The organism is Janthinobacterium sp. PSRC1-1 (genome assembly GCF_049897525.1).
Classification (GTDB): Bacteria; Pseudomonadota; Gammaproteobacteria; order Burkholderiales; family Burkholderiaceae_D; genus Janthinobacterium; species Janthinobacterium tructae.
The window spans coordinates 115,343-171,505 of the sequence record NZ_JAFCWK010000007.1; the positions used below are offsets into that span (position 1 = coordinate 115,343).

Genomic DNA, 56,163 nt, shown 5'->3' on the forward strand with positions numbered 1-56,163 from the left:
CCAGCATGCATTGCTGCTGCCCTGACTGGCGCATGACTGAAAAGGCAGCCGGACGCCATGCGGGCCGGATTGCCTGATAATATGGGGGCATTGCTACTTCTCGCTCCCCTATCCATGCACGTCAACACGCTCAGCAGCCTGGCACAACTCCTGGCCAGCGCCGAAACGGAAACCCTGGCGTTTCCCACCAGCATCAATACGGCCCTGCTGCTGCAAAAGGAACTGGCCAATCCCGATTGCCACTCGTCCGACATCAGCCGCCTGCTGCTGTGCGAACCGACCTTGTCGGCGCGCGCCGTGGCGCTGGCCAATTCGGCCCTGTTCGCGCCCGGCCAAGTGCCCGCCATCACCAGCGTGCGCGCCGCCGTCGAGCGGCTGGGGCACCGCAACCTGTATGCGCTGGCGACGGCGGCCGTCATCCGCCAGCTGAACGCAGGCATCCGCGACGAGGCCTTGCGCGCCCGCGCCACCCAGCTGTGGGCGCACACCGTGCACGTGGCGGCGCTGGCGCACGCGCTGGCCGGCGCCGTCACGCACACGGATGCCGATACGGCCCTGTTCGCCGGCATCGTGCATGAAGTGGCCGGCTTTTACATGCTGGCCCAGGCCGACAAGACCCCGGGCCTGTACGCCCAGCTGGAAACGCAGATGGCGTCCACGCTGGAAGTGATCGGCCGCGCGCTGATGCGCCAGCTGAATGTGCCGCTGCCCGTGGCCGATGCCGTCAACGCCTTGCCCGGCTCGACCATCATGCTGCCACCGGAAGGCTTGCGCGACACCCTGCTGCTGGCCAAGGCGCTCGCGCCCGTGCCCTCGCCGCTGCCGCAGGCCAGCGTCACCGTCAGCGCGCCGCTGCAAGCCTACCTGGAGCACGATCCCGTGCTGCAGGTGCTGCGCACGCAGCCGTCGGCCGAAGCGAAGGGCCTGATCGAGGTACTGCTCAGCTGATGGCCGATCTGCTATCATGGCGCAGGCCGGGATGGACCCGGCGCTTTCATTGATGTGCACTGGAAAACTGCCTTGACTACCTCCCTACGCATGCTCGGCCTGGCCGCAGCTTTGACCATGGCGTGCAACGCCAACGCCGACAGCTTCGTTTCCTCGGCCTCCAGCGCCGGCTCCCAGTCGAGCGGCAGCATTTCCGATTCGCTCAACGGTTCGAGCAACAGCTCCTCGCGCGACAACAAGGTGGCCAATGGCCCTTACCGCATCATCGACGTGGCCGCCCTGCCGGGCCGCGACGGCATGACGCGTCTGACCATGCAAGCCGACGCCACGGCAACGCCGCTGGTGCTGGACTTGCCGCAAGCGGCGCTCGACAAGCAGCAGCTGGCGCAGGGCGACGTGGTGCATGCGCAAAACCGCGCCTACGGCATTGAATTCTCGCGCAACGACACGCGCGCCGCCTTCTTCCTGGTGCTGGCCGACGACTGGTACGGCGAAATGGCCACGCGTCCCGTCAGCCTTTGATTCCAGGTGTGACCCTGCGCAAACTGGCGCGGCTGCTGGCCGGCTGCGCCGCGCTCGCCGTGGCCGGCGCCGCCCAGGCAGGTACTTCGCTCGCCTCATCGCGCTTTTGCGACCGCGCCCAGGAACTCACGGCAACCGAGCAGGATCGCCTGTTGCGCTTTGCCGCCGTGGTGCGCGAGGAACTGGCCGCCAGCGAAGGCAGCGTGGCCCTGATCAGCCGTTCCGGCCTGGACCTGGCGCGCTTCGGCATCCGCTATTCGCATGCGGCGCTGGCCTGGCGCCACGACCATGACAGCGGCTGGTCGGCGCGCCAGTTGTACTACGCCTGCGACGAAGGCCGCCCGCGCATCTTCGACCAGGGCACGGCCGGTTTCGCCATGGGCACGGAAAATCCATCGCTCGGCTACATCTCTGTCGTGAAACTGCCGGCGGAAAGCGTGCCGCCCCTGCGCCGCGCCCTGCTCGACCCCGTGCGCGTGCAGCAATTGCTGGCGGGCCGCTACAGCGCCAACGCCTATGCGTTCAGCCTGAAATACCAGAATTGCAATCAGTGGGTGGTGGAATTGCTGGCCTCGGCCTGGGGCGAGCTGGCCGCGGGCGGCGACTTGCGCGCGCGTGCCCAGGACTGGCTGCGCGCCGCGCCTTACAACCCCGCCGCCGTCGACGTGGGCGCGCGCTGGCTGATGCTGGGATCGATCTTCGTGCCGCTGGTGCACATGGACGACCACCCGCCCGAGGCCATCGGCACGATGCGGCTGGCGGTGAGCATGCCGGCCAGCCTGGAAACGTTCGCGCGCCAGCGCCTGCCCGCCAGCGAGCGCGTCGAAATCTGCCACGACGGCAGGCAGGTGGTGGTGCACCGCGGCTGGGAGCCCATCGCCGACGGCTGCGTGCCCGGCCCGAACGACCGCGTCATCGCCCTCGACGATACGCCGCACGACAGTCGCTAACGACAGTCCCTAAGCAGCGGCGAGCGCCGCTTCGACCTGATCGAGCAAGTGTGCCGGCGCCAATCCCTGCCCCATGCGGCGGGCCACCTCGCTGCACGCCAGCGCCACTTCGGGCGCGGCCAGCAGGCGCGCCAGCTGCCGTTGCATGCGCCCGGCCGACAAGCGCCTGGCCAGCAAGACATCGCCCACGCCGAGCCGTTTGATCCTCCAGCCATTGTCGAACTGGTCGTAGGCGAACGGCACGATCAGTTGCGGGATGCCCGCGCGGAAGGCGTCCGCGCTGGTGCCGATGCCGCCGTGGTGCACCACAGCCGCCACGCGCGGCAGCAGCGCCGCAAACGGCACGTGCGCCTGCCACATGACGTTCGGGGGCAACTGCTGCGGCACTTGCGGCGCATGGGGCGTGAGGAACAGGCCGCGCCGTCCCAGCCGCCGCAACACATCCAGGGCGATGCTGAAATAGCGCTGCGCGTGCTGGTGCCCGGTACCGGGCGTAAACACGATGGGCGGCTCGCCCTCGTCCAGAAAGCGTTCCAGCGCCGGCGGCAGCGCCGCAGCGCCATGCGGGGCGGCGCCGGGGAAACCGGTTTGCACGAAGTGCGGCGGCCAGTCCGCCTGCGGGGCGGCGAACCAGACCGGAAACAGCCCCAGCGAGGCATCCGGCGCGGCCAGCATGTGCGCAAAAAAATGCGCTTCGGGCGGCAGTCCGTGCTGCGCGCGCGCCCCGTTCAGGCCGGGCAGCAGCACCGGGTCGACCATGCCGCGGTGGAGCAGCCGCCACAGGGCCTGGCGCCAGGCCAGCGGCACCCAGGCGGGAATGCGCAGCGAGCCGGCCGCCAGGAAATCATGGCTGCTGCACAGGTTCGATGGCGCCAGATACGCCGCGACGATGCGCAGGTCCGGGCGTACTGACCGCGCCAGGGCGGCCATCGGCACGAGGAAGGGGTGGCACAGCACCACGCACTCTTCACCGTCGGGCAAGCCTTGCACCACGTCGCGCACGGCGCCCAGGTGCGGCACGAGGCCGCGCCACACCACGCCCCAGCCCTTGCGCTCATCCCACAGGCCCGGATCGCCCAGCATGGCCTGGCCCTCTGCCGCACTGCTGAAGGTGCGATACGGCACACTTGAGGCCAGCGCCGCCGCTTCCTGCCAGCCTGGCACCAGCAGCAGCACGCGCCGCCCCCGTTGCCGCAAGCCCTGCGCCAGCGCGATAAACGGTTGCATGTCGCCGCCGGTGCCGCTGCTGGCGACGATGACGAGCGGGGCTGGCGTCAGATGGCCATCAGACATGCCGCCCTCCGTGCCTGGTGTAGGTGTGCAATGCAACATCAGACAAGAACGCAGGGTGCATGGGAATCGTTCCTAGTTGAAACATCCAACGATGGTAAGCGATGAAGGTTAGCATTTCAATCAGTATTTGACCGCCGCTTGACGCCATGCCTGCCTGCGGTCGCTACGCAGGCAGTTGCAACATCATGTCCCACTGGTCGATGCCGGGCCCGAAGCCGTCCGGCATCACGTTGACCGGCACGAAACCGTAGCCCGCATAAAAGCCTTGCGTGTGCTGGCTGGTATTCATGCGCACGCTGGCGATTCCCGGCATGGCGCGGATGGCGTCCAGGCGCGCCTGCGTCAGCGCGCGGCCCAGTCCCTGTCCATGCACGTCCTGCGCCACCATGCCCCAGCACAGGCTGGCGACGCTGCCGCCCGCCTCGATCGCATGGCCACCGCAGGCGACGATGCGGCCGTCGCGCAGAATGACCAGGTAGGGATGTGTCGAAGTATCGAGCCAGGCGGCAAAGTCCGCGCGCTCGGACGGGTCGAAAAAGCGCGGCGTGTTGCCGTCGAAGAGGGCCAGGCAGGCGTCGCGGTCGCTGGCCTGGTAAGGGCGTACTGTCTGCATTGCTATCCTTTTCAGAAACAGGAAGGGAAATTACACGGGCGCGCACTCACAGCAGCTGCTCCGACGTCACCACGTGCACGCCCGGCGCGCCGGCCAGCGCCGCTTCGAGCAAGGCGCTGGCGATGCGCGGCGCGGGATTGATGCGCCAGCGACGCGGCAGCACGGGCCCCAGCAGGCGCAGCAGGCGCAAGGCGGCGCCCTCGCCCGCCCGCGCCACGTCGCGCTCGCCGCCGATCAGGCCCGGCCGCACGTGCGTGAGCGAGGCAAAACCCAGCTGCTCCAGGTCGCGTTCCAGCTCGCCCTTGACGCGGTTGTAGAAGATGCGCGAAGCGGCGTTGGCGCCGGCGGCCGAATTGAGCGCATACGTGCGCGTGCCCGCCGCCAGCGCCAGGCGCGCCACGGCCAGCGGATAGTCGTGGTCCACGCGCGAGAACGCCTGCCGCGTACCGGCCACCTTCATGGTCGTGCCCAGGGTGCAGATGACGGCGTGCGCCTGCCACCACCGTGCGTCGGGCGGCAATCGATCAAAATCAACGAGGGGCGCGTGCAGTTTCGCATGGGGCGGCAAGGCCTTGCGCACCGGCGCCACCACCGTGCTGACGCGCGTGTCGGCGAGCGCCAGGCGCAGCACTTCGCGGCCCACCAGGCCGGTGGCGCCCACAAGCAGTAATTTCATGGCTTTCCAGTTAAAGTTGCTGTCAGCCACTACCATACACGGAACTCAGGACAAGCGCAGCGCCAGTGCCGCCAGGGTCAGCAGCAGCACGGGCACGGTCAGCACGATGCCGACGCGGAAATAGTAGCCCCAGGAAATGTGGATATTCTTGCTGTCGAGCACATGCAGCCACAGCAAGGTGGCCAGGCTGCCGATCGGCGTGATCTTCGGCCCCAGGTCGCTGCCGATGACGTTGGCGTAAATCATCGCTTCGCGCACGGCCCCCTGCGCCGTCGTCGGGTCGATGGCCAGCGCGCCCACCAGCACCGTCGGCAGGTTGTTCATCACGGACGACAATAATGCCGTCAGCACGCCCGTGCCCATGGCCGCGCCCCACACGCCGTACTGGGCGAAGTGGTTCAGCATGCCCGTCAGGTACGCCGTCAAGCCCGCATTGCGCAAGCCATACACGACCAGATACATGCCCAGTGAAAAGACAACGATATGCCACGGCGCATGACGGATCACGTGGCGCGTGGAAATCACGTGGCCCTTGGCCGCCACGCCCAGCAGCAGCGCGGCGCCCACGGCGGCGATCAGGCTGATGGGCACGCCCAGGTGTTCCTGCGAGAAAAAACCCGCCAGCAGCAGCGCCAGCACCAGCCAGCCGGCGCGGAAGGTGGCCAAGTCGCGGATGGCGGCGTGCGGGCGCTTCAGTTGCGAGGCATCGTAGTCGCGCGGGATATCCTGGCGGAAAAAAAGCAGCAAGACGCCCAGGGTGGCGGCCACGGCGACGACGTTGACGGGCACCATCACGGAAGCGTACTCGGCAAAGCCGATCTTGAAGAAATCGGCCGATACGATATTCACCAGGTTCGACACCACCAGCGGCAGGCTGGCCGTGTCGGCAATAAAACCGGCCGCCATGACGTAGGCCAGGGTGGCTCTGGTGGAAAATTTCAAGGCGCGCAGCATGGCGATGACGATGGGCGTCAGGATCAGCGCGGCGCCGTCATTGGCGAACACGGCGGACACCAGCGCGCCCAGCAAGACCAGCAGCACGAACAGTTTTCTGCCGCTGCCGCCGCCCCAGCGCGCCACGTGCAGCGCCGCCCATTCGAAGAAACCGGCCGCGTCGAGCAGCAGGCTGATGATGATCACGGCGATGAAGGTGCCGGTGGCGTTCCACACGATATGCCAGACGACGGGGATGTCGCCCCAGTGGATCACGCCGGCCAGCAAGGCGACACCAGCACCGATGACGGCGCTCCAGCCGATGCCCAGGCCGCGCGGCTGCCAGATGACCAGGGTTAATGTGGCGAGAAAGATCAGGAAAGCGGTCAGCATGGGGCAAGGTTCCGTTCGATGCGGCATCGCGGGCACCATGCGCCGCAGCCTGTGAATGTCAACAACAATTCCATAATACTGGAATTATTGAATGAATGCAAAAGCAGCAAGGCATTTCCTTCAGGTCAAAGCGATGGCCTGGCTGGAAGCCGGCGGAGAAAAAAAGTGTCGACACCTGCGTTTCCTGTTATTTTTTAGTAACTTAATCGGTTATAGTCGCAGGCACGATTGAAACAGGGGTCAGGAAAATGGCGCGCATCTATCAGACCAACAACATGGGCGAAGCGGACGTGCGGGTGGCCATCGTGCAGCGCGACCACGCCAGCGAGGCAGGCTGGACCCGGCCACATCGGCTCAAGGGCTGCCTGTCGCAAGGCGGCGCCTGACATCAAGCGGAGGAGCGCGTCATGGATGTGATTTTGCTGGAACCCGGCAACCCTGAACTCGTGTTCGGCAAGACGCCGGACGGTGGCAAGGCTGGCATCGACGCCCTCTGGCGCGACGCCGCTGCGCTGCAGGGCATGGGCCCATGCATCGAGCTGGTGTCATTACATCAAGGCATGAGGCAGCAAGTGACGACCGACGTCAGCAATTCGGCGCGCCACTCCGGGCGGCCCATGATCACGGACTTTACCTGTGTCAAATATGTCGACCAGACGTCCGTCAAGCTGTATGAACTGTGCCTGCGGGCGCAGCCGCTGGGCAGCGGTGCGGAGCAGCCGACCAAACTGTACATCGCCCGCCACTCGGGCGACAAGACGGCCAACATCATCACCATTGCCCTGCGCGACGCCCTGATCACCGAAATCCAGCTGCAAAGCCATCCCGACGACATGCCCACCGAGCAGTTCAAGCTGAGCTTTACGGAAATCCTCTGGACCTACGGCCTGCAGCAGGCGGGCGGCCAGCCCGGCCCCCGGAACACCGTCGCGCGCAAGCGGCCGATCGGCGCGTTGACGGGCCAAGCCCGCAAGGCGGCTACTCTTCCAGCCCTCCCCCCAGCGCCTTGTACAGCGCCACGGCCGACTTGAACTGGTCGCGCCGCGCGTCGAGCAGGGCTTGCTGCGCCGCATACGACTGGCGCTGCGCGTCGAGCAATTCCAGCCGGCTGTCCTGGCCCGCGCCATAGCGCAAGGCCGAAAGCTTGCGCCGCTGTTCTGCGGCCGCCGCCACGCGCTGCTGGGCATCGATCTGCTGCGCATACGTGGCGCTGCCCGCCAAACCGTCGCGCACGTCGCGGAAGGCCGCCTGGATCGCCTGCTCGTATTGCAGCACGGCCACGTCCTTGCGCAGGCGCGACAGTTGCAGTTCCGCGCGCAGCTGGCCGCCCTGGAACAGCGGCTGCGTCACTTGCGGCGCGAACGACCAGCTGCGCGCGCTGCCACGGAACAAGTCACCGAGCTCCGGGCTGGCCAGGCCCAGCTGCGCCGTCAGCGACAGGCGCGGGAAAAAGGCGGCGCGGGCGGCGCCGATTTCCGCATTCGCCGCCACCAGCGCATATTCGGCCTGCAAGATGTCGGGCCGGCGCGCCAGCAAGTCCGACGGCAGGCCCGGCGGCAGCTGCGTCAGCACGGGCTGGCCATCGAGCGGCCGGCCTGCGGGCAAGTCCGTTGGCAGCGGCGCACCCAGCAGCAGTTCCAGGTTGTTGCGCGCCAGTAAGCTGGCCCGCTCGCGCGCCTGCACGTCCGCCTCCGCCGTGGCCGCCTGCCCTTGCGCTTGCGCCACGTCCAGACCGCTGCCCTGCTGCGCGCCGTGCAGGCGCTGCGTCAGGATCAGGGCCTGGCGCCAGTCGAGCAGGGTTTGCCGCGCCAGCGCCAGCTGCTCCTCGGCCAGGCGCTGCTCCAGATACGCGTCGGCCACGGCACCGATCAAGGCCATGTGCGCGGCGCGTTGGCCCTGCTGCGTGGCCAGGTAGCGCGCAAAGGCCGCGTCCGACAGCGAGCGCAGGCGGCCGAACAGGTCGAGCTCGAACGCGCTCATGGCGATGCCGGCCGTGAACGCGTTCTGCACCTTGGCATCGGCGCCGCGCTGGCGCACGCCGCCCGCATTCGCGGCTATGGCCGGGTAGCGGCCCGCATCCTGAATCTGGTACTGGGCCCGCACGGCTTCCACGTTGAGGGACGCCACGCGCAAGTCGCGGTTGTTTTCCAGCGCCAGGCTGACCAGACGCTGCAGGCGCGCATCGAGCAGCATCTGGCGCCAGCCCAGATCGGCTGCAGTGTCGACTAGGCCTGGCGCGGCGACCTCGGCATAGGCAGCAGGGATGGGCGGCGCCGGTTTGACCAGCGGCGGCGTCAATGAACAGGCCGACAAGGCCAGCGCGGCCAGCGGCGTGATAAAAATCCAACGCATTACAACTCTCCTTCCACCGCTTGAACCGCAGTGTGATTTTTGCGTTTGTTGAAGTACGTGCCCATCTTGTCGACGGCGCCCAGCACCACGACAAAGAACACGGGCACGAAAAACACGGCCAGCACGGTGGCGGTGATCATGCCGCCGAACACGCCCGTGCCGATCGCATGCTGCGTTTCGGCGCTGGCGCCCGTGGCCAGCATCAGCGGCACCACGCCCAGCGCGAAGGCCAAGGACGTCATCAAAATCGGACGCAAACGCAAGCGGGCCGCTTCCACCGTCGCCTCGACCAGGCCGCGCCCCTGCGCCTGCAGCTGGCGCGCATATTCGACGATCAGAATCGCGTTCTTCGCGGAAAGACCAATGATCGTGATCATGCCCACCTTGAAGAACACATCGTTCGGCATGCCGCGCAGCATTACGGCCAGCACGGCGCCCAATAGCCCCAGCGGCACCACCAGCATCACGGAGACGGGGATCGACCAGCTTTCATACAGGGCCGCCAGCACGAGGAAGACCACCAGCATCGACAGCGCCATCAGCATGGGCGCCTGCGACGCCGATTCCTTCTCTTGCAGCGACTGGCCCGTCCACGCCAGCGCGAAGCCCGGTGGCAGCTGTTTCACCAGCCGTTCCATTTCCAGCATGGCGTCGCCGCTCGACACGCCCGGCGCCGCGCTGCCCGAGATGCGCGCCGCCGGATAGCCCTGGTAGCGCACCAGCTGCAGCGGCGACTCGCTCCACACGGGGCGCACCAGCTCACCCAGCGCTACCATGCCGCCCGCGTTATTGCGGATGCGCAAGGCCAGCACGTCGTTCAACTGCATGCGCGACGGCGCATCGGCCTGGATGATCACCTGCTGCATGCGGCCGGCGTTCGGGAAATCGTTCACATAGGTCGAGCCCATGGCCGCCGTCAGCATGTCGGCAATCGCCGTAAACGACACGCCGAGCGCTTCGGCCTTGGTGCGGTCGATATCGAGGCGCACGCTGGCGCCGGGCGGCAAGCCGTCCGGATACACGCCCGCCACCTTGCTGCTTTGCGCGGCCAGGCCCAGCAGCTGATTCTGCGCCGCCTGCAGGGCGGCGATGCCCTGGCTGGCGCGGTCTTGCAGGCGCATCGAAAAGCCGGACGAATTGCCCAGTTCATCGATGGCGGGCGGCATCAGGCTCATGATCACGCCCTCCTTCGCCTGCGCCATGGCCGCTTGCGCCAGCGCCACTTCTTCCTGCGCCGTGGCGCCGTTGCGCTGTTTCCAGTCCTTCAGCATGGTGAACGCCAGGCCCGCGTTCGGCCCCGCGCCGGAAAAGCTGAAGCCGAGGATGGACTGGTTCACTTCGATGCCGGGCCGCGTGGCCACGTGCTGCTCGTACAATTTGACGACATCGAGCGTGCGCTCCATGGTCGCGTCGGACGGCAGCTGGATCGAGGTGATGAAATAGCCCTGGTCTTCTTCCGGCAGGAAGGCCGACGGCAGCTGCAGGAAGGCCACGCCCAGCGCCGCGACGATGGCGCCGTACACCAGCATCGAGCGGCCGGCGCGTTTGACCATCGCCACCACGCCCTGCTCATAGCGCGCCGTCATGCGGTCAAACTGGCGGTCGAACCAGCGGAAAAAGCCCTTCTTGTCATGATCGTGCGGGCCGATGGGTTTGAGCATGGTGGCGCACAGGGCCGGCGTCAGGGTGAGCGCCAGGAAGGCCGAGAACAGGATGGACACGGCCATCGCCAGCGTGAACTGGCGGTAGATGGCGCCCACGGAACCGCTGGCCAGCGCCATCGGGATGAACACGGCCGTCAGCACCAAGGTGATGCCCACGATCGCACCGGTGATTTCGCGCATCGCTTTCGACGTCGCTTCCTTCGGCGACAAGCCTTCGGTGGCCATCAGGCGCTCGACGGCTTCGACCACCACGATGGCGTCATCGACGATGATGCCGATGGCCAGCACCATGCCGAACATGGTCAGCACGTTGATGGAATAGCCGGCCAGCAGCATCACGGTAAAAGTGCCCATCAGGGCAATCGGCGCGACGATGGCGGGTATCAGCGTGTAGCGTATCTTTTGCAGGAACAGGTACATGACGAGGAACACCAGCACCATCGCTTCCAGCAAGGTGACGATGACCTTTTCAATCGAGATTTTCACGAACGGCGCCGTATCGAACGGTACCGAATACTTGATCCCGGCCGGCATGGTGTGCGCCAGTTCGGCCATGCGCGCGCGCACGGCCGCCGCCGTCTGCACGGCGTTGGCGCCGGGCGACAGCATGATGGCGGCGCCCGACGCGGCTTGCCCGTTTTCGCGGATGCTGAAATTGAAGCTTTGCGCGCCCAGCGCCACTTTCGCCACGTCGCCGATGGTCACTTTCGAGCCGTCCGCATTCGCGCGCAGCACGATGGCGGCAAATTCGGCCGGCGTTTGCAGCTGGCCCTGCACCGTCAGCGGGATCGTCACGCGCTGGCCTTCGACGGCGGGCGAATCACCGAGGCGGCCCGGGGCGATCTGCGCATTTTGCTGCGCGATGGCGGCCGTCAGCTCGCCCATGGCGATGTTGTACGACACCAGCTTGGCCGGATCGACCCAGATGCGCATGGCCCGCTCGGAGCCGAACAGCTGCACCTTGCCCACGCCGGGAATGCGGCGCAGCTCTTCCGTCACGTTGCGCGCCAGGTAGTCGCCCAGCGCCACTTCGTCATGCTGGCCATTCTCGGAAATCAAACTGACGATCATCAGGAAGCCGGACGACGCCGATTCCACCGTCAGGCCATTTTGCCGCACGGCTTGCGGCAGGCGCGGCTCGATGGCTTTCAGGCGGTTCTGCACGTCCACCTGCGCCATTTCCGGGTTGGTGCCGGGCTGGAAGGTGACGCTGATCGAGGCCGAACCCGAGGTATCGGTGGACGATTCGAAATACAGCAGGTGCTTGACGCCCGACAGTTCGCGCTCGATCAGGCCCACCACGGAATCGTTCATGGTTTGCGGCGTGGCGCCAGGATAGTTGGCGCTGATGCTGACGCTGGGCGGCGCCACGGAAGGGAAGCGCGCAATCGGCAATTGCGGTATGGCGATCAATCCGAACAGGACGATGAAGACCGCCACCACCCACGCAAAGACGGGGCGGTTGATGAAAAATTGAGGCATGTGCTTAGGCTTTCATTGTATTCAAAGTGTGCATCAACGGGCCTTGGCGGCAGCCGCCGTTGCCACGACAGCTGGCTTCCACGGCTGCGGCGCGGCTGTGGCGCCTGGCTGCAAGCGTTCCTGGCCTTCGATGACGACGGTGTCGCCCGCCTTCAAGCCGCCGTTGACCACGTACTGATGCGCGATCACGTCGCCCACGGCGATCGTTTTCAGGCTGGCTTTATGCGTGCCATCGAGTACCCAGGCCTGCGCCTGGCCATCGCTGGCGCGCAGGACGGCTTGCTGCGGCACGAGCACGCCATTGGCCTGCACGGCGCGCGCGATGCGGGCGCGCACGAACATGCCGGGCAAGAGCTGGCGCTGAGGATTGTCGACCAGCACGCGGATGACGGCGTCGCCCGTGCCCGCATCGACGCTGATGCCGGAAAACAGGATGCGGCCCGTGACGGGATGCGGCTGGCCATCGGCGCCCAGGATGGTCACGGGCAGCTTGTCCGCGCCTCCGTTACCGGAGGCTCGCAGCGCGGCCAGCGCGGCGGCCGGCTGGCGCACGTCGACATACACCTTGTCGATCTGCTGGATGCGCGCCATCGGCGTGGCATCGGCCAGGCCCACCAGCGCGCCTTCCGTCACCAGCTCGGAGCCGATGCGCCCGGCAATCGGCGCCTCGATGCTGGCGAAGGCCAGGTCCAGGCGGCGCCGCGCCAGGCTGGCGCGCGCCTGCGCCACGGTGGCCACGGCTTGCTCGCGCTGGGCCACGGCGTCGTCATACGCCTGGCGGCTGATGGCGTCCGCCTCCACCAGCGGTTTCAACCGGTCGGCCTGGCTGCTGGCGCGCTTCGCCGTGGCCACCGCGTGCTGCAGCGCGGCGGCGGCCGAATCGACGTCCGCCTGGAATGGCGCGGGATTGAGCTGGAACAGCTTCTGCCCCGCCTGCACGTCGGCGCCCTGTTCGAACTGGCGGCGCAGCACGATGCCGCCCACCTGCGGGCGGATGTCGGCCGTGCGGAAGGCGGCCACCCGGCCCGGCAATTCATCGCTGAGAACCACGGGCGCCGCTTGCAGCTTGAGTACCGTCACGGCGGCGGGCGGCGCCGCGCCTTCTTCCGGCGCGGGTTTGGAACAGGCGGCAAGGCTGAGCAGTGCCGCGGCGATCAACATGTTTTTGCTGGTGAAGTACTTGACTGGCATGACTCTCTCTATGGCGGATCCCAACCGGCGGTCCGGTCGACAGATACGCGCAGCATAAAAGCCCTGCGTGGATGTTCCGTCAAAGAAATGTGGAGATTCGATGGAGAGCGCGAAGAATGCTAGACTATTTCAATGAACTATCATCACAGCGCCAGCCAGCCCTCCTTTCTTGCCACAACGCCCCCTTCCGCCCTCGTCCTGATCGCCGAAGATGAACCGCAAATCGCCCGCATCCTCGCCGGTTACCTGGAGCGCGACGGCTACCGCACGGCCTTCGCCCTGGACGGCCAGGAAGCGCTGCAGCAGCACCTGGCGCTGGCGCCGGACCTGCTGCTGCTCGACGTGCAGATGCCCAGGGTCGATGGCTGGGGCGTGCTGGCCGAAGTACGGCGGCGCGGCGAGACGCCCGTCATCATGCTGACGGCGCGCGACCAGGATGCCGACAAACTGGCCGCCCTGCGCGTGGGCGCCGACGACTACATCATCAAGCCCTTCAATCCGGCCGAGGTGGTGGCGCGCGTGGCGGCCGTGCTGCGCCGCTCGCGCGTGCGCCACCACCCGGTGGGCGGCCAGCGCCTGCGCTGCGGCCCCATCGACATCGACCAGGAAACGTATGTGGCCAGCGTGCTGCGCGATGGCGCGCCCGTGCCCTTGAGCCTGACCTTGACGGAATTTCGCCTGCTGGCGCATCTGGCGCGCACGCCGCGCCGCGTCTGCAGCCGCCTGGAATTGCTGGAGTCGTGCATGCCCGAGAGCAATTCGATGGAACGCACGGTGGACAGCCACGTCAGCAAGCTGCGCAAGAAACTGGAAGAAGCGGGCGTGATGAACATGCCGGCCAGCCTGCGCGGCGTGGGCTACCGGCTGGAAAGCGACTGATGCGCTTCACGGGCCTGAACCGGCAGATCGTGCTGTCGATGTCCGTGCTGATGGTCAGCAGCATCCTGATCATCTGGATGGGCTCATGGATCTTCTTTGCCGTCGCCTTCAAGATCGACCCCGAGATGCTGTCCGAGCCGGACGACTGGTCGCCCAGCACCGTCGAATGGCTGTGGATCTTCGCCATCACCATCTTCGGCCTGGGCCTGGCGGCTTTTTTCGCCATCAAGCTGGCCGCGCGCATCTTGAAACCGATCAATTCCGTGATGGACAGCGTGCGCCGCGTGGCGCATGGCGACCTGTCCGCGCGCGCCTTCGCGGGCGACCGCAGCCTGGGCGAGACGGCCATGCTGGTCGATGACTTCAACAGCATGGCCGAGCGCCTGCAGCGGGCGGCCAAGGAAAGCGAAACGTGGAATGCGGCCATCGCGCATGAATTGCGCACGCCCGTGACTATCCTGCGCGGCACCTTGCAAGGCGTCGTCGATGGCGTCTTCAAACCCGAGGAAGTGCCGTTTTCCAGCCTGCTGGCGCAAGTCGAGGACCTGGGCCGCCTGATCGAGGATTTGCGCACCCTGAGCCTGGCCGACAGCGGCCACATGCAGCTGCGCATGGCGTGGACGGACCTGACCCTGGAAATCGAGGAAGTGCGCCGGCTGCTGGCGCCCGACATGGCAGCGGCCGGCTTTAGCCTGCAATTGCACCTGTCCGACCATCCCGTCTGCTGCGACGCGGCGCGCATCCGGCAAATCGTGCTGGCCCTGCTCGACAACGCGCGCCGCTATGCGCATCCGGGCCTGCTGCGCGTGCGCACGCGCGTGCAGGCCGGCCAGTATTACCTGAGCGTCGAGGATGCGGGCCCCGGCATTGCCGAGGAACTGGCGCCGCACGTATTCGAAGCGTTTCGCCGCGGCGACAGCGATGGCGGCGACCTGCATGCGGGCAGCGGCCTGGGCCTGGCCGTGGTCGAAGCCATCGCCCGCGCGCATGGCGGCAGCGCGGCCTGCACGCGCGGCAAGGCGGGCGGCAGCGTGTTTACCGTCAAGTGGCCGGTCGAGCATGCGGTGCCGCCGGCCGCTGGCTGACTCGCTACCAGCAACATGAGCTTGCCTTGCCTGGCCTGTAGACAACCATGCCTGGCTGCGCTAACTTGATTAAGCAAGACAGCTTCTTTGCCCCCTTGCACTTGAAATGCCGGAATCCGCTATCATTTCCAATCTGAACTATTCATTATGAAAAGGATTGACATGTCCGCACTGCTCGAAACACTGCAATGGCGCTACGCCACCAAGAAGATGGACCCGACGAAAACGGTGCCGCAAGACAAGGTCGAGCGCATCCTGGAAGCCGTGCGCCTGACGGCCAGCTCCAGCGGGCTGCACCCGTATGAAGTGTTCGTCGTGACGAATCCGGCCCTGCGCGAGCAGATCAAGCCGCATGCATGGAACCAGTCGCAAGTGACGGACGCCTCGCATCTGCTGGTGTTTGCCGCCTGGGACAATTACACGGTGGAACGCATCAACCAGCGCTTTGACCTGGTCAACGAGGTGCGCGGCTTCAAGAATGAAGGCTGGGAAGCGTACCGCCAGCAGATCCTGGCCACGTATCCGCAGCGCGACGCGGAAACCAACTACCAGCACGCGGCGCGCCAGGCGTATATCGGCGTGGGCACGGCCCTGATCGCCGCGGCGCAGGAACAGGTCGATTCGACACCGATGGAAGGTTTTGATCCGGCCAAGGTCGATGACATCCTGAACCTGCGCGCCAAAGGCCTGCGCTCCGTCGTCATGCTGCCGCTGGGCTACCGCGCCGACGAAGGCGACTGGCTGGTGGACCTGAAAAAAGTGCGCCCTGCGCGCGAGCAGTTCATCACCGAGCTGGCGTAAGCGCCCCGAGCGTGACTGAAAAGCGGATGCCCTCACCGGCAGCCGCTTTTTTTTTTGCTGTCAGGCGGGCTGCGGAAAGCGCACCGTCACCTGCAAGCCCCGTCCCGCCTCGCCGTCGGCCAGCGCAATGTCCGCCTGGTGGTGCTCGGCGATGTGGCGCACGATGGACAGGCCCAGGCCGCAGCCCCACGCGTCGTTGCCGTCGGGACGGAAGAAGCGGTCGAACAGGCGCGCATGGTGCTGGCGCGGCACGCCGGGGCCGTTGTCGGACACGCGCAGCAGGGGCCGGCCCTCTTCCAGCGCCGCCTGCAAATCGACCCTGCCGCCGTGCTGCGTGTAGCGCAAGGCGTTGTCGATCAGGTTATTCAGCAACACTTGCAAGCCGTCGGGATCGGCCTGCACCAGCACCCTGGCCGGCAGCGTTTCCAGCACGCCCAGGTCGATTTCACGGCTGTCGGCCAGCGCGCTGTGGTCGGCCACGGCCGCTTCCAGCAACTGTCCCAGATCAACAGTTTGCAGCTGGCTGGCCGTCAGCGCCGTTTCATGGCGCGCCAGGCTGAGCAATTGGCGCACCAGGTGCGTGCTGCGGTCCAGCCGTTCGTGCAGCCGCGCCAGCGCCACGCGGCGTTCTTCCTCGCTGCCGGCCCGCTCGGCCACCTGCAGCTGCAGTTTCAGCGCCGTCAGCGGCGAACGCAATTCATGCGCCGCATCGGCGACAAAGGTGCGCTGCGCCGTCAGCGCCGCCTCGAACCGCCGCATCAAGCCATTCAGCGCCAGCGCCACGGGCCGCAACTCGGGCGGCATGTCGTCGGCCGCCAGCGGCGTGAGGGCGTCGGGCGAACGGCCCGCTACGGATTCGGCCAGCCGGTGCAGCGGCGCCAGCGCGCGCCCCACCACGGCGACGATCAGCAGCGCCAGGATCAGCGCGAACAACAGCAGGGGCGCGCCGGCGCGCATGGTCATTTGCCAGGCCAGCTGGTCGCGCACGGCCTGCGCCTGCGCCACCTGCACGTAGCGGCCGCGCCGCGTCTCGCCATACAGGCGCCAGTCTTCGCCGCGCAACGTGACATCGGCAAAGCCGGCCAGTGTATAGCGCGGCAGTACCGGCTGGTCAGGCAAGACGGGCAAGGGCTGCCCATCCTCGTCCCACGCCTGCAGCACGAATGCTTCCTCCGGCTCTTGCGCGGCCGGCGACCCCGTCTGCGGCTCGAACTCGTCGGGCAAGGCCACGGCCAGCTGGCGCAGCTGCAAGTCGGCCAGTTCATTGGATTCTTCCAACAGCGAGCGGAACAGCGAAATGCCGGCGCCGAGCACGCACAGCAAGGTGGCCGCCAGCAGACCGAGCAGCAATTGGCGGCGGATGGTCAGCAAGATGCCGCCCGCATCTTGTAGCCCACGCCGCGCACGGTCTGGATGCAGTCCGCGCCGAGCTTCTTGCGCAGCTGGTACACGTACACATCGACGGTATTGCTTTCCACTTCGCTATCCCAGCCGTACAGTTTTTCGCCAAGTTGCCGTTTAGACACCACCTTGCCCGGATGGTCGAGCAAGGCGCGCAGCACGGAAAACTCGCGCGGCGCCAGCTTGACCTGTGCGCCTTCGCAGGTGACGTCGTGGCTGGCCAGGTCCAGGGTCAGCGCGCCATGCTCGATGACGGAGCGCGAACGGCTGACCCGGCGGCGCAGCAGCGCGCGTATGCGCGCCAGCAATTCATCGAGGTCGAACGGCTTGACCAGGTAATCGTCGGCGCCGCTGTCGAGTCCCTCGACGCGGGCCGGCGTGCCGTCGCGCGCCGTGATGATCAGCACGGGCAACTCGGCGCCCCGCGCGCGCATGGCGCGCAGCACCTCCATGCCCTCCTTGCCGGGCAAGCCCAGGTCCAGCAGCATCAGGTCGTAAGCGAAGCCGGCCAGCGCCAGCTCCGCATCGTGGCCGTCGCGTACCCAGTCCACGGCATAGCACTCGCCGCGCAAGCCCTCGACCAGGCTTTCCCCGATCATCGGATCATCTTCCACCAGCAACACGCGCACCCGGGCCCTCACAATCGCACAAAATAGCGACATCTTACCTTGGCTGGCGCAAGCCGGCTTGGCGCTGGCTGCGCTACCGCGGCCATCCACACCAGGTGGCAAGGGTTGCCAATGTTCCTGTACGCCTAAGCGGCCTCCTGCGGATAATTGACGTCAGCCAAAGCCGGCGCCGCAGTCAATGTCTTACAGATCCGGGTTGCGGTGCAAGGTCACGTCCCCTTCGGTGGCTGTGGCCGCGTGCGCATCGACAGGCGGCATGGTCACGACGGGCCTGGCGTTGACGTACCAGTCGCTGTCGAACTGGATGTAGGGATTGGTCTTGGTGATCGCGCCGTCCTGCTGCTGCGTCAGACTGGCCTGTGGTTGCTGTGGCTGGCGCTCCGGCGTCATCTTCATGTTATCGCCGGCGCCATGGCTGCGCATGTCGAGCGGGATGTGATGGTCGTAGACGAATGATTCAATGGAGCCAGGCACGCCCTTCAACGCTTGCCAGGCGGGATTCTGGTAATTGCCCCACGGGTTCTGCGGTTTCAGGAACACCAGCACGGTCTTGCCTCGCATCTCGTCCGATTCCATGTTGTAGCAGATGTTAATTTGCGTAACCATCATTTGCTCCCTGCTCTGGATCTGGCCGGACTCAAGAAAAACAGCGCCGGACGACGAGTCCGCGATTTCCTCTGGCGCTGGTCATCACTGCAAACGATGCGGCGGCGCTGGCCTGGCAGTGGCAGGATCAGGAGCAAGCTGAAAAATTGATTTTAAGCAAGTAAATTTCCAATTATAATTATATGGTATTGCCTGTCTCGCAATTCTCTCCAAAAGTAACCATGACAAGGATTGCACTATTGCCTGCCATGCAAAGGTGTGGCCCTGCTTGACTTTCCGGGTCCGATTCATTAACTTGGTAGTAAAAAAGCGTGTCGTCAGCGCCCTTGCCACTGTCCCTCACAGACCTCGCCCGCCGGCCTGCCCCGGCGCCCACTCCACTGCACGTTTTCACATAGATGGGTCACCAGGCCATGCCGACACTCGATCATTCCCCGGCCCATCCGCTGGCCACGGCGCTGGCGCTCTCGCTGGGCGCCGCCGTCGCGCTGGGCCTGTCGCGCTTTTCGTATGGCTTGCTGCTGCCGCCCATGCGCGCCGACCTGGGCTGGTCCTACCTGCTGGCCGGGGCCATGAACACCTTCAATGCGCTCGGCTATTTTCTGGGCGCCCTGGCCACGCCGGCCCTGATGCGCCGCCTGGGCGTGTGGCGACTGCTGATGACCGGCTGCGTGCTGGCCAGCGTCTTCATGCTGATGTCGGGCCTGGTCAGCGATACGACCACCCTGTTCCTGCAGCGCGTGTGCGCGGGCGTGGCCAGCGCCTTCATTTTCATCGCCGGCGGCGTGCTGGCGGCGCGGCTCGGTTCCATGCACAGCCAGCGCGCCGGCTTCTACATCGGCCTGTATTACGGCGGCACGGGCTTCGGCATTGCGCTGTCGGCCCTGCTGGTGCCGGCGGCGCTGGCGGCCGCCCAGGAGCATGGCGCCGCGCATGCCTGGCAATGGCCCTGGCTGGCACTGGGCATCGCCTGCCTGCTCGCCACCGCCATCATGGCCCTGCCGGCGAAAGCCATCGGCGAAGCGCCGCGCGCCCTCGACACGCCACGGCGCTTCGCCTGGCGCGATTTCGCCCCCAGCCTGGCCGGCTACTTCATGTTTGGCGTCGGCTATATCGGCTACATGACCTTCGTCATCGCCCTGCTCAAGCAGCAAGGCATGCCACCGGCGCGCATCACCGTGTTCTACACCCTGCTGGGCCTGGCGGTCGTGGCGTCGTCGCGCATCTGGGCCCGCATGCTCGACCGCTACAAAGGCGGCGAATCGCTGGCGATCCTGAACGCCGTGCTGGGCACGGTGACCATCCTGCCGGCACTGACCAGCTACGTTCCCGTCGTGTTCCTCTCCGGCCTGGTCTTCGGCGCCGTCTTCCTGTCGGTGGTGGCCTCGACGACGGCCCTGGTGCGGCATAATCTGCCGCAGCAATCGTGGACGGCCGGCATCACCGCCTACACGACCGTGTTCGCCCTCGGCCAGATCGTCGGTCCCATCGCGGTCGGCTGGATCGCCGACGGCCCGGCAGGACTGGAGCGGGGCTTGATCGCCTCGGCCATCGCCCTCTTCATCGGCGCCGCATTGGCCGCGCGGCAAAAGGCGCTGGGCTTGCCCGCATAGTAGACTGCCGCATTGACCACCTTCGCAGAAAGATCACGATGAATACCAATGCACGGAAAGCCCCGGCAACGATGGATGCCGAAACGCTGGAATTCATCCAGGGCCTGTTTGCCCTGGTGCGCGAAGGCGACACGCAGCAACTGGGCGCCATGCTCGCGCAAGGCGTACCCGTCAACTTCCGCAACGAAAAAGGCGACAGCCTGATCATGCTGGCCAGCTACCTCGGCCACCTGGAAACGTCGCGCCTGCTGCTCGAAGCGGGCGCCGACGCCAACGTGCCCAACGACCAGGGCCAGACACCGCTGGCCGGCGTGGCCTACAAGGGCTACCTGGAGATCGCCGAGCTGCTGCTCAAGCATGGCGCCAAGGTGGAAGGCGCCAGCCCGGACGGCAAGACACCGCTGATGATGGCCGCCATGTTCAACCGCCTGGCCATCTTCGAGTTGCTGCTGCAACACGGCGCGCGCATCGATGCAGTGGACAGCCGCGGCATGACTGCCGTTTCGCTGGCCAAGTCCATGAACGCACAGGAGACGCTGGCGCGCCTGGTCGGTATGGGGCAGACGACAGAGTAGTTGAGGCAGATATCGCCGGCAGTTTTGCGACTGCCACCAAGCAGTTCATCCATTTCTGCTATCAAAGCCTGTCCTGGAGAGTTCAGGAAGCGCTCTGCCCTATCATCGTTTCTCCGGAAGGGGAAGGCAAGCGTCTTGGCGCAACTCGCGCCGCACACGCTGGCGTACGTCGTCCATGCCGATTTCCTCGCTGCCGCGACGCAGGCAAGCCAATGCTGCGTGGCGCGGCACGTTGATGATGGCGCTGCCGCTCAGTTCAAATTCGCCGGCCAGCGCATCGAGCGCGCAATCCGGTGCCAGCCGGCACGGCGGTGCGTGGGCGCCCTGCCACAGCCGCAGGCGCGCGGTGCGGCCCGGCATCGCACACGCGGGACGGGGTCAGATCCGGCATTCGTCCACGATCTCAACATTGGCCGTGCCGACCCGCAGAAAATTGCGCTTTATACAGCGACGTCGCTGACCCGCTCCGACGGTTTGGCATTCATAGCGCTCGCAGAACGTTTTAGCCTCAAGACAATGCCATTGGACTATCCGCCGCCATTGATCCAGTCCGACGGCAAGGAAGACGAATCAAGGGATGCCGCCATGCCGCTCCCGAGCGGTAAAATCAATGCTGTTGACCAGGCTGAGGCTAGCAAAACGCTCTCGTTCATTTCCTCATTGTGAAGACAGCTAGGCCACAGCCGGTCATTCACGAGCGTTGTATATTGAAAGGCAATATGTATGTCTGGCAACACCCATGTTTCTGAGCGGCTCAAAAGCTGCCGCGAAAATCTTCGTATCTCACAAGTGCTGCTTGCCGAACTGGCGGGCATCAATCCCACGCAACTGTATCGCTATGAATCAGGCAAAGCCAAACTGCCTATGGACGCGGCAGAAAAGATTGCCGCTGCCCTCGACGTCAGCACCGCTTGGCTTGTGCATGGGACGTTGCCCATCGCCAGAGGGACGCAAATCGACCCGCCAGTGCCGGCCGGAGGGGCGCTAATCCTGAGTTTTCTGGAACTTCCCCCCGTGCTTGCCTCCGCCGTGAAGCGCCTGTCCATGCAAAATGGCAGCACCGTAGAAATAGAGCTGCTGGACCTCGCGCGTCAAGGCCTCGAAGCCATGCAAAAAAAAGCCGTGGATTGCGCCGAGTCCGCAAGCAAGAGCGAGAAATAGCCAGATCACTACCTGTCCAGTCCCGTTTGATCACAGACGCGTTGAACAAAGAGATCCGGCTTCTCCTGTTGCCATTTCTTGATGGCCCGAATCGGTCTTTTTCCATCAATCGCCCGTTGCGGGATATGGTGAACACCCAGCGTGTGGCACGGTCGATGGCAGCGAACAAATAGCGGCGTGACGACTCGCCGGCCATCTGCGGGCCAGGCCATCCAACAAGACCTTGGCGCGAAATAGAGGCCAACTGCGAATTGGAATATGATCGCACGGAACTAAACTGCCAGATGTCGCCAAATCGCTGCGTCGATCTGAATGAGCCTTGTCGAAAATATTTACACCTGTTGATTTTCAGCTGTAATGGACTTGCTGGCGTTTTAACCTAACGCATTGATTTTAAAAATTTTTCATCTACCGTACCAGATATTGGCACAAGAAATGCATATCCATATCTGGGCATGCCATTTTTTAAATGAATTCTTGCAGGTTCGCGGGAATCAAAAGCACATGAAAAAACCATCCGTTTATTCTTTTTTCCCGCAATCCATGCCACGAGGTGAGTCTCACGGTGGCCTCGGTACGTTACTCGCCACGCGCGCCATCGAACATGCACCTGGTTCGGCGATCCGCCATATTGATCAGGTCGTTTTGCATCCTGGCGCGACGATCGGTGCCCATCAACATGGCAGCGACAACGAGGAAATTTATGTGGTCATATCGGGTGGTGGGACGATGTTAATCGAAGACATGGAGCTCGATGTTGCCGCTGGAGACGTCGTACACAACCCACCAAATGGTCGGCATGGCTTTGTCAACAACAAGAGTCAGGATGCGTGGCTGGTCGTGATCGAAGTCGCCCATGCGGACACTTCAAACTGGCTTAAAGGAGCGGCGCAATGAACGCAGTGATCCAGCAAAAGAGTGCCATGCCTCACAAAATGAACGACGGCCTGGGTATCACGCACACTCATCTGAACTGTGAGAAACGGGTCAGCGCTCCAGTAGTGGAATGCGATATTACGCCACAGACATTGATAGAGCATGGTCCGCCTTGCACCAGCGGTCGCGCTATCGTCTTTGCAGACAGCGAAGTCTGGCAGCGTCTCGATTCATGGCTGGGTGGGACATTTAACGCCGCATACGCCGACGTGCAGGTTGTGCGCCTGCCCGGCGGCGAAGCGTGCAAAAGCCTGGACAGCTTGCATCATGTGCTGGCGCAAATGGCAGCGATGCAGATCGTGCGGCGCGGTGATGCCTTATTTGCCTTGGGCGGGGGAAGCGTGCTCGATGTTGTCGGCTTCGCCGCATCGATCTTCAGGCGCGGCGTGCGGCTGACAAAGATACCTACCTCGCTGTTGGCGCAGGTCGATGCCGCAATCAGTTTGAAGAATGCGATCAACCTCGGCAAAGGCAAGAATCTGGTGGGCAGTTTTGCACCACCACACAGCGTGCTCGTTGATTTCCGTTTTCTCGACACGCTGGCGCTCAGGCATCGGTCGAACGGGATGGCAGAAATCATCAAATTGGGCCTGATGGTCGACGCCCCGCTCATCAACGCGCTGGCCATCGCAAGCAAGCGGCCGATGGAGTCGCCTTCGACAATGTACACGATTTTCAGGCAGGCCATCACCGGCATGGCCTGTCAACTCAATCGCGACCCGTATGAACAGCTTTTGCAGCGCGCTGTCGACTTCGGCCATTGGTTAAGCCCGCAACTGGAGATGGCCGACAACACGCTGCTGCATGGCGAGGCTGTGGCCATCGACATGGCCATTTCACTGACAGTATCGCTGCACCGCGGCCACATGTCACCGAAGGCGTGGACATTTGCGCTAGGGTTGTTATCGTCCTGGAATCTTCCCTTGTCGCATGATGCGCTCGATTCGACTCTGGTGAAAGACTCACTGAAGCGCACGCTGCAGCACCGTGGAGGGGTGCAAAACATTCCCATGTGTATGGGCATAGGCAGTCATGAATTTTTCGACGATCTGCGCAGCGACGAGGTGCTCCAGGCGCACACCCGACTGGTAAACAATCCGCCCACAATTGCCGGCCCTATGTCCGTCGGCATGACGCCTGTCGCCACTCGATAAGGTCAAGTAGCCATGCCATCGACCAGACTGCTGGAGTTCATCGAACTGGTTATTTCGACAGCGCAGGCCGGGCTGACATTCTCCAAGGATAGCTTCGACATAGAGCGCTACTTGACCTTGCGCCAAACCGCTACCGAGATTTTGGCGCATCACGAGAACCTGGCGCCGGCAGAAGTTGGTCGCTGGCTGGCGCTCGACAACGGCTACCCGACCCCGAAGCTCGACGTTCGGGCGATGATCATGGACGAGCACGAGCACATTTTGCTGGTGCGCGAAAAGGCCGATGCCCGCTGGACGCTACCCGGTGGCTGGTGCGACATCGGCAGGTCGGCAGCCGAGGCGGTGGTCCGCGAAGTGCGCGAAGAGGCCGGTCTGCAAGTGGCCCCGGTGCGTCTGCTGGCCCTGCTGGACAAGCACAAGCAGCGCCATCCGCCCCAGATGCCGCATGCCTACAAGGCATTTTTCCTTTGTCAGGTCGAGGGTGGCGCGTTGCTGCAATCGACCGCCGAGACGTCGGGCGCCGCCTACTTCCGTGCTGCCGCGCTGCCGGAACTGTCGCTTGACCGCGTGCTGCCGGGGCAGATACAGGCATTGCATGCCAGGGTGCTGGCGGGGCATGCCGCTGCACTCTTCGATTAACAAGTCGCGCTCGCTTGGAGTCTTCCGATGCACAGTACCCTTGCCATCAACATCGGCGGCAGCACAGTCAAATGGGCTTGGTTCACGGCTGCGCCGACAGCGCCGGTCAGCGCGCAAACCATGCCCACGCCGATGATGCGGGGTGGCTTCCATGATTTTCTGGCCGACATGGCGTGCCCCGGCATGCGACAGCCCGACCGCGTCTGCATCGGTTTTCCGGGACCGGTCGATGCCCATGGCCGCGTTTCCAGCGCCTGCACCTGGGCGCCGGGAGAAAACCTGGGCGATTTCGACATCGCTGCGGAAGTGGGCCGGGTATGGCCGCAGGCCCGCACATCGGTGATCAACGACGTGTCGGCTTATGGATGCTTCTTGCTGCGCGAGCGCTATCAGGATTTTTGCGTGCTCAATATCGGCTCGGGCATCGGTTCAAAACTGTATGCCGGCGGGCGCCAATTGCTGGGACCTGGATCGAGAGGAGGTGAAATAGGACACTGGGTGGATGCGGCCATTCCGGCCGAATTGCGCTGCGATTGCGGCGGTGCGCAGCACATCGGTGGCATGTCATCGGGCCGCGGCGTGCTGCGCTACGTCCAGTTGCAGGCGCAACTGCACCCGGAACAATATGCGCGCTCGCGCCTGTCGCTGGCCGCACCGCAGCCAGCGCAATTGACCGCATTCGACATCGTGGCGACGGTGCAGGATCCGTTTACCCGTTCCTTGGTGGCACAGGCACTGGCGCCGCTGGCACGCGCCGCCGCCCTGATCCACCTCGCTTCTGGCTGTGAATGTTTCGTGCTGGTCGGCGGCTTTGCCGAAGCCCTCGGCCAGCTGCTGCCTGCCGTGCTGGCCGAAAGCAGTGCAGCGCATTGCTGGGCCAACGGCTTCGACTGGCAAGGTGCGTATTCGGTACTGCCAAACGAAGTGAGCGCATCGCTGATCGGACTGTACTGGCATGAGGCACAACATGACCACGCATGAGCGGACGGCGGCAATGCTACCGCCCGAAGGCGCCGATCGGATTCAGGTGGGTCGAGTGCGGCTGGCCAGCAGCGATCTGTTGCTCCGCTTGAATGCGCTGCTGCGCCAGTTAAGCAGCAGTGCGGCGCCGCTGACCATGACTGCTCTGCAACATCTGATCGACGCCGATGGCAGCGTCCTGTTTGCTGCAACCTGCGACGGCGAGATCGTCGGAACCATATGCCTGGCGCTCTCGCACTGTCCCAGCGGCACCCGCGCCTTCATCGAGGATCTGGTTGTCGAACAGGCAAGACGGCGCATCGGCGTCGCCGATGCGCTCGCCCGCGCGGCGCTCGAGCATGCCCGGCAGCAAGGCGCCAGGAGCGTCGACTTGACGTGCCGGCCAGAACGACTGGCAGCGAATCGGCTCTACCAGAAGCTGGGCTTCAAGGTGCGTTCGACCAATTTCTACCGTCTGGATTGCTGATGAACAATCTATTCCAGTGCGCGGACCGAACCGCGGCAAGAGCCAGCGTGCTGATCATGGCCGGCGGGCAGTCCCGCCGCATGCGCCAGGCAGTCGACCAAACCCACAAAGCCTTGATGCCGATACTCGGACTGCCGATGATAGAGCGCAACCTGTGCTGGCTGCTGGCGCTCGGTTTCAGCGATTTGTACGTGGCCGTCGCTGCGATCGAGACTGCGCTGATCAGCCACATCTTGCAACGCTGCCAACCGCTTGCTGCCGCCTTCGGCGCTCATTTGGCAATATTGATCGAGCCTTCGCCGCTGGGGACGCTAGGAGCGTGCCGCCTGTGCCCTGACGTTGGCGATCTGCTGGTTGTGAATGTCGATAATCTGACCAGCATCGATCTGCTAGCCATGCTGGAATTGCACCGGCGCCGCTCGGCGGCCATGACCATCGCCTCCCACGTCGAAACTTTTTGCATGCCATTCGGGCAACTGGTACTGGAACATGACAGCGTGTTGCAACTGCGGGAAAAGCCCGAGTCCGCCTACCAAATTTCCAGTGGAACCTACGTCTTGGCTCCCAGGGCCCGTGAAGCGATTGCCGCAAATTGCCGTACTGGTCCGCTCGAGTTGTTCGGCGATCTCCGTCGAAACGGGCAAGCCACGCTGGCGTACCGCCATGCTGCACTCTGGATCGACGTCAACGATGCCGACACGCTGGCGCGGGCCAGATCGCTGGTCGCATCGCATCATGCTGAACTCGACTGCCCCTGGCCGGAACCCGCGAGCGAGCGTGTTCTGCTGTGCAGTGCAGACAAGTCGGCGCTGCTGATCAGCCGCCCTCGCCTGCTGCCGCATCCTCCGGCAGTGCCGCGCCCGCGTTGGCCACAGGCCACATTCATCGCGTCGTTCGACGAGGCACAGCTCGACGGAAAAGTGACGCGATGCCATCTGTTTGAGCGCCGGCCGGCCGCTGGCGCCAGCCTGCCTGGTTTTCGGCCGCTGCGGGAAGATGCGGCATTGCAAACCAGCCGGATCGAGGCCCGTTGCCTAGCTTATCAAGATCAAGCCAGCCGGCAGGTGGCATCATGAACCTGCAGGCACGCACGATCGCCGTCACCGGTGCAGACGGCTTCATCGGCTCGGCGCTGGTCGCCGCACTGCTGGCTGCCGGCGCCACTGTGCGCGCGTTCAGCGGCCCGCTCCATGCCGGCTCCAAGGAGTTGCCGACACAAGCATGGCACAGCCGTGCCGACATCACCGAACTGGCCTCTTTGCGCCAGGCATTCGATGGCGCCGACACCTTGGTCCATCTGGCAGGCCCGCCGTCAGTGGCGCATTCGCTGCGCCATCCGCTCGAGCATGCACGGGCCCACGTGCTCGGCACTGCGGCGGTGCTGCAAGCAAGTCAGGATCTGGGCATCCGACGCCTGATCTATCTGTCCTCTGCCGAAGTGTATGGTCAAGCGCACGGCACCGCGCCAGTGACCGAGGAGCAGCCGCTGGCGCCGCGCTCGCCCTACGCCGCGTGCAAGATCGCCGCCGAACAGTTGATCCGTGCCTCGGCCAGCTGCAACGGCTTGCACAGCATCATCCTGCGTCCATTCTCGATCTACGGCCCGGGCATGACAGCGGCGTCGCTGATCGGCATGCTGATGGGCCAGTTGGCGCAGCGCCATGCGCTCAGCGTTCACGACTGGCGGCCGGTGCGTGACTATTGCCACTTGGACGATCTGGTACGCGCCGTGCTGCAGTCGTGCGATGCCGATATGCCCATGCCGCTGACGTTGAACATCGGCAGCGGGCAAGGGACATCGGTTCGTAGGCTCGTCGACACCTTGCTGTCGGTGGCCGGTTACCAGTTGCCGCTGCTCGAACGGCCGGCCGACAGGCGTGCACACGGCAGCGATATCCTTTACCTGGTAGCGGATGTACAGCGCGCCCGGACAGCGCTCGGTTGGGCACCGCAGATATCGCTGCACGATGGCTTGCTGCGCCTGATGCGCGAGGCCGATGGCCGCAACACCGGTGGCGCCACGGCGCCAGCCTTGCTGCCTGCGAGTACAGAATGAAACGCATCCTCATCACCGGCGCACAGGGATTTCTCGGCCGCTATCTGGTGCGGGCGCTGGACCGCTCCGGCATGACCATCGAGATGCTCGGTCTGGGCCGCTCACCCGCGAGCGAGCACTGCTTCACCCACCGGCTCGATTGGCTGGGCCACAACCGGCCCGCCCCGCTTCCGCATGACCCGGATGGACCGATTCGATCGCCCTACTGCTACCGACAGGTCGACATATGCGACCAGTCTGCGCTGGTCGCACTGTTCAGCGAATTTCAGCCGCACTGGGTGTTCCACCTGGCCTCGGGTCTACGCGATGACAGCCCCGCCGGCCTGTGCCGCACCAATGTGGAAGGGAGCACGGTGCTGACGCAAGCGCTGGTGGACGCCGGCTGCCGGCCCGAAAAGGTCGTGTACGGATCCAGCGGCAGTGTCTATGGCGTGCCGCGCCAGTTGCCGCTGGACGAAGATGCGGCTACCGAGCCCTGCAATCTGTACGGTATCACCAAGCTGGCCGGCGAAAGGAGCAGCCGCCTGCTCACAGACCAGAACGAGCTTCCCGCAGTCTGGGCGCGCCTGTTCAATCTGGTCGGTCCAGGGCAGGATGAACGTCACGTCTGCGGCTACTTTGCCGGCAGCCTGGCGCACATGCTGACATCGGCCCGGGCGCGCCGGATGAGCGTGGGACCGCTGACAGCCACACGGGATTTCATCGATGTGCGCGACGCGGCGCGCGCGCTGGTGTTGCTGGCCAGCGCGGGCCAACCCGGCCAGACCTACAACATTGCGAGCGGGTACGAGGTGGCGATCAGCGAAGTGCTTGCCAGCCTGTTGCAGCACGCGGGACTGACGGATCAGGTGCGGATCGACGAAGCAACGGCCAGAGCGGGGGATGTGGCGCGTCATGTGGCCGATGTCAAGCGCCTCAAGCGCATCGGTTTTGCGCCGCAGATGAGCTTGCACCGCAGCCTGCACGACTTGTTGAATTACTACACGACGCAAGTAGCCTGCGCCGCCATCCTGACAACCTGAAAGAAAGCCCATACGATGCGAGTTGCCCGTTACAACTATGCACATCAGCACGTCGGAGACGTGCAGGATCTGTCAGCGACGCTGGCCACGATGATCACCACCGGCGACCATCTGCTCGGTCCGCGCGTGGAGACATTCGAACGCAATTTCGCCCGCTACCTTGGCGTCGAGCATGTGATCGGTGTCAACAGCGGCACCGATGCCATTCTACTCAGCCTGATGGCGCTGGGCATCGGCCCGGGCGACGAGGTCATTACCCAGGCGAACACCTTTCATGCGACAGTAGCGGCGATCTGCCTGGCCGGCGCGCAACCGGTGCTGGTGGACGCCGATCCGGTCTCGTTCCTGATGGACCAGTCGCAAGTGGCGCACGCCATTACCAGCTGCACCAGGGCCATCATTCCAGTGCACCTGTTTGGCAAGCCCACGCCGATGGCCGATCTGTTGCAACTGGCCCGGCGCCACGCACTGGTGCTGGTGGAGGACGCCGCGCAAGCCCATGGCGCCGGGCGCGACGGCTGCATGGCAGGAACGGCGGGCAGCGCCGGATGCTTCAGCTTTCATCCAAGCAAAAACCTGGCGGCGGCCGGTGACGCGGGCGCCATCGCCACCAACGATGCCGATCTGGCGGCATCGCTGCGGACGCGCCGTGCGCTGGGGCAGGCAACGCAAAACCATCATGTTGCAGTCGGACTGAACAGTAAACTGGACGCGATCCAGGCCCATGTTCTGGACCAGAAGCTACCCCACCTGACACACTGGAATCGGGCGCGGGCATGCATGGCGGCCGCTTACCGGGCACGACTGGCGGACACTCCGCTGGTCTTCCAGTCTGTCGACAGCGATGAATGCCACGTGTTCCACCTGATGCAGGTGCGTACGCCGCGCCGCGATGCTCTGCTGAACTGGCTAACCGAGCGCGATATCGAGGCCGCCGTGCGCTACCCGGTGCCGATACATCTGCAACCAGCCTTTGCCCACTTGGGTCTGGCGCAGGGCATGTTTCCGGTCGCTGAAGTGCTAGCCGACGAACTGCTATGCCTGCCGATCCGTCCTGATCTGTCCGAAGACGAAGTGGACTATGTCAGCGACTGCATACATGCTTTCTTCAGGGAAGAATGACATGCAGACCAAGCTTGCGATTCTGGGCGGCAGCAGCCCGTTTACAGTGGCGCTGATCGACGCACTGGCCGATGCCTCGACCCCGCCCGCGCCCGCCGTGCCGATGGCGCCGATGTGGCTGGCGTTGACGGGCCGCAATCAGGAGCATCTGGCGCTGGTGCATGCGTATGCCAGTTCCCGCCTTGCGCCGCTGGGCTGGCGGTGCCAGGCCAGCACCGATGCACCCAGGATGCTCGATGGCGCCCAGATCGTGATCCATCAGAACCGCTATGGAGGCTTGGCGTTGCGTGCGGCCGGCGAGCGCATGTGCCACAAACACGGCCTGCTGGCCGATGAAACGCTGGGTCCGGCGGCGCTGTTGACGGCCTTGCTTGGCCGCCCGGCGCTGGAGCGGACCATCGACTTGATTGTGCGGCATTGTCCGCTGGCCTTCGTGCTCAACCTGAGCAACCCTCTGTCGCTGGTAACAGCGAAGATGGCCGGTGCATTGCCCAACTGCATTGGACTGTGCGAGCTCCCGGCCTACACCGCGCGCACGGCAGCAGCCGTGCTCGACCTTGTCGATGGCGCGACCGACAGCGGCGACAGCACAATGCACTGGGATTATCATGGACTGAACCATCGCGGATTTCTACTCAATCTGTCGTGCCGGGGCGAGGATGTGCTGCCGCGCCTGATCGATGCGCTGACGGCAAACGCGGCCAGCGGCCGCGCACCCACCACGATAGGCGGCATCACTGCCGACTGCATTGCGGATCTGGGCGCGGTACCGTTGAAATACTTCAGTCAGTTCACCCACCCTGCCCACACTGCACCGGGTCGTGCACCATTGCTGGCCCGGTTGCGTGAGCAAATCTTGCAACAATTGCGTCACGACAGCAGCCTTTCACCTCCCGCAGCCCAGCAACGTTACCAGGCTTGGTACCCGCTGGCAGTGGTGCCGATGCTGCGCGCTCTGGAATGCGAGCAGGAATCGATCCAGGTGCTTAGCCTGCTGCGCGACGACTCTCTGGCGTGGGAAGTGAAGGCGCCGGTGTCGCGCGCCGGCATCGGCTTGCCGCTGATGAGCGCTCCGGCCGGTCCTGCGGTAACAAGCTGGCTACGGCGCTTTCAAGACCATGAACAAGCGGCGATGCGGGCCCTTGATGCACCCAGCCGCCACCACCTGCTGACTGCCTTGCAGACCGATCCCAGCATACCCGAAACCAGGGTCGGCGCTCTGATGGAAGCCCTGCTTCCTGAGATTGAGCGCGCTGAAAGGAGTGAACATGCCCACACTTGACATTGCCATCATCGGCTGCGGTCGCATGGGCAGCATCCGCGCCCTCGGCGCAGTGCGCCTGGGCGCGGCGGTACGCGCCGTGTTTGACAACGATGCCGCGCGCGCCCATCAACTAGCCAATGCTCTGCCAGATTGCCGGATCGGGAGCCTTTCCGACGACAGCGACTGGTCATCCTTTGACGCAGTGTTTGTCTGCACGCCTCCTGCAGAGCGGCGCAGTGCGCACCAAGCCATCTTGCAGGGTGTGCCAACATTCATGGAAAAGCCGATCGGCATTCACGCCAGCGACGCCGCCTCGCTGGTTCGCGCCGCCGAAAGATTGCATGTGCTCACTGCAGTGGGTTACATGAACCGTTACCGCGACACGATAGCGACGGCGCGCCAACAATTGCGATGCAGCACGCTACTGGGCGCCAGCGCGCACTGGGTCAATGGCACCTACGGCGTGCCGTGGTGGACCAGCAGCGGTGTCTCCGGCGGCTCGCTCAATGAGCAAGCCACCCATGTCGTCGATCTGTTTCGCTACCTGCTGGGTGAGCCGCATGCGGTGCATGCGATGGCCACGCTGCATCCACAGCATCCCGGCATCGTCGGCAACGCCGCACTGTCGCTGTCTTTTGCCGATGGCGTGCTGGCCACGCTGCTGTATAGCTGTCGCGCGCAAGCCAAGGCCATCGGCTTGCACCTGTTTACCAGCGCCGGAGAAATGGTTCTGCAAGACTGGAACTTTCACGCCGTGGGGGTGCAGCAGCCCACGCCAAACGGCATGGCGTTGGAACAGGACAAAAATCAGATCTTCGACACCGAAACTGGCGCATTCCTCAGCGCCGTCACCACGGGCAATGCAAGTTTCATCCGCTGCACGCTGGCCGACGCGCTGCAAACCCAGCGCGTGCTTGACGCGGCGGGCCAGTCATTGATGTCAGGGTGCGCATGTCCGGTGCGCATGGATGATGAACCAGGTTCGCAGGCAAATCATCCGGCGTCGCGAGTTTGATGTTTGTCAAGACAAGGAATACCGTTATGGCCCGCAAGCTGAGAATCGTATCTCTGTTGACCAATTTGTGCATCGGCGGCGATCCCAACAGGCTGCTGTCGTTTTCACGCGAACTCGATCGCAGCCGTTTCGAGCATACCGTACTGGTGATTGCCGACCCATCGGATCGCAGCCACCAGGAGCGTGGCCAGATGTTGCCGCAGTTTCTCGCCCAAGGCATCCGCGTCGAAAGCCTGTACGAGCCAGCTCGCGCAGCACAGCGGGGCGAGGGCTGGCCCGGTTTGCAGAAACTGCGGGAAATCGGCTCCTTCGCCAGAATTGTCCGGCGCCTGACGGCATATTTTGCCAGCCATGAGACCGACATCATTGACGCCCGCATGAGCTATGCCGTGTTGTTTGGTGCGCTTGCGGGCCGGTTGGCGCGGGTACCTGTGATCGTGGCAACCGAATACGGACCAGGGTTCTGGCAGGGGCCGTTCTGGCGCCCCGCAGGACAACTCGCTTACGGCCTGATCGATGCACTGATATCCGACTCCAGCGCCAAGGTGCTCGAGCATGAAGCGTGGCTGTGGCGGCGCGGCCTGACCACTGCCGTGATACCGAACGGGATCTACCAGCCTCAGGCACGGTGCACTCGCAGCGAGATGCGTGCACGTCTGGGGATGCCGCGCGATGCGAAGCTCAAGGTGATTGCCCAGGTCAGCCGTGTCGTTCCGGAAAAGGGGCATTCGGTGCTGGTTCAGGCAGTCGCGCGCGTGTTCGCGGCCGATGCCGACTGCGTCCTGCTGATCTGCGGTTATCCGCATCCGCAAAGCTACATCGATGAACTGATGGCGCAAGCTCAGGCCTTGGGCATACGCGATCGGGTCTATTTCGTGAGCTATCCCGGTCCCGTGGCCGATGTCTGGAGCGCGATTGACGTGCATGTCCATGCAAGCCTGCTCGACTCGGCGCCGATAGCGATCCATGAGAGTCTGGCCTTGGGATTGCCATCCGTGGTCACCCGAGTCGGCGGGATTCCAGACATGGTGCTGGACAAGGTCACCAGCTTGATCGTTGAGCCAGGCGACGCCGCTGCCCTGACGGCGGCGCTGCTGCGCGTGCTGCACGAGCCTGGACTGAGCGCGAGCATGGGCCAGGCGGCACGCCAGCATCACCTCGCGCACTACCAGGTACAGCGTATGACGCGCACGATCGAAGACTTGTTTGCCGAGTTGTATCATGCCTCGGCGTACCGCCATGGCAAGCATCGTGCACCATCGATTGGCCTGCCCCATGGCGATGCTCATCGATGCGACCCGATGCACCAGGCAGATGCCAGAATAAAAGAGAGTCCATTGCCATTGAATCCAACCGATTCCTTGCAAGCGGGTTGCGTGGTGTGTGGCGCCAGCAGCGGCAAGAAAATCTGCCAAAAAGGAAACTACGCACTGATGCAGTGCGGCTGCGGTGCCATCTACTTGTCGCCCCCGGCCCAGGAAGGGGCCGTCGATCATGCGGTCGACTCCCATTCTGCCAGCTTTTATGACTTGCCGACGAAGCTGAAATTGCGCTGGTTGCGGCAAAGCCATGCCAGCGGGCGCTTGCTGGAGGTGGGCTGTGGTGACGGCCACTTTCTGCGTGCAGCACGCGATGTCGGCTTTGACGTCTGTGGCATCGAGCTCGATCCTCTGCGCACCGCGCGGCTCAGGCAGGCATTGGCGGTCGAGGTCGAATGCGCGACAATCGAGCAGGCGCAATGGCCACCGGGCAGTTGCGACATTGTCTACCACTGCGACCTGCTGAGCCACTTTCCAGACCCGCTGCTGGCGTTGAAAAAGATGGTGAATCTGCTGCGCCCCGACGGCATCCTGTTTTTTGAAGTTGGCATTCTTGGCAACATCGATCAACGATGGTTTGATGCCGTGCCGGAAAGCAGCATTCCGCGCCATCGCTGGTTCTTTTCCGAACCGGCGCTGCGCGCATTGCTGGCGCAAGCGGGCATGCAAATCGTGCGCATGAAAACCTTCGGCCTCGGTCCGCAGGTCATGCTGAACAGGGGTTTGAGTACCACCTGCCGGTCAGTGCAAAGTCTGCCGTTCCTGCGGGCGGCCACCCGCGCCGATGCGGACGAGGCCGAGCCAAGGCAGCGTGTCAAGCCGGACGAAAGTGCCATGCGAGGCAGGTTCAACAATTTCATGCGGTTTTCGGTGGGAGCACAATTTCCCCTGTTCGGGCCGCTGACCGCCTTCGTCATCGCGCGCCGCGGCAACGATACCGCTGCGCCATGACAGCCGCCCCCGAGCGTGACACACTGCGCGCCACGCCACGGCGATTGGTGCATGTCGTCTTTCATCTCGACGTGGGCGGGGTCGAGGTGGGCGTACTCAACCTTGTCCAAGGCCTGGCAGAAATGGGCTATGAGCAAGCCGTGTGCTGCCTCGAGCGGCCAGGTGTCCTGAGCACGCGCATTCCTGAGACAGTCGCCCTGTGGGTGTGTGGCTCCAACCGGGCGCAGCGCTATTTGCCACTGTTGCGCGCTGCGGCCCATTTGCGCCGCTTCCAACCCGATATCGTACATGTACGCAACAGCGGAGCATGGATCAACGCTGTCGCAGCCTGGCTGCTGGCAGGCTTTCCCGGCAAACTGGTGTTCAGCATTCACGGCCTGATGCTACCCAGGCCGGTCGACTGGCGCGCCGCACTGCGCTGCCGCCTGCTGGCCCGTGTGACCAGCGGCCTGGCAGCCGTTTCCACCATCACGGCACGACACTTCGCCATCGATACCGGCATCGTGGCACGCCCGATTGTCATTTTGCAAAGCGGTGTGAGCACGCAGCGATTCCAGCCCCGCTCGACCAAAGTCACGCCGGCGTGGCCGGACGCACCCATCGTGCTGGGTTGCGTGGCGCGCCTGGATCCGTCGAAGGGCCACGACACGCTGCTGCACGCCTTTGCAGCGTGTCGCCTGCATTCTCCGCTGAAACTGGAACTGCACCTGGTGGGCGATGGTCCCTACCGGGAAAGGCTGCAGGCCCTGGCGCTCGCGCTGGGTGTGGATGCGTCAGTCAAATTCCTGGGCGAATGCGCAGATGTTGCACGGCAGCTTGAGCAGTTCGACATATTCATTCTGGCCAGCCGGAGTGAAGGCCGGCCCACCTCGATCATGGAGGCCATGTCGGCCGGATTGCCTGTGGTGGCGACCAGAGTCGGAGCGATCCCCGACATGGTCTGCCACGGGCGAAGCGGAATACTGGTTAACCCGGCTGACTCGACTGCGCTGATGGAAGCGCTGCTGAAACTGTTGCGCGACACGCCGATGAGGATGGCGATGGGTGCATGCGGTCGACAACTGGCATTGGAGCAATTCTCGATCGATGACATGTTCAAACGGTACGATGCTTTCTACACCAGTCTCTGCGACATGAAGTAGCTGTACAGGGCGTACTGGGTGACGTAGGACTTGCGCATGGTATCAGGCAAAAAATTGTTCTTCGCGTGCCACGCATACCCTGGTAGCCAGTTGACAGGGACTTGGAGTTTTTCAACACGCTATCAAGGCTGGCGTCCAGCGCGCAACCAAATGAAAAATGGCCGTGTCGCGCCTCAGTGTTGAACTGCTGCTTGCCATCCCTTCCTTCCAATGAACTAGGCATAGCGTGAACGGGACGGCGTGATGAACAAATCAGACTTCCAGGCGCCAGTGAATCAACTGCCGGCGCTGCCGGTGGAGCAGCGCGAGACGGTTCGCAACCACCTGGCCAACAAGGATCGCCTCGCCGCGATCGTCCGCATCCCGGCATACCGAACTCGATCAATTCCAGCAGCAGATGGAAGCATTGGCCTGGCCCTGCCCTGGGAAAATGATGCCAACAGAAAAGCTGAACCCATCATAAACACCGCGCTGGCGGCAGGAAAAATGCGATGTGCTCCGTCAAGCAGGACGGTGCCGGCGACGCATCGATCTCGATGCGGGCGGAAATAGACGTTGGGCCGGGCCAAAGCGGACATCGCCGACTATATCGTCGGCTGCCATAACTGCAAGCGCATCAATTCAGCATTGGGCAATCTGCCGCCCTCTGTCTACGAACAGAAAAGGGCAGAACGTGAACCTATCGTTGTGTCCGAAATTACCTGACCACCGCACGGCTTGCTTCAAACCTATTTTTCTTTTATGCTCGTGATGTCGAAAAAGGTGGACCGGCGTGGTAAGCCCCGGTCATCCAAGTAGCTCTTTAGCACTTGGCCATATTCCAGCCCACAAGGGCCGCGGACCACGACGAGGGCGGACGCATGCCGTTTCCTCGTCAAAGGCCGTTTGAAATACACCGTATCTGAACGACTCCTTCGAAAACTTCGCGTCCTTTGCCGTGCCCGCGGCGTCACAAACGCAAGAAGGTAAATCATGCAACATACCCCTGTACTTATCATTGGCGGTAGCCTCGTCGGCTTGTCGGCATCCCTGTTTCTCGCTTGGCGAGGCGTTCCGCACATTCTTGTTGAAAAACACTTAGGTAGTTCACCACATCCTCGAGCGATGGGCTTCACAGAGACGACCATCGAACATTACCGTACGGTCGGTATTGCTGACCGTATTCCTCAGTCACCGCCTGGAAAACGCTTGCGTCGAGTTAAAGTTGCAAGTCTCTCTTCCGACTGGATTTCGGAAACGGACTGGACGCCAGGACAGGCTGCTGACCGGTCGCATGACTTGTCGCCTTGTACTGGTGCTGCCATCGCACAGGATAAACTCGAGCCAATCTTGCGTAACGCGGCACAGGAGTTGGGTGCGGAACTGAGATATGGCGTGGAACTGATAAATTTCGATCAAAGTGCGGAAAAAATCTGGGCGCAATTGCGCGACCGGGAAAGCGGCATCGAATATAAAATTACTGCCGATCACCTTATTGCTGCTGATGGTGCAACAAGTAGTATCCGAGAAATACTTGGTATCGCGCGCAGTGGCGTCGGACATCTTAGAACTCTTCGCAGTGTGCTGTTTCGTTGCCCTGAGGCAGATCGATACTTGGAACGCGGCGCACAACAATTCGAGATAGAACAGGAAGGCTTTCGCGGTTTTCTGACAACGTATGGAGATAGCCGCTGGGTATTGATGTTTGATGATGACAAGAACCGCTCACACGAGGAGTTGTCTGAGGCTGTGAGGCGCGCTCTAGGTTCGGACATGCCTTTCGATATCATCACCACAGGACAATGGGAGATGGCTGGGCGTATAGCCAATTGTTACAGGCAAGGGCAAGTGTTCCTTGCTGGTGATGCTGCCCACCAGTTGCCGCCGACGCGCGGCGGGTTCGGTGCCAATACCGGTATTGACGATGTCTGGAACCTTGCATGGAAACTGGAGCGTGTCGTATCCGGCAAAGCTTCTTCGGGCCTACTCGACACTTATTCCGCAGAACGTCAACCCATCGGGGTTTTACGCCATCAACAAACCTTCTCGCGGCCGGATTACGCGCAGTGGGTTGGCAATTCCTTTAAGCAGGATGATTTGTTCAGCAACGATGCTATGGAATTTGGCCAACTCATCCGGTCGACCGGAGTAATCGGGACGCCGCCCGAACTGCCTGCGGCGGCCTCTCCGGGCGAATGGAGAGGGCAACCTGGGACCCGCGCACCACATGTGTGGATCATGAAAGGTAATGCACGGATATCCACACTTGACCTGTTCGGGCGCGATTTTGTTCTCTTGACACAGGACGATGCTTGGAGCGACGCTGTGAATGCATTAGATATGACGATGATAAAGGCCGGCGTAGACATTGTTTTTCCACCTGAGATTTCTTTAGGCGAAGTGTTCGGTGTCGGGGTCGCAGGTGCGACATTGGTGCGGCCCGATGGAATCGTAGCTTGGCGGACAGACTCAGCATTCAATGAAGATGATTTCAATAAGATTCGCAGACTCGTTGACGGGAAAACTTAAATTATCTTTCGTCTGATCAGGGGGCGCACTTAAGTGCGGTAATCCCCCCAGGTCATTCGCTGCGATAACGGCCCCGAGTACATCAGCGCCGTGACGCTGGCCTGGGCCGCCAAACGCGGCATTCGCATCGCCTTCATCCAGCCTGGCCAGCCGCAGCAGAACGCTTATGTCGAGCGCTAAAACCGCACGGTGCGCTACTGGGCTCCTCCCATTCATACAAAGTCTGTATCGGCACGGGATGCATTTCAAACAATCAATCACTTAGCACGAAAAAAAAATGACATCTGCTGCTACTCACGAGGCCCAGATACCCTCGCCGCGACAAGCCCCCCAGGGATCAATAAATATTTTTAAAATCAGATACTTAACCCAATAAATACCCTCAAATATACCCTCGCGTGACAAAAAAGCAAGAAGAACCAAATGTTAAATTCACATTTCGGCATATTTGATACCCGCAAAAATACCCACAAAAAAACGTGCTTGGCTCTGCCGACGGTTGCCTGCGTTTGCCAGACAAAATAAAAAAGCCCCTGAAAAATCAGGGGCTTGGCTGTTTCATTGACCCGGCGTTACCTTACGGTGCCGGACGGGAGATTATTCCCATTCGATGGTCGCTGGCGGCTTGCCCGAGATATCGTAGACGACGCGGTTGATGCCGCGCACTTCATTGATGATGCGGTTCGATACCTTGCCCAGCAGGCTGTGCGGCAGGTGCGCCCAGTGCGCCGTCATGAAGTCCTGCGTCTGCACGGCGCGCAGGGCCACCACGTATTCGTAGGTGCGGCCATCGCCCATCACGCCCACCGATTTGACGGGCAGGAAGACGGCAAAGGCCTGGCTGGTTGCTTCGTACCAGTTGGTCGGCACGCTGTCCTGATCGAAGCCAGGAACCACTACCGGCTCGTACGGCGTGTTGCGCAATTCTTCGATGAAGATGGCGTCGGCGCGGCGCAGCAGGTCGGCGTAGTCTTTCTTGACTTCGCCGAGGATGCGCACGCCCAGGCCCGGGCCCGGGAACGGGTGGCGGTAGACCATGTCATGCGGCAAGCCCAGGGCCACGCCCAGTTTGCGCACTTCGTCCTTGAACAGTTCGCGCAAGGGTTCCAGCAACTTGAGCTTCATGGTGTCCGGCAAGCCGCCCACGTTGTGGTGGCTCTTGATGGTCTGGCCTTTCTTGCCTTTGCCCGCCGATTCGATCACGTCCGGGTAAATCGTGCCTTGCGCCAGCCATTTTGCGTTGACCAGCTTGCCCGATTCGACCTGGAACACTTCGACGAATTCGCGGCCGATGATCTTGCGCTTCTGCTCGGGGTCGGTGACGCCGGCCAGGTGGCCCATGAACTGCTCTTCCGCATCGACGCGGATGACTTTCACGCCCAGGTTCTTGGCGAACATGTCCATCACCATCTTGCCTTCGTCCAGGCGCAGCAGGCCGTGGTCGACGAAGACGCAGGTCAGCTGGTCGCCGATGGCGCGGTGGATCAGGGCCGCGGCCACGGACGAATCGACGCCGCCGGACAGGCCCAGGATGACGTCGTCGGCGCCCACTTGCGCGCGGATTTTTTCCACCGCTTCGCTGATGTAGTCGGGCATGTTCCAGTCCGACTTGCAGCCGCAGATTTCATGCACGAAACGGCCGATCATGGCCTTGCCCTGCACCGTGTGCGTCACTTCCGGGTGGAATTGCACGCCGTAGAACTGGCGCTCTTCGTCGGCCATGGCGGCGATCGGGCAGCTTGGGGTGTTGCCCATCAGCTTGAAGCCTGGCGGCATTTCCAGCACTTTGTCACCGTGGCTCATCCACACTTTCAGCATGCCGTGGCCTTCGTCGGTGACGAAGTCGGCAATACCGTTGAGCAACTTGGTATGGCTGCGGGCGCGCACTTCGGCGTAGCCGAATTCGCGTACCAGGCCGTTTTCCACCTTGCCGCCCAGCTGGGCCGCCATGGTTTGCATGCCGTAGCAGATGCCCAGCACAGGCACGCCCAGCTCGAACACGGCTTGCGGCGCGCGCGGCGAGTCGCCGTCCAGCGTGGAATTGTGGCTGCCCGACAGGATCACGCCAGCGGCGCCATAGTTGCGCACGAATTCATCGCTGACGTCATATGGGAAGACTTCGGAAAACACGCCGGAATCGCGCACGCGGCGGGCGATCAACTGGGTGACTTGGGAACCGAAATCGAGAATGAGGATTTTAGAATGCATGATGGGGACTTTATCTGAGGTCATTACAAAACCGGCGCACTAGGCGCCGGTCTGGTCTGTCGCTAATTACTCTGAACGGTAGTTAGGTGCTTCTTTCGTGATCTGCACATCATGGACATGCGACTCGCGCATGCCGGCCGAGGTGATTTCCACGAATTCCGCTTTCTCGCGCAGTTCGTCGATGGTGGCGCAACCGCAGTAACCCATCGATTGACGCACGCCGCCCACCAGCTGGAAGATGATCGCCAGCACGCTGCCTTTGTAGGCCACGCGGCCTTCGATACCTTCCGGCACGAACTTGTCGGCCTTCATGGTGGCGTCCTGGAAATAACGGTCAGCCGAACCATCGGACATCGCGCCCAGCGAGCCCATGCCGCGGTACGACTTGTAGCTGCGGCCCTGGTACAGGATCACTTCGCCTGGCGCTTCTTCCGTACCGGCAAACATGGAACCCATCATGACGGTCGAGGCGCCAGCGGCCAGCGCTTTCGAAATATCGCCCGAGAAGCGGATACCGCCGTCGGCGATACATGGCACGCCCGTGCCTTCGAGTGCTTCGGCGACGTTCGAGATGGCCGTGATTTGCGGCACGCCCACACCGGCGACGATACGCGTGGTGCAGATCGAGCCAGGACCGATGCCGACCTTGACCGCATCGGCGCCGTATTCCACCAGCGCCTTGGCGGCGGCGGCGGTAGCGATGTTGCCGCCAATCACTTCCACTTGCGGGTACTTGGTCTTGATCCAGCGTACGCGGTCCAGGATGCCTTGCGAGTGGCCGTGGGCCGTGTCGACCACCAGCACGTCGACGCCAGCGGCGACCAGCAGGTCGATGCGTTCTTCATCCTTGGCACCGACGCCGACGGCAGCGCCGACCAGCAACTTGCCCTGGCTGTCTTTCGACGCGAACGGGTGGGAAGTCGACTTCTGGATATCCTTGACGGTGATCAGGCCACGCAGCTCAAACGCGTCGTTGACGACCAGCACGCGCTCGAGGCGGTGCTTGTTCATCAGGCGCTTGGCTTCGGCCGTATCGGCATCCTCATTGACGACGACGAGTTTTTCGCGCGGGGTCATCTTGGCGGAGGCTTCCGCGTCGAGTTCCTTTTCAAAGCGCAAATCGCGGTTGGTAATGATACCGACCACTTCCTTGCCCTTGACGACAGGGAAACCGCTGATGCCGTATTGTTCCGTCAGCGCGATCACGTCGCGGATTTTCATGTCCGGCGGAATCGTGATCGGATCGCGCAGCACGCCAGCTTCGAAACGTTTTACACGGGCCACTTCACGTGCCTGGTCCTTCGGATTCAAATTCTTGTGGATGATACCGATGCCGCCTTCCTGGGCCATCGCGATCGCCAGACGGGCTTCCGTCACCGTATCCATGGCTGCGGACAGCAAGGGAATATTCAGGGTGATATTGCGGGTCAGGCGAGTTTTGAGGGACGTATCGGCGGGCAGAACGTTGGAGTAGGCTGGGACGAGCAGCACGTCATCGAATGTGAGTGCTTTTTGAAGTAGACGCATAGCATTTCCTATTGGCGCAAAAGCAGATTATACAGAAAAAAGCGCCCTCCGTCCTTGCAGCATAGAAAAGATATTTGAAATTAGCAAAAAATCGCGCTCGCCGGACGGCGGCCACGCCGCCGCCCTGCCCGCTCAGCCCTTCGCTGACTTGCCGCCGGCACGGCGTCGGCGCGCCTCTTTCGGGTCCGCCTGCAAGGGGCGGTACACTTCCACCCGGTCATGCTCGCGCAAGACCGTTTCGAGCGGCTTGCGCTTGCCATGGATACCCACCATGTTCACGGCCAGGTCGATGCCGGGGATAGCCTGGAGCAAGCCGCTCCGCGCCACCGCCTGCGCGATGGTGGTGCCGGCAGGCACGCGCAGGGAGCGCAGGAACGCGCTGTCCGGCAAGGCGTAGCAAACCTGCACCGCGATGTCCGCTTCAGCCATATACGGTCTCCGCGCGCTTGCAGAAGGAGTCGACCATGCTGTTGGCGATCATGCCGAAAACGGGGCCGATGATCTGTTCGAGCACGCGACTGGAAAACTCGTAGTGCAGGTCCAGTTCGATTTTGCAGGCGTCTTCACGCAGGGCCTTGAAGGTCCACACGCCATCGAGGGTCTTGAAAGGACCGTCCACGAGCTTCATCTTGATGGAGGTCGGCGGCACGTTCTCGTTGGACGTGGTGAAGCTTTGGCGCACGCCGTGGTAATGTATGCCCACGCTGGCGACAACCGTGTTCTCGCCCCGCTCGCGAACCTCGACCGCACCGCACCAGGGCAGGAATTTGGGATAATCCTCCACCGCCGCCACCAGCGCGAACATTTGTTCGGCGCTATAACCGAGAAAAACTGATTTATGTACTACTGCCATTGAAGAACCATTTGCTATGATGTTGGATACATTTGATTTGATCGCGCTTGCGCGAGACAGTAGTTTAACCGACCCGCGCACATTTACCATCTCATGACCATAGCAGACAACAGAAAAGCCTTCCACGACTACTTTATCGAGGATCGCTACGAAGCGGGCATCGTGCTGGAAGGCTGGGAAGTCAAAGCCATCCGCGACGCCCGCGTACAAATCAAGGAAGCCTACGTCGTCGTCCGCGGCGATGAGCTCTTCCTGTTCGGCGCGCATATCAGCGCCCTGCCGACCGCCTCCACCCATATCCACCCGGAAGCCGTACGCACGCGCAAGCTGCTGCTGCACCGCACGGAAATGGATAAACTGATCGGCAAGGTGGAGCGCTCAGGCTACACGCTGGTACCGCTCAACCTGCACTACAAGGGCGGCCGCGTGAAATGCGAAATCGGCCTGGCCAAAGGCAAGAAGCAGCACGACAAGCGGGCAGCGGAACGCGACCGCGATGGCGCGCGCGAAGTGCAGGCGGCCATGAAGTCGCACCGCCGCTGATCCGGCACCACGCGCAGCACGCAGCGCCGATACCCTCAAGCCCGGCTATATGCCGGGTTTTATTTTGCCGGTGCCTGCGGCAAGCGGAAAAGCACAGCGCAACGGGATAAAAACAGGAAAAGGAAGAGATACGGCGGGAATAAGACGGGTATTGGTGAAAATACCGTGGAGATAAGCGAATGAATCAGCTTTGCCTGTCTGGCCAAAGACGATAATGCAGGAAAGTTCCGGATGCTTGCATGCTGCCTTGTACTACACCTGTACCACTTCACAGGACAAGCATCCGAATGAACGGTTTTTTAAACCTTCAGGATTACACCTTCAGCAGATCGCGCGACTTGCCCGAATCGGTCCACTCTTTGACCCATTTCGGTTGACGGCCACGGCCGGTCCATTGCTGCGTCGCATCATCCGGATTGCGATAGCGCACAGCGACCGTACCCGTTTTAGCGCGAATCCCTGTACCAACCAGATCTTTTACGGAAACGCCGACGCTCTGGGCAATCGCCAGGATTTGCTCGCGTGCTTTGGACAGATCATCCTGTTCGCGTTTCTTCATTTGCTTCTTGATGTCGTCCTGCAAGGTGCGCAGTTCGGACAGGGATAAGTTCGACAGATCCATGATATTTCCTTGTGTGAGTTGAAAAATATAACTGAACAGTTAAATTCTATCCAATTGTAACGCGACTGAGGTGATTTTTCTGAAGATTTGATTGTTTTTTACAATTCTTTTACCAAAACCCTACTTTTCCGGCGTTCCAACGATGCAAGCCTTCAATCATGGGAGCGCACATCGGCCATGGACCGCCTGTGCGATACCCCCGCTTTGTGCGACTGCGATTCAATCCAGCGCCATCGGCTGTATTTATTTTGCAGTACTTTCTGTTTCATTGCAATTTATAGCAACTATAAATGGCAATTCAAAATATACATGGGTTCGATACTATCGCCAATCGCACATCGCACATCGCCTGCAAACGCTATCCGGAATCCTGCACGGCAGATGTTACGTCAATCAAAGAAATAAGCGCCGCATGACAGCACATAATCCTCAAAGTGCGCATAGCATAGCATGAAGAAAATATGTTCAACGCCATTCATTCAGCCGCCGATACTCCAACCCTGCCGCCGCCATATATTCCAGGCCCGCAAATGCAAACTGCCCGCTATACAGCGGGCAGTATTGACGAAACCTTGCTACACACTTGCTATTCACCCAGCCAGCGAGGTAATCAAGTAATCAGGGTATAGTCACGCTGCCTTTTGGCTTCTGTGTTTTCACCACCTGCATCGCCGTGGCGATCAAACCGCTCATATCGCCCAGATTGGCCGGCACGATAATCGAATTATTCGTTTTTGCCAATTGCGCGAACGCGCCCACATACTGTTCGGCCACTTTCAGATTGACGGCATCTTCACCGCCCGGCTCGCGGATGGCGGCGCCCACCTGGCGCAGCGCCTCGGCACTGGCTTGCGCCAGCGCGACGATGGCCGTAGCCTGGCCTTCGGCGCGGTTGATCGATGCCTGCTTTTCGCCTTCCGAGCGGGCAATGTTCGCTTCGCGCTCACCGCTGGCAATATTGATCTGTTCCTGCTTGCGTCCTTCCGAGGCAGCAATCAGTGCGCGCTTTTCGCGCTCGGCCGTAATCTGCGCCTGCATCGCATGCAGAATCTCCTTCGGCGGCGTCAAATCCTTGATTTCATAACGCAATACCTTGACGCCCCAATTCGCCGCCGATTCATCGATGGCATTCACGATGGCCGTATTAATATGGTCGCGCTCTTCAAATGTCTTGTCGAGTTCCATTTTACCGATCACCGAACGCAAGGTCGTTTGCGCCAGCTGCGTAATGGCGGCGATATAATTCGACGAGCCATACGAAGCACGCATGGCATCGGTAATCTGAAAATACAGAATGCCATCGACCTGTAATTGCGTATTGTCACGCGTAATGCATACCTGCGGCGGCACGTCGAGTGGAATTTCCTTGAGCACGTGCTTGTAAGCGATGCGGTCGACGAAAGGCACAACGATATTCAGGCCAGGGCCCAATACCGCGTGGAACTTGCCCAGGCGCTCCACCACCCAGGCATGCTGCTGCGGCACCACATTGACCGTCTTGAAGACAAATACCAATGCCAGCAATAACAAGATCAGCGACATGCTTCCGATGCTTACTTCCATAATCTACTCTCCAGGTTATCCAACAATCAAACGGCTGCCACGCACGGCACGTATGGTGTAATGACCGGCCTGCGTATCGCTGCCGGCAATCAGTTCCACATCCCACAAGGCGCCGCGATACATGACGCGCGCCGCGCCATCAACCCAATGCGCGACCGCCACGCTTTGGCCGATATCGAGGTTCACATTCGGATCCTGTGCCGCATCGCGCCGCGCCGCCCTGCCAAAACGGCTGCGCCGCAATAACAGCGTCGCCGCCACGCCGACCATGGCGGCTGTCGCAGCCTGCCAGCTGCCATTGCCGCCCGCCAGCGCCACCAGTCCTCCGGCACCGATACCGATGGCGATCATCAGCAAATAAAACGTGCCCGTAAACAGTTCCAGGATCAATACCGCGCCAGCCGCCACAAACCAGCCTACCCATTCAGCCATGATGCCTCCACCCTTGCGATTCCAAAAATAAAAAACCCCGCGGCCTATATAAGCGACGGGGTTTAATGCGCAGTACTGCCTGATATTCTTCTTGCCACACACCTATATACAAACAGTCTAACGCAATTCCTGATGGCGTCAATAGCCGGGGGCGAATTAGCGCCGCCGGCCCGGCCTTTATTCCTCGAGCAGGCTGCGCAGCATCCACGCCGTCTTTTCATGTACATCGAGGCGCTGCGTGATCAGGTCGGCCGTCGGCTGGTCATTGGCTTTTTCCAGCAGCGGGAACAAGCGGCGCGCCGTGCGCGCGGTCGCTTCCTGTGCCGCCACCAGGTGGCTGACCATGTCCAGCGCCGGCGGCACGCCGTCGATTTCCTTGATCGAGGCCAGCTTGACGAATTCCTTGTAGGTGCCCGGCGCCGGATAGCCGAGGGCACGGATGCGCTCGGCGATCAGGTCCAGCGCGCCCCACTGCTCCGTGTATTGCGTCATGAACATCTGGTGCAGCGTATTGAACATCGGCCCTTTGACGTTCCAGTGGAAATTGTGCGTCATCAGGTACAGGGTATAGCTGTCGGCCAGCAGGCCGGACAGGCCTTCCGCGATCTTCGCGCGGTCTGCCTCGGAAATACCGATGTCGATCTTTGATGCTTTGCTCGGTTTCTTGCTTGCCATATGAACTCCCGTCAATGTGTTGGTGGAATCATTTTAGCTGATCTTGCGCCACCTCATCATTCAGGCGCGTGCGCCGGCCGCCATGGGCTTGATGTGAATGAGCAAGGCGTAAAAAAACCCGCTGCCGGGTGAGGCAGCGGGTTTTCAGAGGGCGGGAAAGACGCTTACGCTTTCAGCGCAGCGAGCTTTTGCCAGGTGTCGATCACCGAGTCCGGATTCAGCGACATCGATTCGATGCCCTGCTCCATCAGCCAGACGGCGAAGTCGGGGTGATCCGAAGGACCCTGGCCGCAGATGCCGATGTACTTGCCGCGCGCCAGGCAAGCCTTGATGGCCAGCGACAGCAGGGCTTTGACGGCGGGATCGCGTTCGTCGAAGTCGGCGGCCAGCAATTCCATGCCGGAATCGCGGTCCAGGCCCAGGGTCAGCTGGGTCAGGTCGTTCGAACCGATCGAGAAGCCGTCGAAATGGTCGAGGAACTGGTCGGCCAGGATGGCGTTCGATGGCACTTCGCACATCATGATGACGCGCAAGTCGTTCTCGCCGCGCTTCAAGCCATTTTTCGCCAGCAGGTCGATGACTTTCTCGGCCTGGCCCAGGGTGCGCACGAATGGCACCATGATTTCCACGTTCGTCAGGCCCATGTCATTGCGCACGCGCTTCATCGCTTCGCATTCCATGTTGAACGCTTCGGAGAAGTCGGCCGACAGGTAGCGCGCCGCGCCGCGGAAGCCCAGCATCGGGTTTTCCTCGTCCGGCTCGTAGCGCGAACCGCCGATCAGCTTCTTGTACTCGTTCGACTTGAAGTCGGACAGGCGCACGATGACTTTTTTCGGCCAGAACGCGGCGGCGATGGTGGCGATGCCTTCGGCCAGCTTGTCGATATAGAACGCTTTTGGCGAAGCGTGGCCACGCGCCACCGATTCCACGGCCTTTTTCAGGTCGGCGTCGATGTTCGGGTATTCCAGGATCGCGCGCGGGTGCACACCAATATTGTTATTGATGATGAATTCCAGGCGCGCCAGGCCCACGCCGGCATTCGGCACGGACTGGAAGTCGAACGCCAGTTGCGGGTTGCCCACGTTGAGCATGATCTTGGTGTCGAGCTTCGGCAATTCGCCACGCGACACTTCCGACACTTCCGTTTCCAGCAAGCCATCGTAGATCTTGCCCTCGTCGCCTTCGGAGCACACCACGGTGACGAAGGTGCCGTCTTTCAGCACATCGGTGGCGTTGCCGCAGCCGACGACGGCAGGCACGCCGAGTTCACGCGCGATAATTGCCGCGTGGCAAGTACGACCGCCACGGTTGGTGACGATGGCCGAGGCACGCTTCATGACCGGTTCCCAGTTCGGGTCCGTCATGTCGGCAACGAGCACGTCGCCTGGCTGCACGCGCTCCATGTCGGCCGGGTCGTGAATCACGCGCACAGGGCCGGCGCCGATCTTCTGGCCGATGGCGCGGCCCGAGGTCAGCACGGTGCCGGTGCTTTTCAGCTTGAAGCGTTCCTGCACGTCGGTCGCCTTTTGCTGCGACTTGACGGTTTCAGGACGCGCTTGCAGGATGTACAGCTTGCCGTCGCGGCCATCCTTGCCCCACTCGATGTCCATCGGACGGCCATAGTGGTTCTCGATGATGACGGCGTACTTTGCCAACTCCACCACTTCGCTGTCGTTCAGCGAGTAGCGGTTGCGCATTTCGACAGGCACGTCGACGGTTTTCACGGAACGGCCAGCTTTCGCTTCGTTCGTAAATTCCATTTTCAGCAGTTTCGAGCCGATATTGCGGCGGATGACAGGCGACTTGCCTTTTTCCAGCATCGGCTTGTGCACATAGAATTCATCGGGATTGACGGCGCCCTGCACCACGGTCTCGCCCAGGCCATAGCTGGAGGTGACGAAGACCACGTCCTTGAAGCCCGATTCCGTGTCGATGGTGAACATCACGCCAGCCGCGCCCAGGTCGGAACGCACCATGCGCTGCACGCCGGCCGACAAGGCCACTTCCGCGTGCGTAAAGCCCTTGTGCACGCGGTACGAGATGGCACGGTCGTTGTACAGCGACGCGAACACCTGTTTCATCGCGTCGAGCACGTTGTCGATGCCGACCACGTTCAGGAAGGTTTCTTGTTGACCGGCAAACGACGCATCCGGCAAATCTTCCGCCGTGGCCGAGGAACGCACGGCAAACGACATTTCCGTGTCGGAATCGGCCACCAGCTTGGCGTAGAACTGGTCGATTTCGGCAGCCAAGCGTGGCTGGAATGGCGTTTCCACGATCCATTGGCGGATCTCGGCGCCGGCTTGCGCCAGCGAGCGCACGTCATCGATGTTCAGCCCGACGAGGCGCTGGGCGATGCGTTCGGCCAGCGGCAAGCCGCCGTTGGCGCTATACGACAGGAAATCGCGGAATGCCTGCGCCGTGGTGGCAAAGCCACCGGGCACGCGCACGCCGGCTTCCGCCAGTTGGCTGATCATTTCGCCCAGGGAGGCGTTCTTGCCGCCGACGGATTCGACATCCGTCATGCGCAAATGCTCGAACGAGGCAACATACACCGCGTCCTTGTCTTCCTGCTGTTGCGATACTGCGTTGGTCATAATGACACCCTTACTGATGATAGAAATCTTTACGCGCGGTGCACGGACAGTCTTCTTGTTATTCTTGGCGTCGTGCAGCACAATCATACCGTTGCAGCCATTTTACCTTGTGCGGCGCAAATTGACGACGCACAATCTTGATCCGAAAACCCATGACACAAGATCCACGCCCCCCCCTGCCCTCCGCGGCCCGCACCGTCTTCTTCGTTTCCGACGGCACCGGCATCACCGCCGAGACCTTCGGCCACTCGGTGCTGACGCAGTTCGATCTGCGTTTCCGCCAGATCCGCCTGCCCTTCATCGATACCATGGACAAGGCCTACGAGGCGGCGCGCAAGATCAACGAAGCCTTCGTCAGCGATGGCCAGCGCCCGATCATTTTCTCCACCCTGGTGAAGAACGACCTGTCGGCCGTGATCCGCAAGTCCAGCGGCATGCACATGGACCTGATCCAGACCTTTGTCGCCCCGCTGGAGCAGGAACTGGGCGTGATGTCGACCCACACCATCGGGCGCTCGCACAATATCGTCGACAGCGAAGAATACAAAAATCGCATCGAGGCGATCAACTATTCGCTGGCGCACGACGATGGCCAGTCGCACAAGAACCTGTCCTCGGCCGATGTCATTCTGGTGGGTGTTTCGCGCTCTGGCAAGACCCCGACCAGCCTGTATCTGGCCATGCAATACGGTATCAAGGCGGCCAATTATCCGCTGATTCCCGACGATTTCGAGCGCGACAAGCTGCCTTCCGCCCTGCTGGAATTTAAGAATAAAATTTTCGGATTAAGCATTACGCCCGAACGTTTGTCGGAAATACGCAACGAAAGACGCGCTGGAAGCAAGTATGCGGCCATCGAAAATTGCCGTTACGAGGTCAACGAGGCGGAAAAAATGATGAAACGCGAAGGTATCCGCTGGCTCTCCTCGACCACCAAGTCGATCGAAGAGATCTCCACCACGATCCTGCAGGAGATTAAGCCGAACCGCCGCGATTACTAGAACGCCTGACCAAACCTGCTGCGCTACGGTTTTGTCAGGTGTTCGTTTCTCTCGAAAGTTCCGTCAGCGCGGCGACCAGTTGATCCAGTTCAGCGGTGGTGGTGGTGACGGCCACCGTGGCGCGCACGACGTCCAGGTCGCCGATATTGCGCTGCACGGTAAAGATCCCAAAACGCTGCAGCAAGGCCTGTTGCAGCGCGCGTGCGTCCATGCCATCGACGGCAAAGGCCACCAGCGCCGTGCCACGCAGCGCATCGAGCGGCGACAGCAGGCGTACGCCGGGCAGCTGCGCGGCGCGGCTGACCCAGTAATCCCTCAGCCAGGTCAGGCGTTCCGTCTTGGCTGGCGTGCCGCCCAGGCGTTCATGAAAGTCGAGCGCGGCGGGCGCGGCCAGGATGGCGCCGATCGGCGGCATGCCCATGTGCAGACGACAGCGGATATCGTCCAATGGATAATCGTCGTCGCCGAAATGCGGCTCGATCTTGTGCAATTGCGATGCGCGGATATACACAAAGCCCAGCCCCGGCGGAGCACCCAGCCATTTATGTAAATTAAAGCCGGCAAAATCGACATCCATCGCCCGCACATCGAGCGCCACCTGCCCCAGGGCATGTGCGCTGTCGAGCACGACATCGATGCCGTGCTCGCGCGCCAGCGCAATCAAGGCGCGCAGTGGCAGTTGCTGGCCATTCGCCGGCGTCACCTGTGACAACAGCAGCAGTTTCGGCCTGACGGCCTGGCGCATGGCTTGCGCGTAACGGGCGATGATCTCGTCATCGCTGATGGGCAAGCGCAACGTGACTTGCGTGCTGGTGACGCCACGGCGCTGCGCCAGCCAGCGCATGGCCGTGCGCGTGGCCGGATAATCGAGATTACTCCACAGCACCGTATCGCCGGGCGCCAGGCCATGGTATTGCGTGATCAGCACCTGCATGGACTCGGTGCCGCTGCGCGTCAGCAGAATTTCGTGCGGCTCGGCGTGGATCAGCGCGGCGACGCGCTGGCGCAGGATATCCACATGCGTGCGCGTGAATTCGCCGCGCACGAAAGGGCTTAATTGCTCGTTGGTGTAGCGCACGGCCTGTTCGAAGGCGGCTTGCACGGGCGCGGCCATGGCGCCGAAATAGCCGTGTTCCAGATTGACGATGGCGTCCGGCGGCGCGGGATACAACGCGGCGACCTGGCGCCACCAGGCCTCGTCACGTGCGGCACCGTCAGCGAGCACAGGGAAAGACATGGCGACCCTGCTCAGGCCTGGCCCTGGCGCAGCTGCTCGAAGAAGCAGACGGCGGCGCAGGCGGCCACGTTCAGCGATTCGATCTGGCCCAGGTGGGGAATGACCACCTGGTGCGTCGCCATCGAGAGCAGGTCGTCGGCCACGCCCTGCCCTTCATGGCCGAACAGCCAGGCGACGGGCTGGCGCAGGTCGACGTCGTACAATCGCCGGGTGGCGTAGCCGCTGGTGGCGAGCGTCGCCACCTTCGCGTCGGCGACCAGCGCCGCCAGATCGACATTTTCAAAGATGTCGAGCACGAAGTGCGCGCCCATCGCCGCGCGCAGCACCTTCGGCGACCAGCAGAAGGCCGTGCCGGCGCTGCAGTACACCTGCGTGATGCCGGCGGCGGCCGCGCTGCGCAGGATGGAGCCCACATTGCCCGGGTCCTGCAGATTATCGAGCAGCACGGCCGACACGCTCAGGGGCTGCGTGACGGCGCGTTCCGGCGTCTCGATGAGAAACATCACGCCCACGCCGTGTTCGACCTGGCTCACCGCGTGATACAGCGCATCGGGCAAGCCCAGTACGTGCGCGCGCTGGCTTTCCAGCTGGCCGACGATCTCCATCACTTCCTGATTGCGCAAGGCGCTTTCGCTGACGATGCACTGCTCCGGCATGCCGCGCAGCTGCAGGTAGGACTGGCACAGGTGCACGCCGTCGAGCAAGGTGCGGCCAGACTTGCGGCGCGCCTGCGAACTGCCCGCCAGCTTCAGCAGCTCCTTGTACTGCGCATTGTCGCGCGAGGTGATCGTCTTCATGCCACCACCTCCTGGCCACCGAACAGGGCGATCACGTTGCGCACGGGCGCGAACGAACGGCGGTGCACGGGCGAGGCGCCGTGCAGGTGCAAGCGCTCCAGGTGCAGCTTGGTGCCATAGCCCTTGTGCTGGTCGAAGCAGTACTCGGGATAGGCCGCATGCAAGTGCACCAGGGCCGCGTCGCGCGCCGTCTTGGCCAGGATCGAGGCGGCGGAAATGGAATCGACCTTGTCGTCGCCACCGATGATGGCCATGCCGCGTATCGGCATCACGGGGCAGCGGTTGCCGTCGATCAGGGCCAGGGTCGGCACGGTACTCAACGCCTCGACGGCGCGGCGCATGGCCAGCATCGACGCCTGCAAAATGTTCAGGCGGTCGATTTCCTCTTCGGACGCTTCGGCGATGGCCCAGGCCAGGGCCTTGGCCTTGATTTGCGGCGCCAGCAAGTCGCGCTTGGCTTCAGTGAGTTTTTTCGAGTCGCGCAGGCCGTCGATCGGCTGGTTCGGGTCGAGGATCACGGCGGCGGCGAACACGGGGCCGGCCAGCGGGCCGCGGCCTGCCTCGTCGACGCCGCAGATGATTTCATCGAGCGAGAATGGCAAGTCGTCAAACAGGCCGGGATAGATATTTTTCACGTTGAATCTTTGGTTGGTAATGCGCTTGAAGCGGTGCGCGGGAGTTACTTGCGGTTGGCGGCGATGACTTGCATGACGGCGTTGGCGCTCTCGCGCGCGCTGTCGCGCAGCAGGCTGTGGTGCATGTCCGTGAAGCGCTGCACCAGGCGCAGGCGGCCCGGCACGTCGCTCAGCTGCTGCCACATGGCCTCGGCCAGCGCTTGCGGGCTGGCCGCGTTTTGCAGCAGCTCGGGCACCAGGTAGTCGCGCGCCAGGATGTTTGGCAGCCCGATCCACGGCTGGTAGCCCATGTGGCGCATGATTTCCCACGAGGCGCGCATCATCTTGTAGGCGATGACCATGGGCTTCTTGTACAGCGCCACTTCCAGCGAGGCCGTGCCGGACGCCACCAAGACCGCATCGGCGGCGCAGATGGCCGTGTGCGAGCCGCCATCGGTGAGCAATATCTCGACGTCCTGCAAGCCAGCTTCTGCTATCAGTTGCAGGAAATACTGGCGCTGCTTCTCGCCGGCCATGGGCGCGACGAAACGCAAGGAGCGGTCGCGCGCCAGAAGCAGCTTGCAGGCGCCGACAAAGGCCACGGTATTGTATTTGAGTTCGCCCATGCGGCTGCCCGGCATCAGGGTCACGACATTCGCGTCTTGCGGCAAGCCCAGGGTGCGGCGCGCAGCCGCTTCGTCAGGCTGCAGGGGGATCATCTCGGCCAGCGGATGGCCGACATAGGTGACGGGCACGCCCGCCTTGCGGTAGATTTCTTCCTCGAAGGGGAAGATCACCAGCATGTGCGAGACGGCCTTGATGATTTTCTTGATGCGGCCACCGCGCCAGGCCCAGATCTGCGGCCCGATGTAGTGCACGGTGGGGATGCCGCCTTCCTTGAGCTGCTGTTCCAGCCCCAGGTTGAAACCCGGATAGTCGGCGCCGATGAAGACGGCGGGACGCTCGGCCAGCAACTGGTCGCGCAGCGCGTTCTGGATGCCCTTGATTTCGCGGTAGCGGGGAATGATCTCGAACAGGCCGCGCACGGTCAGCTTGTCGAGCGGCCAGTCGGACACAAAGCCCTGCTTGGCCATGTGCTCGCCGCCGATGCCGTGGAAGCGCGTGCCGGGCAGCTGCGGCACCAGGCCGGACAGCAACCGGCTGGCCAGCAGGTCGCCCGACACCTCGCCGGCGACGATGGCGACGTTGGCGACCGGCAGGCCGCTGGCCTGGTCAGCGGACGATGCCACGCGACGCCACGCCCAAGAATTCACGCATGGCGCGAATGTGCTGCGCCACCTCGGGCGACGACGCCGCTTCCTCTTCGAACAGGGCTGCCTTGGATTCTTCCAGGGTCAGGCCGGAACGGTAGATGAGCTTATACGCGGTGCGGATGCCGTTGATCTGCTCGCGCGTAAAGCCGCGGCGTTTCAAGCCCTCGATATTGACGCCATGCGCCTGCGCCGGATTGCCATTCAACAGGACAAACGGTGGCACGTCCTGCGTCAGGCTGGTGCTCATGCCGACAAAGGCGTGCGCGCCGATCTTGCAGAACTGGTGCACATTGGCGAAACCGCTCATGATGACCCAGTCGCCGATTTCCACGTGGCCCGCCAGCTGGGCGTTGTTCGAGAAAATCGTGTTGTTGCCGACCAGGCAGTCGTGCGCCAGGTGCACATACGCCGAGATCCAGTTGTCATTGCCCAGGCGCGTCACGCCGCCACCTTGCACGGTGCCCGTGTTGAAGGTGCAAAATTCGCGGATGGTGTTGCGGTCGCCGATGTCCAGGCGCGTCGCCTCGCCCGCCCATTTTTTATCCTGCGGCTGCGCGCCGATGGAAGAAAACTGGAACAGGTGGTTGTCGCTGCCGATCGTTGTGTGGCCGTCGATGACCACGTGCGGGCCAACTTTGGTGCCGGCGCCGATGCGCACGTGCGGACCGATGATGGTGTACGGACCCACCTCGACCGAGCTGTCGAGCTCAGCCTTCGGATCGATGACTGCCGTAGAGTGGATGGCCACCATATCACTGCCCCGCTGGCTGGCTCGCAGACTGGCTCGCATCCTGCGCGCTACGGATGGTGCACATCAATTCCGCTTCCAGAGCGACCTTGCCGTCGACCGAGCCGACTGCCTTGTATTTCCAGATGCCGCGCGAGACGCGCAGGATTTCCACATCCATCTTCAGCTGGTCGCCCGGTTCGACAGGACGCTTGAAGCGCGCATTGTCGATGCCGACAAAGTACACCACCGAATTTTCGTCGGGCTTGACGCCCATCGACAGGAACGACAGCAAGGCCGCCGTCTGCGCCAGCGCTTCGATCATCAGCACGCCGGGCATGACCGGTTTGTGCGGGAAATGGCCCTGGAAGAACTCTTCGTTGACCGTCACGTTCTTGATGGCGGTGATGGTTTTGTTCGCTTCCCAGTCCAGCACGCGGTCAACCAGCAGCAGCGGATAGCGGTGCGGCAGCAGCGATTTGATGGCGAGGATGTCGAGGGTCTTTTTTTCAGTAGTCATTTTTCGTCTTGCGTGGTCAGTGTTTTAATTGTTTTTTCAAGCGTGCGGATCTTCTCGCGCATGCTTGACAGGTTGCGCACGATGGCGGCGCTCTTTTCCCAGTCGGCGTTCTTGGCCAGCGGATAAAAACCCGTGTACTGGCCCGGTTCCGCGATCGAGCGCGAAACCATGCTGCCCGAGCCCACGTGGACGCGGTCGGCGATCGTCAAATGACCGAGCACCATGGCGGCGCCGCCAAAGGTGCAGTACTTGCCGATGATGGCGCTGCCGGCCACGCCGACGCAGCCGGCCATGGCCGTATGCGCGCCGATGTGGCAGTTGTGGCCAATCTGGATCTGGTTGTCGAGTTTGACGCCATCTTCGATGATGGTGTCGGCCAGTGCGCCACGGTCGATGGTGGTATTGGCGCCGATATCGACATCGTCACCGATCACCACCCTGCCCGTCTGCGGAATCTTGATGTACACGCCGCCTTCGTTGGCGAAGCCGAATCCGTCGGTGCCGATCACGGCGCCGGAATGGATGATGCCGCGCTGGCCGATCACGCAACGCGCATGAAAGGTCACGTTGGCGAGCAATTGCGTGCCCGCGCCGATGACGGCGTCGCGCCCCACCACGCAGCCAGGGCCGA

At 62.6% G+C, this 56,163-nt stretch carries 56 protein-coding genes and 1 pseudogene (2 of these 57 only partly in view); 31 read left to right on the plus strand and 26 right to left on the minus strand.

What is annotated here, in order from left to right; all coding sequences use genetic code 11:
* From ACP7DW_RS16875 to ACP7DW_RS16890, 4 genes are all read left to right on the plus strand, one after another.
* Window positions 1–25, plus strand: the 3' end of a protein-coding gene (locus ACP7DW_RS16875; protein WP_426055849.1) for an acyl-CoA dehydrogenase. The gene continues 1,073 nt to the left of window position 1, outside the view; 25 of the gene's 1,098 nt are visible here — the last part of the coding sequence; its start codon lies beyond the left edge, outside the window; it ends in the stop codon at window positions 23–25.
* A gap of 89 nt (window positions 26–114) precedes the next feature.
* The gene (locus ACP7DW_RS16880) at window positions 115–948 is read left to right on the plus strand and encodes an HDOD domain-containing protein (RefSeq protein WP_426055850.1); all 834 of its coding nucleotides are present in this window, start codon (window positions 115–117) and stop codon (window positions 946–948) included.
* Between the two features lie 90 nt (window positions 949–1,038).
* Entirely contained in the window at window positions 1,039–1,470 is a 432-nt protein-coding gene (locus ACP7DW_RS16885) for a hypothetical protein (protein WP_099764075.1), read from the plus strand.
* Between the two features lie 8 nt (window positions 1,471–1,478).
* Complete coding sequence (locus ACP7DW_RS16890; protein WP_426055851.1) at window positions 1,479–2,420, plus strand: DUF2145 domain-containing protein; 942 nt, start codon at window positions 1,479–1,481, stop codon at window positions 2,418–2,420.
* 9 nt (window positions 2,421–2,429) lie between these two features.
* On the opposite strand, the gene ACP7DW_RS16895 is transcribed toward ACP7DW_RS16890, so the two are convergent.
* From ACP7DW_RS16895 to ACP7DW_RS16910, 4 genes are all read right to left on the minus strand, one after another.
* The gene (locus ACP7DW_RS16895; RefSeq protein WP_426055852.1) at window positions 2,430–3,713 is read right to left on the minus strand and encodes a glycosyltransferase; all 1,284 of its coding nucleotides are present in this window, start codon (window positions 3,711–3,713) and stop codon (window positions 2,430–2,432) included.
* Window positions 3,714–3,876: 163 nt separating this feature from the next.
* Entirely contained in the window at window positions 3,877–4,326 is a 450-nt protein-coding gene (locus ACP7DW_RS16900; protein ID WP_426055853.1) for a GNAT family N-acetyltransferase, read from the minus strand.
* Between the two features lie 46 nt (window positions 4,327–4,372).
* A complete protein-coding gene (locus ACP7DW_RS16905; RefSeq protein WP_426055854.1) occupies window positions 4,373–5,002 on the minus strand; it encodes an NAD-dependent dehydratase in 630 nt (209 codons plus the stop codon).
* Between the two features lie 45 nt (window positions 5,003–5,047).
* Window positions 5,048–6,328 carry an arsenic transporter gene (locus ACP7DW_RS16910; protein ID WP_426055855.1) on the minus strand — a complete coding sequence of 427 codons (1,281 nt, stop codon included), beginning with the start codon at window positions 6,326–6,328 and terminating at the stop codon, window positions 5,048–5,050.
* Window positions 6,329–6,576: 248 nt separating this feature from the next.
* Here ACP7DW_RS16910 and ACP7DW_RS16915 point away from each other — a divergent pair, with 248 nt between their 5' ends.
* Complete coding sequence (locus ACP7DW_RS16915) at window positions 6,577–6,714, plus strand: hypothetical protein (protein WP_426055856.1); 138 nt, start codon at window positions 6,577–6,579, stop codon at window positions 6,712–6,714.
* 21 nt (window positions 6,715–6,735) lie between these two features.
* Window positions 6,736–7,359: a type VI secretion system tube protein Hcp gene (locus ACP7DW_RS16920; RefSeq protein ID WP_426055857.1), complete on the plus strand. Its 624-nt coding sequence runs from the start codon at window positions 6,736–6,738 to the stop codon at window positions 7,357–7,359.
* Here the strand turns inward: ACP7DW_RS16920 and ACP7DW_RS16925 are convergent.
* From ACP7DW_RS16925 to ACP7DW_RS16935, 3 genes are read right to left on the minus strand one after another with little or no spacing between them, the layout of a single operon-like run.
* Window positions 7,307–8,680 carry an efflux transporter outer membrane subunit gene (locus ACP7DW_RS16925; RefSeq protein ID WP_426055858.1) on the minus strand — a complete coding sequence of 458 codons (1,374 nt, stop codon included), beginning with the start codon at window positions 8,678–8,680 and terminating at the stop codon, window positions 7,307–7,309. The genes ACP7DW_RS16920 and ACP7DW_RS16925 overlap by 53 nt on opposite strands.
* On the minus strand, window positions 8,680–11,826 hold the full coding sequence (locus tag ACP7DW_RS16930) for a multidrug efflux RND transporter permease subunit (RefSeq protein ID WP_426055859.1): 3,147 nt from the start codon (window positions 11,824–11,826) through the stop codon (window positions 8,680–8,682). The genes ACP7DW_RS16925 and ACP7DW_RS16930 overlap by 1 nt, the downstream gene beginning before the upstream one ends.
* A 33-nt stretch (window positions 11,827–11,859) precedes the next feature.
* Window positions 11,860–13,017, minus strand: a complete 1,158-nt coding sequence (locus tag ACP7DW_RS16935; protein WP_426055860.1) for an efflux RND transporter periplasmic adaptor subunit — start codon at window positions 13,015–13,017, stop codon at window positions 11,860–11,862.
* A gap of 132 nt (window positions 13,018–13,149) precedes the next feature.
* Between ACP7DW_RS16935 and ACP7DW_RS16940 the strand changes: the two genes are divergently transcribed.
* The 3 genes from ACP7DW_RS16940 (at window position 13,150) to ACP7DW_RS16950 (ending at window position 15,782) form a co-directional block, all read left to right on the plus strand.
* Entirely contained in the window at window positions 13,150–13,896 is a 747-nt protein-coding gene (locus ACP7DW_RS16940; RefSeq protein WP_426055861.1) for a response regulator, read from the plus strand.
* A complete protein-coding gene (locus ACP7DW_RS16945; RefSeq protein WP_426055862.1) occupies window positions 13,896–14,981 on the plus strand; it encodes an ATP-binding protein in 1,086 nt (361 codons plus the stop codon). Before ACP7DW_RS16940 ends, ACP7DW_RS16945 begins: the two co-directional genes overlap by 1 nt.
* 162 nt (window positions 14,982–15,143) lie before the next feature.
* Complete coding sequence (locus tag ACP7DW_RS16950) at window positions 15,144–15,782, plus strand: NAD(P)H-dependent oxidoreductase (protein ID WP_426055863.1); 639 nt, start codon at window positions 15,144–15,146, stop codon at window positions 15,780–15,782.
* A gap of 60 nt (window positions 15,783–15,842) precedes the next feature.
* Here ACP7DW_RS16950 and ACP7DW_RS16955 read toward each other — a convergent pair whose 3' ends face one another.
* The 3 genes from ACP7DW_RS16955 to ACP7DW_RS16965 form a co-directional block, all read right to left on the minus strand.
* Window positions 15,843–17,153, minus strand: a complete 1,311-nt coding sequence (locus ACP7DW_RS16955; protein ID WP_426055864.1) for an ATP-binding protein — start codon at window positions 17,151–17,153, stop codon at window positions 15,843–15,845.
* Window positions 17,147–17,812 (minus strand): response regulator, encoded by a 666-nt coding sequence (locus ACP7DW_RS16960; protein WP_426055865.1) that lies wholly within the window; start codon window positions 17,810–17,812, stop codon window positions 17,147–17,149. The genes ACP7DW_RS16955 and ACP7DW_RS16960 overlap by 7 nt, the downstream gene beginning before the upstream one ends.
* A gap of 183 nt (window positions 17,813–17,995) precedes the next feature.
* On the minus strand, window positions 17,996–18,418 hold the full coding sequence (locus ACP7DW_RS16965) for a hypothetical protein (protein WP_426055866.1): 423 nt from the start codon (window positions 18,416–18,418) through the stop codon (window positions 17,996–17,998).
* A gap of 413 nt (window positions 18,419–18,831) precedes the next feature.
* On the opposite strand from ACP7DW_RS16965, the gene ACP7DW_RS16970 reads away from it, so the two are divergent.
* The 20 genes and pseudogenes from ACP7DW_RS16970 to ACP7DW_RS17065 form a co-directional block, all read left to right on the plus strand.
* Window positions 18,832–20,031 (plus strand): YbfB/YjiJ family MFS transporter, encoded by a 1,200-nt coding sequence (locus ACP7DW_RS16970; RefSeq protein WP_426055867.1) that lies wholly within the window; start codon window positions 18,832–18,834, stop codon window positions 20,029–20,031.
* 38 nt (window positions 20,032–20,069) lie between these two features.
* Window positions 20,070–20,606, plus strand: coding sequence for an ankyrin repeat domain-containing protein (locus ACP7DW_RS16975; protein ID WP_426055868.1), 537 nt, complete (start codon window positions 20,070–20,072; stop codon window positions 20,604–20,606).
* A gap of 135 nt (window positions 20,607–20,741) precedes the next feature.
* Window positions 20,742–21,272 (plus strand): hypothetical protein, encoded by a 531-nt coding sequence (locus tag ACP7DW_RS16980; RefSeq protein WP_426055869.1) that lies wholly within the window; start codon window positions 20,742–20,744, stop codon window positions 21,270–21,272.
* 57 nt (window positions 21,273–21,329) lie between these two features.
* The gene (locus ACP7DW_RS16985; protein WP_426055870.1) at window positions 21,330–21,767 is read left to right on the plus strand and encodes a helix-turn-helix domain-containing protein; all 438 of its coding nucleotides are present in this window, start codon (window positions 21,330–21,332) and stop codon (window positions 21,765–21,767) included.
* Between the two features lie 435 nt (window positions 21,768–22,202).
* Window positions 22,203–22,664, plus strand: a complete 462-nt coding sequence (locus ACP7DW_RS16990) for a cupin domain-containing protein (RefSeq protein WP_426055871.1) — start codon at window positions 22,203–22,205, stop codon at window positions 22,662–22,664.
* Window positions 22,661–23,857, plus strand: coding sequence for a 3-dehydroquinate synthase family protein (locus ACP7DW_RS16995; RefSeq protein WP_426055872.1), 1,197 nt, complete (start codon window positions 22,661–22,663; stop codon window positions 23,855–23,857). The genes ACP7DW_RS16990 and ACP7DW_RS16995 overlap by 4 nt, the downstream gene beginning before the upstream one ends.
* Before the next feature lie 12 nt (window positions 23,858–23,869).
* A complete protein-coding gene (locus ACP7DW_RS17000) occupies window positions 23,870–24,496 on the plus strand; it encodes an NUDIX hydrolase (protein ID WP_426055873.1) in 627 nt (208 codons plus the stop codon).
* 27 nt (window positions 24,497–24,523) lie between these two features.
* Window positions 24,524–25,477 (plus strand): ROK family protein, encoded by a 954-nt coding sequence (locus tag ACP7DW_RS17005; RefSeq protein ID WP_426055874.1) that lies wholly within the window; start codon window positions 24,524–24,526, stop codon window positions 25,475–25,477.
* Entirely contained in the window at window positions 25,464–25,943 is a 480-nt protein-coding gene (locus ACP7DW_RS17010) for a GNAT family N-acetyltransferase (RefSeq protein ID WP_426055875.1), read from the plus strand. The genes ACP7DW_RS17005 and ACP7DW_RS17010 overlap by 14 nt, the downstream gene beginning before the upstream one ends.
* Window positions 25,943–27,019, plus strand: a complete 1,077-nt coding sequence (locus ACP7DW_RS17015; RefSeq protein WP_426055876.1) for a nucleotidyltransferase family protein — start codon at window positions 25,943–25,945, stop codon at window positions 27,017–27,019. The genes ACP7DW_RS17010 and ACP7DW_RS17015 overlap by 1 nt, the downstream gene beginning before the upstream one ends.
* Window positions 27,016–27,999, plus strand: a complete 984-nt coding sequence (locus tag ACP7DW_RS17020) for an NAD-dependent epimerase/dehydratase family protein (protein ID WP_426055877.1) — start codon at window positions 27,016–27,018, stop codon at window positions 27,997–27,999. Before ACP7DW_RS17015 ends, ACP7DW_RS17020 begins: the two co-directional genes overlap by 4 nt.
* Entirely contained in the window at window positions 27,996–29,021 is a 1,026-nt protein-coding gene (locus ACP7DW_RS17025) for an NAD-dependent epimerase/dehydratase family protein (protein ID WP_426055878.1), read from the plus strand. Before ACP7DW_RS17020 ends, ACP7DW_RS17025 begins: the two co-directional genes overlap by 4 nt.
* A 15-nt stretch (window positions 29,022–29,036) precedes the next feature.
* Window positions 29,037–30,143, plus strand: a complete 1,107-nt coding sequence (locus tag ACP7DW_RS17030; protein WP_426055879.1) for a DegT/DnrJ/EryC1/StrS family aminotransferase — start codon at window positions 29,037–29,039, stop codon at window positions 30,141–30,143.
* A gap of 1 nt (window position 30,144) precedes the next feature.
* Window positions 30,145–31,425: a hypothetical protein gene (locus ACP7DW_RS17035; protein WP_426055880.1), complete on the plus strand. Its 1,281-nt coding sequence runs from the start codon at window positions 30,145–30,147 to the stop codon at window positions 31,423–31,425.
* Window positions 31,412–32,422, plus strand: coding sequence for a Gfo/Idh/MocA family protein (locus tag ACP7DW_RS17040; RefSeq protein WP_426055881.1), 1,011 nt, complete (start codon window positions 31,412–31,414; stop codon window positions 32,420–32,422). Before ACP7DW_RS17035 ends, ACP7DW_RS17040 begins: the two co-directional genes overlap by 14 nt.
* A 26-nt stretch (window positions 32,423–32,448) precedes the next feature.
* Window positions 32,449–34,692: a glycosyltransferase gene (locus ACP7DW_RS17045; protein ID WP_426055882.1), complete on the plus strand. Its 2,244-nt coding sequence runs from the start codon at window positions 32,449–32,451 to the stop codon at window positions 34,690–34,692.
* Window positions 34,689–35,834: a glycosyltransferase gene (locus ACP7DW_RS17050; protein WP_426055883.1), complete on the plus strand. Its 1,146-nt coding sequence runs from the start codon at window positions 34,689–34,691 to the stop codon at window positions 35,832–35,834. The genes ACP7DW_RS17045 and ACP7DW_RS17050 overlap by 4 nt, the downstream gene beginning before the upstream one ends.
* Before the next feature lie 243 nt (window positions 35,835–36,077).
* The gene (locus ACP7DW_RS17055) at window positions 36,078–36,386 is read left to right on the plus strand and encodes a hypothetical protein (RefSeq protein WP_426055884.1); all 309 of its coding nucleotides are present in this window, start codon (window positions 36,078–36,080) and stop codon (window positions 36,384–36,386) included.
* A gap of 420 nt (window positions 36,387–36,806) precedes the next feature.
* A complete protein-coding gene (locus tag ACP7DW_RS17060) occupies window positions 36,807–38,342 on the plus strand; it encodes an FAD-dependent monooxygenase (protein WP_426055885.1) in 1,536 nt (511 codons plus the stop codon).
* Between the two features lie 45 nt (window positions 38,343–38,387).
* Window positions 38,388–38,696 (plus strand): annotated as a pseudogene (locus ACP7DW_RS17065) (integrase core domain-containing protein); the annotation flags it as partial.
* A 243-nt stretch (window positions 38,697–38,939) separates the two neighbouring features.
* On the opposite strand, the gene guaA reads toward ACP7DW_RS17065, so the two are convergent.
* From guaA to ACP7DW_RS17085, 4 genes are all read right to left on the minus strand, one after another.
* Entirely contained in the window at window positions 38,940–40,550 is a 1,611-nt protein-coding gene (guaA, locus tag ACP7DW_RS17070; RefSeq protein WP_426055886.1) for a glutamine-hydrolyzing GMP synthase, read from the minus strand.
* Between the two features lie 66 nt (window positions 40,551–40,616).
* Window positions 40,617–42,077, minus strand: coding sequence for an IMP dehydrogenase (gene guaB, locus ACP7DW_RS17075; RefSeq protein WP_071077665.1), 1,461 nt, complete (start codon window positions 42,075–42,077; stop codon window positions 40,617–40,619).
* Between the two features lie 132 nt (window positions 42,078–42,209).
* Window positions 42,210–42,506, minus strand: a complete 297-nt coding sequence (locus ACP7DW_RS17080) for an RnfH family protein (RefSeq protein WP_426055887.1) — start codon at window positions 42,504–42,506, stop codon at window positions 42,210–42,212.
* Entirely contained in the window at window positions 42,499–42,930 is a 432-nt protein-coding gene (locus ACP7DW_RS17085; RefSeq protein WP_071077738.1) for a type II toxin-antitoxin system RatA family toxin, read from the minus strand. The genes ACP7DW_RS17080 and ACP7DW_RS17085 overlap by 8 nt, the downstream gene beginning before the upstream one ends.
* A 93-nt stretch (window positions 42,931–43,023) precedes the next feature.
* Between ACP7DW_RS17085 and smpB the strand changes: the two genes are divergently transcribed.
* The gene (smpB, locus tag ACP7DW_RS17090) at window positions 43,024–43,473 is read left to right on the plus strand and encodes an SsrA-binding protein SmpB (RefSeq protein ID WP_034752217.1); all 450 of its coding nucleotides are present in this window, start codon (window positions 43,024–43,026) and stop codon (window positions 43,471–43,473) included.
* 313 nt (window positions 43,474–43,786) lie between these two features.
* On the opposite strand, the gene ACP7DW_RS17095 is transcribed toward smpB, so the two are convergent.
* From ACP7DW_RS17095 to ppsA, 5 genes are all read right to left on the minus strand, one after another.
* Window positions 43,787–44,095, minus strand: coding sequence for an H-NS family nucleoid-associated regulatory protein (locus ACP7DW_RS17095; protein WP_071077739.1), 309 nt, complete (start codon window positions 44,093–44,095; stop codon window positions 43,787–43,789).
* A gap of 618 nt (window positions 44,096–44,713) precedes the next feature.
* Window positions 44,714–45,658 (minus strand): SPFH domain-containing protein, encoded by a 945-nt coding sequence (locus tag ACP7DW_RS17100; RefSeq protein ID WP_298407601.1) that lies wholly within the window; start codon window positions 45,656–45,658, stop codon window positions 44,714–44,716.
* Window positions 45,659–45,673: 15 nt separating this feature from the next.
* Window positions 45,674–46,090, minus strand: coding sequence for an NfeD family protein (locus tag ACP7DW_RS17105; protein WP_426055888.1), 417 nt, complete (start codon window positions 46,088–46,090; stop codon window positions 45,674–45,676).
* Between the two features lie 177 nt (window positions 46,091–46,267).
* Window positions 46,268–46,765 carry a Dps family protein gene (locus tag ACP7DW_RS17110; protein WP_298407597.1) on the minus strand — a complete coding sequence of 166 codons (498 nt, stop codon included), beginning with the start codon at window positions 46,763–46,765 and terminating at the stop codon, window positions 46,268–46,270.
* Between the two features lie 164 nt (window positions 46,766–46,929).
* Window positions 46,930–49,362: a phosphoenolpyruvate synthase gene (ppsA, locus tag ACP7DW_RS17115; protein WP_289948504.1), complete on the minus strand. Its 2,433-nt coding sequence runs from the start codon at window positions 49,360–49,362 to the stop codon at window positions 46,930–46,932.
* A 152-nt stretch (window positions 49,363–49,514) separates the two neighbouring features.
* Between ppsA and ppsR the strand changes: the two genes are divergently transcribed.
* On the plus strand, window positions 49,515–50,363 hold the full coding sequence (gene ppsR / locus ACP7DW_RS17120) for a posphoenolpyruvate synthetase regulatory kinase/phosphorylase PpsR (RefSeq protein WP_116744182.1): 849 nt from the start codon (window positions 49,515–49,517) through the stop codon (window positions 50,361–50,363).
* Between the two features lie 34 nt (window positions 50,364–50,397).
* Here the strand turns inward: ppsR and ACP7DW_RS17125 are convergent, their stop codons facing one another.
* The 7 genes in view from ACP7DW_RS17125 to lpxD are tightly spaced (at most 44 nt apart) and all read right to left on the minus strand, a layout consistent with a single transcriptional unit that may run on beyond the window.
* Window positions 50,398–51,600 carry an aminotransferase class V-fold PLP-dependent enzyme gene (locus ACP7DW_RS17125; protein ID WP_426055889.1) on the minus strand — a complete coding sequence of 401 codons (1,203 nt, stop codon included), beginning with the start codon at window positions 51,598–51,600 and terminating at the stop codon, window positions 50,398–50,400.
* Window positions 51,601–51,611: 11 nt separating this feature from the next.
* Entirely contained in the window at window positions 51,612–52,397 is a 786-nt protein-coding gene (locus ACP7DW_RS17130; RefSeq protein WP_426055890.1) for a TrmH family RNA methyltransferase, read from the minus strand.
* Window positions 52,394–53,032 carry a ribonuclease HII gene (gene rnhB / locus ACP7DW_RS17135; RefSeq protein ID WP_426055891.1) on the minus strand — a complete coding sequence of 213 codons (639 nt, stop codon included), beginning with the start codon at window positions 53,030–53,032 and terminating at the stop codon, window positions 52,394–52,396. The genes ACP7DW_RS17130 and rnhB overlap by 4 nt, the downstream gene beginning before the upstream one ends.
* A gap of 44 nt (window positions 53,033–53,076) precedes the next feature.
* A complete protein-coding gene (lpxB, locus tag ACP7DW_RS17140) occupies window positions 53,077–54,261 on the minus strand; it encodes a lipid-A-disaccharide synthase (RefSeq protein WP_426055892.1) in 1,185 nt (394 codons plus the stop codon).
* Window positions 54,245–55,036, minus strand: coding sequence for an acyl-ACP--UDP-N-acetylglucosamine O-acyltransferase (lpxA, locus tag ACP7DW_RS17145; protein ID WP_426055893.1), 792 nt, complete (start codon window positions 55,034–55,036; stop codon window positions 54,245–54,247). The genes lpxB and lpxA overlap by 17 nt, the downstream gene beginning before the upstream one ends.
* A 1-nt stretch (window position 55,037) precedes the next feature.
* Window positions 55,038–55,532, minus strand: coding sequence for a 3-hydroxyacyl-ACP dehydratase FabZ (fabZ, locus tag ACP7DW_RS17150; RefSeq protein WP_071077748.1), 495 nt, complete (start codon window positions 55,530–55,532; stop codon window positions 55,038–55,040).
* Window positions 55,529–56,163, minus strand: the 3' portion of a protein-coding gene (gene lpxD / locus ACP7DW_RS17155; RefSeq protein ID WP_426055894.1) for a UDP-3-O-(3-hydroxymyristoyl)glucosamine N-acyltransferase. It continues 421 nt past the right edge of the window; the window shows 635 of its 1,056 coding nt (coding positions 422–1,056); its start codon lies beyond the right edge, outside the window — the gene reads right to left on this strand; its stop codon occupies window positions 55,529–55,531. The genes fabZ and lpxD overlap by 4 nt, the downstream gene beginning before the upstream one ends.

Coding starts and splice junctions, on each gene's coding strand:
- ACP7DW_RS17100 (WP_298407601.1), bottom strand. CDS start 45,658: ATGGAAGTAAGCATCGGAAGCATGTCGCTGATCTTGTTATTGCTGGCA.
- ACP7DW_RS16935 (WP_426055860.1), bottom strand. CDS start 13,017: ATGCCAGTCAAGTACTTCACCAGCAAAAACATGTTGATCGCCGCGGCA.
- ACP7DW_RS16975 (WP_426055868.1), top strand. CDS start 20,070: ATGAATACCAATGCACGGAAAGCCCCGGCAACGATGGATGCCGAAACG.
- ACP7DW_RS17050 (WP_426055883.1), top strand. CDS start 34,689: ATGACAGCCGCCCCCGAGCGTGACACACTGCGCGCCACGCCACGGCGA.
- ACP7DW_RS16945 (WP_426055862.1), top strand. CDS start 13,896: ATGCGCTTCACGGGCCTGAACCGGCAGATCGTGCTGTCGATGTCCGTG.
- ACP7DW_RS16965 (WP_426055866.1), bottom strand. CDS start 18,418: ATGGTTACGCAAATTAACATCTGCTACAACATGGAATCGGACGAGATG.
- ppsR (WP_116744182.1), top strand. CDS start 49,515: ATGACACAAGATCCACGCCCCCCCCTGCCCTCCGCGGCCCGCACCGTC.
- ACP7DW_RS17030 (WP_426055879.1), top strand. CDS start 29,037: ATGCGAGTTGCCCGTTACAACTATGCACATCAGCACGTCGGAGACGTG.
- guaA (WP_426055886.1), bottom strand. CDS start 40,550: ATGCATTCTAAAATCCTCATTCTCGATTTCGGTTCCCAAGTCACCCAG.
- ACP7DW_RS17095 (WP_071077739.1), bottom strand. CDS start 44,095: ATGGATCTGTCGAACTTATCCCTGTCCGAACTGCGCACCTTGCAGGAC.
- ACP7DW_RS16920 (WP_426055857.1), top strand. CDS start 6,736: ATGGATGTGATTTTGCTGGAACCCGGCAACCCTGAACTCGTGTTCGGC.
- ACP7DW_RS17010 (WP_426055875.1), top strand. CDS start 25,464: ATGACCACGCATGAGCGGACGGCGGCAATGCTACCGCCCGAAGGCGCC.
- ACP7DW_RS16930 (WP_426055859.1), bottom strand. CDS start 11,826: ATGCCTCAATTTTTCATCAACCGCCCCGTCTTTGCGTGGGTGGTGGCG.
- ACP7DW_RS17000 (WP_426055873.1), top strand. CDS start 23,870: ATGCCATCGACCAGACTGCTGGAGTTCATCGAACTGGTTATTTCGACA.
- ACP7DW_RS16895 (WP_426055852.1), bottom strand. CDS start 3,713: ATGTCTGATGGCCATCTGACGCCAGCCCCGCTCGTCATCGTCGCCAGC.
- ACP7DW_RS16885 (WP_099764075.1), top strand. CDS start 1,039: ATGCTCGGCCTGGCCGCAGCTTTGACCATGGCGTGCAACGCCAACGCC.
- smpB (WP_034752217.1), top strand. CDS start 43,024: ATGACCATAGCAGACAACAGAAAAGCCTTCCACGACTACTTTATCGAG.
- ACP7DW_RS17020 (WP_426055877.1), top strand. CDS start 27,016: ATGAACCTGCAGGCACGCACGATCGCCGTCACCGGTGCAGACGGCTTC.
- ACP7DW_RS17060 (WP_426055885.1), top strand. CDS start 36,807: ATGCAACATACCCCTGTACTTATCATTGGCGGTAGCCTCGTCGGCTTG.
- ACP7DW_RS17015 (WP_426055876.1), top strand. CDS start 25,943: ATGAACAATCTATTCCAGTGCGCGGACCGAACCGCGGCAAGAGCCAGC.
- ACP7DW_RS17110 (WP_298407597.1), bottom strand. CDS start 46,765: ATGGCAAGCAAGAAACCGAGCAAAGCATCAAAGATCGACATCGGTATT.
- ACP7DW_RS17085 (WP_071077738.1), bottom strand. CDS start 42,930: ATGGCAGTAGTACATAAATCAGTTTTTCTCGGTTATAGCGCCGAACAA.
- ACP7DW_RS17005 (WP_426055874.1), top strand. CDS start 24,524: ATGCACAGTACCCTTGCCATCAACATCGGCGGCAGCACAGTCAAATGG.
- ppsA (WP_289948504.1), bottom strand. CDS start 49,362: ATGACCAACGCAGTATCGCAACAGCAGGAAGACAAGGACGCGGTGTAT.
- ACP7DW_RS16915 (WP_426055856.1), top strand. CDS start 6,577: ATGGCGCGCATCTATCAGACCAACAACATGGGCGAAGCGGACGTGCGG.
- ACP7DW_RS17130 (WP_426055890.1), bottom strand. CDS start 52,397: ATGAAGACGATCACCTCGCGCGACAATGCGCAGTACAAGGAGCTGCTG.
- ACP7DW_RS16900 (WP_426055853.1), bottom strand. CDS start 4,326: ATGCAGACAGTACGCCCTTACCAGGCCAGCGACCGCGACGCCTGCCTG.
- ACP7DW_RS16950 (WP_426055863.1), top strand. CDS start 15,144: ATGTCCGCACTGCTCGAAACACTGCAATGGCGCTACGCCACCAAGAAG.
- ACP7DW_RS16940 (WP_426055861.1), top strand. CDS start 13,150: ATGAACTATCATCACAGCGCCAGCCAGCCCTCCTTTCTTGCCACAACG.
- fabZ (WP_071077748.1), bottom strand. CDS start 55,532: ATGACTACTGAAAAAAAGACCCTCGACATCCTCGCCATCAAATCGCTG.
- ACP7DW_RS17105 (WP_426055888.1), bottom strand. CDS start 46,090: ATGGCTGAATGGGTAGGCTGGTTTGTGGCGGCTGGCGCGGTATTGATC.
- ACP7DW_RS16880 (WP_426055850.1), top strand. CDS start 115: ATGCACGTCAACACGCTCAGCAGCCTGGCACAACTCCTGGCCAGCGCC.
- guaB (WP_071077665.1), bottom strand. CDS start 42,077: ATGCGTCTACTTCAAAAAGCACTCACATTCGATGACGTGCTGCTCGTC.
- ACP7DW_RS17045 (WP_426055882.1), top strand. CDS start 32,449: ATGGCCCGCAAGCTGAGAATCGTATCTCTGTTGACCAATTTGTGCATC.
- ACP7DW_RS17080 (WP_426055887.1), bottom strand. CDS start 42,506: ATGGCTGAAGCGGACATCGCGGTGCAGGTTTGCTACGCCTTGCCGGAC.
- ACP7DW_RS17055 (WP_426055884.1), top strand. CDS start 36,078: ATGAACAAATCAGACTTCCAGGCGCCAGTGAATCAACTGCCGGCGCTG.
- ACP7DW_RS17035 (WP_426055880.1), top strand. CDS start 30,145: ATGCAGACCAAGCTTGCGATTCTGGGCGGCAGCAGCCCGTTTACAGTG.
- ACP7DW_RS16970 (WP_426055867.1), top strand. CDS start 18,832: ATGCCGACACTCGATCATTCCCCGGCCCATCCGCTGGCCACGGCGCTG.
- ACP7DW_RS16990 (WP_426055871.1), top strand. CDS start 22,203: ATGCATATCCATATCTGGGCATGCCATTTTTTAAATGAATTCTTGCAG.
- lpxA (WP_426055893.1), bottom strand. CDS start 55,036: ATGGTGGCCATCCACTCTACGGCAGTCATCGATCCGAAGGCTGAGCTC.
- ACP7DW_RS16905 (WP_426055854.1), bottom strand. CDS start 5,002: ATGAAATTACTGCTTGTGGGCGCCACCGGCCTGGTGGGCCGCGAAGTG.
- ACP7DW_RS17125 (WP_426055889.1), bottom strand. CDS start 51,600: ATGTCTTTCCCTGTGCTCGCTGACGGTGCCGCACGTGACGAGGCCTGG.
- ACP7DW_RS17040 (WP_426055881.1), top strand. CDS start 31,412: ATGCCCACACTTGACATTGCCATCATCGGCTGCGGTCGCATGGGCAGC.
- ACP7DW_RS16925 (WP_426055858.1), bottom strand. CDS start 8,680: ATGCGTTGGATTTTTATCACGCCGCTGGCCGCGCTGGCCTTGTCGGCC.
- ACP7DW_RS16995 (WP_426055872.1), top strand. CDS start 22,661: ATGAACGCAGTGATCCAGCAAAAGAGTGCCATGCCTCACAAAATGAAC.
- ACP7DW_RS16910 (WP_426055855.1), bottom strand. CDS start 6,328: ATGCTGACCGCTTTCCTGATCTTTCTCGCCACATTAACCCTGGTCATC.
- ACP7DW_RS16985 (WP_426055870.1), top strand. CDS start 21,330: ATGTCTGGCAACACCCATGTTTCTGAGCGGCTCAAAAGCTGCCGCGAA.
- ACP7DW_RS17025 (WP_426055878.1), top strand. CDS start 27,996: ATGAAACGCATCCTCATCACCGGCGCACAGGGATTTCTCGGCCGCTAT.